Source organism: Streptomyces sp. NRRL S-337 (assembly GCF_000720175.1).
GTDB lineage: Bacteria > Actinomycetota > Actinomycetes > Streptomycetales > Streptomycetaceae > Streptomyces > Streptomyces siderophoricus.
This window is the reverse complement of sequence record NZ_JOIX01000008.1, coordinates 57,672-113,214: the sequence shown is the minus strand read 5'-3', so window position 1 is coordinate 113,214 and position 55,543 is coordinate 57,672. Positions and strand designations below refer to the sequence as shown.

The 55,543-nt window shown below is 72.5% G+C and carries 52 protein-coding genes, 1 pseudogene and 1 riboswitch (2 of these 54 only partly in view); of the genes and pseudogenes, 28 read left to right on the top strand and 25 right to left on the bottom strand.

What is annotated here, in order from left to right:
- The 5 genes from IG62_RS0109190 to gcvT form a co-directional block, all read right to left on the bottom strand.
- A protein-coding gene (locus IG62_RS0109190; protein WP_030799635.1) for an L-serine ammonia-lyase crosses the window boundary here: on the bottom strand, window positions 1-279 show its beginning. 1,107 nt of this gene lie to the left of the window's left edge; the window shows 279 of its 1,386 coding nt (coding positions 1-279); it begins with the start codon at window positions 277-279; the stop codon falls past the left edge of the window.
- Between the two features lie 106 nt (window positions 280-385).
- Window positions 386-2,068 carry an APC family permease gene (locus IG62_RS0109185; protein ID WP_030799634.1) on the bottom strand — a complete coding sequence of 561 codons (1,683 nt, stop codon included), beginning with the start codon at window positions 2,066-2,068 and terminating at the stop codon, window positions 386-388.
- A gap of 256 nt (window positions 2,069-2,324) precedes the next feature.
- Window positions 2,325-3,587: a serine hydroxymethyltransferase gene (glyA, locus tag IG62_RS0109180; protein WP_030799632.1), complete on the bottom strand. Its 1,263-nt coding sequence runs from the start codon at window positions 3,585-3,587 to the stop codon at window positions 2,325-2,327.
- Window positions 3,588-3,643: 56 nt separating this feature from the next.
- Entirely contained in the window at window positions 3,644-4,021 is a 378-nt protein-coding gene (gene gcvH, locus IG62_RS0109175) for a glycine cleavage system protein GcvH (protein WP_030799630.1), read from the bottom strand.
- A gap of 130 nt (window positions 4,022-4,151) precedes the next feature.
- On the bottom strand, window positions 4,152-5,279 hold the full coding sequence (gcvT, locus tag IG62_RS0109170) for a glycine cleavage system aminomethyltransferase GcvT (RefSeq protein ID WP_030799628.1): 1,128 nt from the start codon (window positions 5,277-5,279) through the stop codon (window positions 4,152-4,154).
- Between the two features lie 150 nt (window positions 5,280-5,429).
- Window positions 5,430-5,525: riboswitch (glycine riboswitch) on the bottom strand.
- Window positions 5,526-5,748: 223 nt separating this feature from the next.
- On the opposite strand from gcvT, the gene IG62_RS0109165 reads away from it, so the two are divergent.
- From IG62_RS0109165 to IG62_RS0109125, 9 genes are all read left to right on the top strand, one after another.
- Window positions 5,749-6,489 (top strand): AAA family ATPase, encoded by a 741-nt coding sequence (locus IG62_RS0109165; protein ID WP_078871897.1) that lies wholly within the window; start codon window positions 5,749-5,751, stop codon window positions 6,487-6,489.
- Between the two features lie 133 nt (window positions 6,490-6,622).
- Window positions 6,623-7,426, top strand: coding sequence for an enhanced serine sensitivity protein SseB (locus IG62_RS0109160; protein WP_030799622.1), 804 nt, complete (start codon window positions 6,623-6,625; stop codon window positions 7,424-7,426).
- A gap of 120 nt (window positions 7,427-7,546) precedes the next feature.
- Window positions 7,547-8,344 (top strand): enhanced serine sensitivity protein SseB C-terminal domain-containing protein, encoded by a 798-nt coding sequence (locus IG62_RS0109155; protein WP_030799620.1) that lies wholly within the window; start codon window positions 7,547-7,549, stop codon window positions 8,342-8,344.
- A 406-nt stretch (window positions 8,345-8,750) separates the two neighbouring features.
- Window positions 8,751-9,749, top strand: a complete 999-nt coding sequence (locus IG62_RS0109150; protein WP_030799618.1) for an ABC transporter permease — start codon at window positions 8,751-8,753, stop codon at window positions 9,747-9,749.
- Window positions 9,750-9,863: 114 nt separating this feature from the next.
- Entirely contained in the window at window positions 9,864-11,618 is a 1,755-nt protein-coding gene (locus IG62_RS0109145; protein ID WP_030799616.1) for an ABC transporter substrate-binding protein, read from the top strand.
- Window positions 11,619-11,696: 78 nt separating this feature from the next.
- On the top strand, window positions 11,697-12,707 hold the full coding sequence (locus IG62_RS0109140; RefSeq protein WP_030799615.1) for an ABC transporter permease: 1,011 nt from the start codon (window positions 11,697-11,699) through the stop codon (window positions 12,705-12,707).
- Window positions 12,704-13,843: an ABC transporter ATP-binding protein gene (locus IG62_RS0109135; RefSeq protein WP_030799613.1), complete on the top strand. Its 1,140-nt coding sequence runs from the start codon at window positions 12,704-12,706 to the stop codon at window positions 13,841-13,843. The genes IG62_RS0109140 and IG62_RS0109135 overlap by 4 nt, the downstream gene beginning before the upstream one ends.
- A gap of 29 nt (window positions 13,844-13,872) precedes the next feature.
- On the top strand, window positions 13,873-14,958 hold the full coding sequence (locus tag IG62_RS0109130) for an ABC transporter ATP-binding protein (RefSeq protein ID WP_051797801.1): 1,086 nt from the start codon (window positions 13,873-13,875) through the stop codon (window positions 14,956-14,958).
- Between the two features lie 110 nt (window positions 14,959-15,068).
- Entirely contained in the window at window positions 15,069-16,478 is a 1,410-nt protein-coding gene (locus tag IG62_RS0109125) for a M1 family metallopeptidase (RefSeq protein WP_030799609.1), read from the top strand.
- A gap of 16 nt (window positions 16,479-16,494) precedes the next feature.
- Here IG62_RS0109125 and IG62_RS0109120 read toward each other — a convergent pair whose 3' ends face one another.
- The gene (locus IG62_RS0109120; protein ID WP_030799607.1) at window positions 16,495-17,133 is read right to left on the bottom strand and encodes a trimeric intracellular cation channel family protein; all 639 of its coding nucleotides are present in this window, start codon (window positions 17,131-17,133) and stop codon (window positions 16,495-16,497) included.
- A gap of 94 nt (window positions 17,134-17,227) precedes the next feature.
- Here IG62_RS0109120 and IG62_RS0109115 point away from each other — a divergent pair, with 94 nt between their 5' ends.
- The 5 genes from IG62_RS0109115 to IG62_RS48405 all read left to right on the top strand — a co-directional run bounded on the left by IG62_RS0109115 (window position 17,228) and on the right by IG62_RS48405 (window position 26,130).
- Entirely contained in the window at window positions 17,228-18,076 is an 849-nt protein-coding gene (locus IG62_RS0109115; protein WP_030799604.1) for a thioesterase family protein, read from the top strand.
- A gap of 147 nt (window positions 18,077-18,223) precedes the next feature.
- The gene (locus tag IG62_RS41540) at window positions 18,224-18,727 is read left to right on the top strand and encodes a CU044_2847 family protein (RefSeq protein WP_030799601.1); all 504 of its coding nucleotides are present in this window, start codon (window positions 18,224-18,226) and stop codon (window positions 18,725-18,727) included.
- The gene (locus tag IG62_RS49485; protein WP_030799599.1) at window positions 18,724-20,901 is read left to right on the top strand and encodes a trypsin-like peptidase domain-containing protein; all 2,178 of its coding nucleotides are present in this window, start codon (window positions 18,724-18,726) and stop codon (window positions 20,899-20,901) included. The genes IG62_RS41540 and IG62_RS49485 overlap by 4 nt, the downstream gene beginning before the upstream one ends.
- An 85-nt stretch (window positions 20,902-20,986) precedes the next feature.
- Window positions 20,987-22,000 carry an AAA family ATPase gene (locus IG62_RS0109100; RefSeq protein WP_030799597.1) on the top strand — a complete coding sequence of 338 codons (1,014 nt, stop codon included), beginning with the start codon at window positions 20,987-20,989 and terminating at the stop codon, window positions 21,998-22,000.
- Entirely contained in the window at window positions 21,997-26,130 is a 4,134-nt protein-coding gene (locus IG62_RS48405) for an SAV_2336 N-terminal domain-related protein (protein WP_030799596.1), read from the top strand. Before IG62_RS0109100 ends, IG62_RS48405 begins: the two co-directional genes overlap by 4 nt.
- Here IG62_RS48405 and IG62_RS0109090 read toward each other — a convergent pair.
- Window positions 26,066-26,944 carry an alpha/beta fold hydrolase gene (locus tag IG62_RS0109090; protein WP_037838022.1) on the bottom strand — a complete coding sequence of 293 codons (879 nt, stop codon included), beginning with the start codon at window positions 26,942-26,944 and terminating at the stop codon, window positions 26,066-26,068. The genes IG62_RS48405 and IG62_RS0109090 overlap by 65 nt on opposite strands.
- A 118-nt stretch (window positions 26,945-27,062) precedes the next feature.
- Between IG62_RS0109090 and IG62_RS0109085 the strand changes: the two genes are divergently transcribed.
- Window positions 27,063-28,232, top strand: a complete 1,170-nt coding sequence (locus IG62_RS0109085) for a cysteine desulfurase family protein (protein ID WP_030799591.1) — start codon at window positions 27,063-27,065, stop codon at window positions 28,230-28,232.
- Here the strand turns inward: IG62_RS0109085 and IG62_RS0109080 are convergent.
- Window positions 28,229-28,999: an N-acetylmuramoyl-L-alanine amidase gene (locus IG62_RS0109080; RefSeq protein WP_107052928.1), complete on the bottom strand. Its 771-nt coding sequence runs from the start codon at window positions 28,997-28,999 to the stop codon at window positions 28,229-28,231. The genes IG62_RS0109085 and IG62_RS0109080 overlap by 4 nt on opposite strands.
- A 54-nt stretch (window positions 29,000-29,053) precedes the next feature.
- Here IG62_RS0109080 and mnmA point away from each other — a divergent pair, with 54 nt between their 5' ends.
- Window positions 29,054-30,199 carry a tRNA 2-thiouridine(34) synthase MnmA gene (gene mnmA / locus IG62_RS0109075; RefSeq protein ID WP_030799587.1) on the top strand — a complete coding sequence of 382 codons (1,146 nt, stop codon included), beginning with the start codon at window positions 29,054-29,056 and terminating at the stop codon, window positions 30,197-30,199.
- Here mnmA and IG62_RS43135 read toward each other — a convergent pair.
- The 4 genes from IG62_RS43135 to IG62_RS0109055 form a co-directional block, all read right to left on the bottom strand.
- Entirely contained in the window at window positions 30,193-30,753 is a 561-nt protein-coding gene (locus tag IG62_RS43135; RefSeq protein WP_158795009.1) for a Uma2 family endonuclease, read from the bottom strand. The two genes, mnmA and IG62_RS43135, sit on opposite strands and share 7 nt — an antisense overlap.
- Before the next feature lie 464 nt (window positions 30,754-31,217).
- Window positions 31,218-32,036, bottom strand: a complete 819-nt coding sequence (locus IG62_RS46160; RefSeq protein ID WP_030799582.1) for a GntR family transcriptional regulator — start codon at window positions 32,034-32,036, stop codon at window positions 31,218-31,220.
- A gap of 274 nt (window positions 32,037-32,310) precedes the next feature.
- The gene (locus IG62_RS0109060) at window positions 32,311-32,565 is read right to left on the bottom strand and encodes a DUF397 domain-containing protein (protein WP_030799579.1); all 255 of its coding nucleotides are present in this window, start codon (window positions 32,563-32,565) and stop codon (window positions 32,311-32,313) included.
- Window positions 32,562-33,383, bottom strand: a complete 822-nt coding sequence (locus IG62_RS0109055) for a helix-turn-helix domain-containing protein (RefSeq protein ID WP_030799577.1) — start codon at window positions 33,381-33,383, stop codon at window positions 32,562-32,564. Before IG62_RS0109055 ends, IG62_RS0109060 begins: the two co-directional genes overlap by 4 nt.
- Before the next feature lie 156 nt (window positions 33,384-33,539).
- Here IG62_RS0109055 and IG62_RS0109050 point away from each other — a divergent pair, with 156 nt between their 5' ends.
- On the top strand, window positions 33,540-33,788 hold the full coding sequence (locus tag IG62_RS0109050) for a hypothetical protein (RefSeq protein ID WP_324604613.1): 249 nt from the start codon (window positions 33,540-33,542) through the stop codon (window positions 33,786-33,788).
- Window positions 33,789-33,819: 31 nt separating this feature from the next.
- Here IG62_RS0109050 and IG62_RS0109045 read toward each other — a convergent pair whose 3' ends face one another.
- Complete coding sequence (locus IG62_RS0109045) at window positions 33,820-34,662, bottom strand: alpha/beta fold hydrolase (protein ID WP_030799573.1); 843 nt, start codon at window positions 34,660-34,662, stop codon at window positions 33,820-33,822.
- Window positions 34,663-34,720: 58 nt separating this feature from the next.
- On the opposite strand from IG62_RS0109045, the gene IG62_RS0109040 reads away from it, so the two are divergent.
- From IG62_RS0109040 to IG62_RS0109030, 3 genes are all read left to right on the top strand, one after another.
- Window positions 34,721-35,212, top strand: coding sequence for a MarR family winged helix-turn-helix transcriptional regulator (locus tag IG62_RS0109040; RefSeq protein WP_420711054.1), 492 nt, complete (start codon window positions 34,721-34,723; stop codon window positions 35,210-35,212).
- A gap of 274 nt (window positions 35,213-35,486) precedes the next feature.
- Complete coding sequence (locus IG62_RS0109035; RefSeq protein ID WP_030799568.1) at window positions 35,487-36,209, top strand: VC0807 family protein; 723 nt, start codon at window positions 35,487-35,489, stop codon at window positions 36,207-36,209.
- 192 nt (window positions 36,210-36,401) lie between these two features.
- Window positions 36,402-37,619, top strand: a complete 1,218-nt coding sequence (locus tag IG62_RS0109030) for a transposase (RefSeq protein ID WP_051797784.1) — start codon at window positions 36,402-36,404, stop codon at window positions 37,617-37,619.
- Window positions 37,620-37,645: 26 nt separating this feature from the next.
- Here IG62_RS0109030 and IG62_RS0109025 read toward each other — a convergent pair whose 3' ends face one another.
- Complete coding sequence (locus IG62_RS0109025) at window positions 37,646-39,607, bottom strand: helix-turn-helix domain-containing protein (protein WP_051797782.1); 1,962 nt, start codon at window positions 39,605-39,607, stop codon at window positions 37,646-37,648.
- A 282-nt stretch (window positions 39,608-39,889) separates the two neighbouring features.
- On the opposite strand from IG62_RS0109025, the gene IG62_RS0109020 reads away from it, so the two are divergent.
- On the top strand, window positions 39,890-40,600 hold the full coding sequence (locus IG62_RS0109020; RefSeq protein WP_030799562.1) for a 50S ribosomal protein L11 methyltransferase: 711 nt from the start codon (window positions 39,890-39,892) through the stop codon (window positions 40,598-40,600).
- Window positions 40,600-42,684 carry an aminodeoxychorismate synthase component I gene (gene pabB / locus IG62_RS0109015; protein WP_030799559.1) on the top strand — a complete coding sequence of 695 codons (2,085 nt, stop codon included), beginning with the start codon at window positions 40,600-40,602 and terminating at the stop codon, window positions 42,682-42,684. Before IG62_RS0109020 ends, pabB begins: the two co-directional genes overlap by 1 nt.
- Before the next feature lie 12 nt (window positions 42,685-42,696).
- On the opposite strand, the gene IG62_RS0109010 is transcribed toward pabB, so the two are convergent.
- The 6 genes and pseudogenes from IG62_RS0109010 to IG62_RS0108985 form a co-directional block, all read right to left on the bottom strand.
- Window positions 42,697-43,812, bottom strand: a complete 1,116-nt coding sequence (locus IG62_RS0109010) for a transaldolase family protein (RefSeq protein ID WP_030799556.1) — start codon at window positions 43,810-43,812, stop codon at window positions 42,697-42,699.
- 262 nt (window positions 43,813-44,074) lie between these two features.
- Window positions 44,075-45,316 (bottom strand): MFS transporter, encoded by a 1,242-nt coding sequence (locus IG62_RS0109005; RefSeq protein ID WP_051797779.1) that lies wholly within the window; start codon window positions 45,314-45,316, stop codon window positions 44,075-44,077.
- Window positions 45,316-45,540 (bottom strand): annotated as a pseudogene (locus IG62_RS48400) (helix-turn-helix domain-containing protein); the annotation flags it as partial. The pseudogene IG62_RS48400 and the gene IG62_RS0109005, both read right to left, overlap by 1 nt.
- A gap of 237 nt (window positions 45,541-45,777) precedes the next feature.
- Window positions 45,778-46,746: an amidohydrolase family protein gene (locus tag IG62_RS0108995; protein ID WP_030799548.1), complete on the bottom strand. Its 969-nt coding sequence runs from the start codon at window positions 46,744-46,746 to the stop codon at window positions 45,778-45,780.
- Window positions 46,747-46,804: 58 nt separating this feature from the next.
- Complete coding sequence (locus tag IG62_RS0108990) at window positions 46,805-47,293, bottom strand: cupin domain-containing protein (protein ID WP_030799545.1); 489 nt, start codon at window positions 47,291-47,293, stop codon at window positions 46,805-46,807.
- Between the two features lie 47 nt (window positions 47,294-47,340).
- Window positions 47,341-48,099 (bottom strand): SDR family NAD(P)-dependent oxidoreductase, encoded by a 759-nt coding sequence (locus IG62_RS0108985; RefSeq protein ID WP_030799543.1) that lies wholly within the window; start codon window positions 48,097-48,099, stop codon window positions 47,341-47,343.
- A gap of 255 nt (window positions 48,100-48,354) precedes the next feature.
- Between IG62_RS0108985 and IG62_RS0108980 the strand changes: the two genes are divergently transcribed.
- A complete protein-coding gene (locus IG62_RS0108980) occupies window positions 48,355-49,812 on the top strand; it encodes an MFS transporter (RefSeq protein ID WP_051797776.1) in 1,458 nt (485 codons plus the stop codon).
- A gap of 97 nt (window positions 49,813-49,909) precedes the next feature.
- Here the strand turns inward: IG62_RS0108980 and IG62_RS0108975 are convergent, their stop codons facing one another.
- On the bottom strand, window positions 49,910-50,389 hold the full coding sequence (locus IG62_RS0108975; RefSeq protein WP_030799539.1) for a MarR family winged helix-turn-helix transcriptional regulator: 480 nt from the start codon (window positions 50,387-50,389) through the stop codon (window positions 49,910-49,912).
- 102 nt (window positions 50,390-50,491) lie between these two features.
- Between IG62_RS0108975 and IG62_RS0108970 the strand changes: the two genes are divergently transcribed.
- Together IG62_RS0108970 and IG62_RS41530 are read left to right on the top strand one after the other, a co-directional pair.
- Window positions 50,492-51,373, top strand: a complete 882-nt coding sequence (locus IG62_RS0108970) for an NmrA/HSCARG family protein (RefSeq protein WP_030799537.1) — start codon at window positions 50,492-50,494, stop codon at window positions 51,371-51,373.
- A gap of 43 nt (window positions 51,374-51,416) precedes the next feature.
- Window positions 51,417-51,845 carry a MarR family winged helix-turn-helix transcriptional regulator gene (locus IG62_RS41530; protein WP_037838020.1) on the top strand — a complete coding sequence of 143 codons (429 nt, stop codon included), beginning with the start codon at window positions 51,417-51,419 and terminating at the stop codon, window positions 51,843-51,845.
- Between the two features lie 72 nt (window positions 51,846-51,917).
- On the opposite strand, the gene IG62_RS0108960 is transcribed toward IG62_RS41530, so the two are convergent.
- The 3 genes from IG62_RS0108960 to IG62_RS0108950 form a co-directional block, all read right to left on the bottom strand.
- Window positions 51,918-53,111, bottom strand: coding sequence for a methyltransferase domain-containing protein (locus tag IG62_RS0108960; RefSeq protein ID WP_030799533.1), 1,194 nt, complete (start codon window positions 53,109-53,111; stop codon window positions 51,918-51,920).
- Window positions 53,108-53,236, bottom strand: a complete 129-nt coding sequence (locus IG62_RS49480; RefSeq protein ID WP_267887862.1) for a hypothetical protein — start codon at window positions 53,234-53,236, stop codon at window positions 53,108-53,110. Before IG62_RS49480 ends, IG62_RS0108960 begins: the two co-directional genes overlap by 4 nt.
- Before the next feature lie 175 nt (window positions 53,237-53,411).
- Window positions 53,412-53,609 carry a hypothetical protein gene (locus IG62_RS0108950; protein ID WP_030799531.1) on the bottom strand — a complete coding sequence of 66 codons (198 nt, stop codon included), beginning with the start codon at window positions 53,607-53,609 and terminating at the stop codon, window positions 53,412-53,414.
- A 174-nt stretch (window positions 53,610-53,783) separates the two neighbouring features.
- On the opposite strand from IG62_RS0108950, the gene IG62_RS0108945 reads away from it, so the two are divergent.
- From IG62_RS0108945 to IG62_RS0108935, 3 genes are read left to right on the top strand one after another with little or no spacing between them, the layout of a single operon-like run.
- Window positions 53,784-54,596 (top strand): helix-turn-helix domain-containing protein, encoded by an 813-nt coding sequence (locus IG62_RS0108945; RefSeq protein ID WP_030799529.1) that lies wholly within the window; start codon window positions 53,784-53,786, stop codon window positions 54,594-54,596.
- Window positions 54,593-54,793: a DUF397 domain-containing protein gene (locus IG62_RS0108940; protein WP_030799527.1), complete on the top strand. Its 201-nt coding sequence runs from the start codon at window positions 54,593-54,595 to the stop codon at window positions 54,791-54,793. The genes IG62_RS0108945 and IG62_RS0108940 overlap by 4 nt, the downstream gene beginning before the upstream one ends.
- A complete protein-coding gene (locus IG62_RS0108935) occupies window positions 54,790-55,275 on the top strand; it encodes a hypothetical protein (protein WP_030799524.1) in 486 nt (161 codons plus the stop codon). The genes IG62_RS0108940 and IG62_RS0108935 overlap by 4 nt, the downstream gene beginning before the upstream one ends.
- 67 nt (window positions 55,276-55,342) lie before the next feature.
- Here the strand turns inward: IG62_RS0108935 and IG62_RS0108930 are convergent, their stop codons facing one another.
- A protein-coding gene (locus IG62_RS0108930) for an MFS transporter (RefSeq protein WP_051797774.1) crosses the window boundary here: on the bottom strand, window positions 55,343-55,543 show its end. The gene runs 999 nt beyond the window's last position; only the last 201 of its 1,200 coding nucleotides appear in the window; its start codon lies off the right edge, out of view — the gene reads right to left on this strand; its stop codon occupies window positions 55,343-55,345.

The following is a 55,543-nucleotide window of genomic DNA, read 5'->3' as shown; positions in this document are numbered from 1 at the left end:
CTCCTTGATCGCCGCGACCCGGTCGTCGGCGGTTTCGACGTCGACGGTGCGGGGGGAGTCGCCCTCCAGGCCGAGCAGGACGGCCTTGGGGGTGCCGTGGCCGTGGCCGGTGGCGCCCAGCGAGCCGAAGAGTTCGGCGTGGATGCGGGCCGTCCGGGCGAGCAGACCGTCCTTCTTGAGCCGGCCGGCGAACATCCGGGCGGCGCGCATCGGGCCGACGGTGTGGGAGCTGGAGGGACCTATGCCGATGGAGAAAAGGTCGAAGACGGAGATGGCCACGGGGGCGGACTCCCTTGTCTGCTCGTGGTGGACGGTGGAGCTATCGGACGAAGAGGTACGTTTCTGCGCCGGATGTCGAGCGTAACGCGGACCCGGCGCGGTGCCGTCAGACGGAAACCGTCGGGCGGCCGTCGGCGGGTGTAACGGGAGGTGTCGGGGTCACCGCGGGTGTCGGGCCGGCCACCGCGGCGGCCGGCGGGCCGGTCGGACCGGTCGCCCGGGCCCGGACGCCGGCCCGTACGGCCCAGAAGTAGAAGGCCGGCGCGGAGAGCGCGACCAGGGCGATGTCCAGGCCGCCGGGGATGACGCCGTGCCCGCCGAAGTCCGGGCTGCCCAGTGCGGACAGCGCGGCCAGCCAGAGCAGGAAGGCGATCATCCACCAGGCCGGGGCGAACTGCCGCCGCAGCCGGGCCGCGCCGAGGGACCCGGCCTTGTGGCGCAGCACCAGCACCGCGATCGGCACGGACACCAGCGTCAGCGCGGTCACCTTGCCGGTGTCCGGCCACTTCGACCAGTACAGGGCGCAGGCCGCGAAGGCGAAGGTGACCGGGCAGAGGACGCCGGCGGCCGGCAGCCGGAACGGACGGGGCAGCTCCGGCGCGGTCCGCCGCAGCACCCCCACCGCGATCGGGCCGATCAGGTACGAGATGACCATGGCCGCCGAGACCACCCCGGCCAGCGCCTGCCAGCTGCGCCCGACGGTCAGCAGCAACAGGACGGAGAAGCCGAGGTTGAGCCACATCGCCGGGCGGGCGGTGCCGTACCGCGGGTGCACGGCCGCCAGCTTCCGCGGGAAGAAGCCGGTCTCCGCCAGGTTGGTGACCATGTACGCGGCCGAGGCCACGTTGGCGATGTTGGAGCCGGCCGGCGAGATGAACGCGCCGAACTGCAGCATCGTGACCACCCAGTGCAGCATCAGCAGCTTGGCGAGGTCGGCGAACGGCGAGCCCAGGTTCACCCCCTGCCAGCCGCCGGCCCGGGCCAGCTGCTCGGGCGGCACCGCCCCCAGGTACGCGGTCTGCAGCGCCAGGTAGATCACCAGGCCCAGGGCGAGCGCACCGACCAGGGCGACCGGGATGGCCCGGCCCGGGTTCCGGGCGGCGCCGCCGAGGTTGACCACGGCCTGGAACCCGTTGAAGGCGAAGACCACACCGCAGGTGGTGACGGCGGTGAGCACGGCCGACCAGCCGTACGGGGCGAAGCCGCCCTGCGCGGTGAAGTTCGAGGTGTGGAAGCCGGAGGCGGCCAGCGCCGCCACGGCGAGCACCGGGATGGCGAACTTCACCACGGTGAGCACGGTGTTGGCGCGGGCCAGCAACTGCACCGACCAGTAGCAGGTCAGCCAGAGCGCGACGGTCAGGGCCAGCGCCACGGCCATGCCGGACGCCGAGAGCTGGTGGCCGGCCGGTTCGACCAGCCCCTTCGCCCAGCCGAAGCCCCAGGACGTCATGTACTGGGTGGCGGCGATCGATTCGATCGGGATGAGCGAGGCGGTCGCGATCCACACCGCCCAGCCGGTGAGGAAGCCGAGCACCGGTCCGTGCGAGAGGTGGCCGTAGCGGGCCATTCCGCCGGGGATCGGGTAAGCCGCGCCGACCTCTGCGTAGGACATCGCGATCATGCCGATGAAGACGGCACCGATCACCCAGGCGACCAGCGCCGCGGGGCCCGCCACCTGCGCGGCGGCGCCGGCGCCGAAGAGCCAACCGGAGCCGAAGATCGAGCCGATGCCGATCATGATGAGGGCGAAGAGGCTGAGGCCCTTCCGGTCGCCCGCGCTCATGTCCATGGGGTGGTGTCGTCCGTCCTGCTGTCGAAATTCCCCCTCGCCGTTGAAGGGCCGCTGCGTATGCCGCTGACACCTTATTTCGCGCGAATCACCGTGAATCACCGGTTCCGCCGTGAGGGCGCGCGACATCGACGAAGGGGGAGGGGAATCCGGGCATGCGGACCACGAGCCCGGGACCAACGGCCCCGGGCTCACGGCCCGTTGAGCCCGCGTCCGCCGAGGGCCGGCGGACCGGAGGATCACCGCATGAGACGCGTCACAGCGACGGGTACAGCGGGTACTTCTCCGCGAGCGCGGTGACCCGGGCCTTGAGGGCCTCGGCGTCGTAGTCGGGCTTGAGGGCCTCGGCGATGATGTCGGCGACCTCGCGGAAGTCGTCGGCCGTGAAACCGCGGGTGGCCAGGGCCGGGGTGCCGATCCGCAGACCCGAGGTCACCATCGGGGGCCGGGGGTCGTTGGGGATGGCGTTGCGGTTGACGGTGATGCCGACCTCGTGGAGGCGGTCCTCGGCCTGCTGGCCGTCGAGCTGGCTGTTGCGCAGGTCGACCAGGACGAGGTGGACGTCGGTGCCGCCGGACAGGACCGAAACGCCGTGCTCGGTGACGTCGTCCTGGACCAGGCGCTCGGCGAGGATCTTGGCGCCTTCCAGGGTCCGCTGCTGGCGCTCCTTGAACTCGTCGGACGCGGCGACCTTGAAGGAGACCGCCTTGGCCGCGATGACGTGTTCCAGGGGGCCACCCTGCTGGCCGGGGAAGACCGCGGAGTTGATCTTCTTGGAGATCTCCGGGGTGGCGGAGAGGATGACGCCGCCGCGGGGGCCGCCGAGGGTCTTGTGGGTGGTGGTGGTCACCACGTGGGCGTGCGGCACCGGGGAGGGGTGCAGGCCCGCCGCCACGAGGCCCGCGAAGTGCGCCATGTCGACCATGAGGTAGGCGTCGACGGCGTCGGCGATGCGGCGGAAGGCGGCGAAGTCGAGCTGGCGGGGGTAGGCCGACCAGCCGGCGACGATCAGCTTGGGGCGGTGCTCCTTGGCCAGGCGCTCGACCTCGTCCATGTCGACCAGGTTGGTCTTCTCGTCGACGTGGTAGGGGACGACGTTGTAGAGCTTGCCGCTGAAGTTGATCTTCATGCCGTGGGTCAGGTGCCCGCCGTGGGCGAGGTTGAGACCCAGGATGGTGTCGCCCGGCTTGAGGAGGGCGAACATGGCGGCGGCGTTGGCCTGGGCGCCGGAGTGGGGCTGGACGTTGGCGTAAGGGGCGCCGAAGAGGGCCTTGATGCGGTCGATGGCGATCTGCTCGACGACATCGACGTGCTCACAGCCGCCGTAGTAGCGGCGGCCGGGGTAACCCTCGGCGTACTTGTTGGTGAGGACGGAGCCCTGGGCCTCCATGACGGCGACGGGGGCGAAGTTCTCCGACGCGATCATTTCGAGGGTGGACTGCTGGCGGTGCAGCTCGGCGTCGACGGCCGCGGCGACGTCGGGGTCGAGCTCGTGCAGGGAGCTGTTCAGAAGCGACATGGGTCTTTCCTGGAGGGGTCAGAGGGCGCAGAGCACTTCCATACGGGCGGGATGGCTCAACCGGTGATGAACGCGGCGTACTCGTCGGCCGAGAGCAGCTCGGCGGGCTCGTCGCTGATCTTCACCTTGAACAGCCAACCGCCCTCGAACGGGGCGGAGTTCACCAGCGAGGGGTCGCTGACGACGTCCTCGTTGATCTCCACGATCTCGCCGTGCACGGGCGCGTAGAGATCGCTGACCGACTTCGTCGACTCCAGCTCACCGCAGCTCTCGCCCGCCGTGACCGTGGAGCCGACCTCAGGGAGCTGCACGTAGACGACGTCGCCGAGGGCGTTCGCCGCGTGCTCCGTGATGCCGACCGTCGAGACGCCTTCCTCGGCGGCCGACAGCCACTCGTGCTCCTTGCTGTAGCGCAGCTGCTGGGGGTTGCTCATGGCTCGATTCTCCTGTACGCGAGGGTGTGATCGTGAATGGGGGCACCTGGCCGGACGAAGTCCGGGGGGAACGTCTTGCACAGTGAGACGCGCGGTGGCGCGCCGCCGCCCGGTCCGCCGGGGCGAACCGTTACTTCTGCCGCTTGTAGAAGGGCAGTGCGATGACCTCGTACGGCTCATGGCTTCCACGGATGTCCACGTGGACACCCTCGGTGCCCGGTGTGGCGTATGCCGCGTCGACGTACGCGATGGCGATCGGCTTGCCGAGCGTGGGGGAGGGGGCGCCCGAGGTGACCTCGCCGATGACCGTGCCGTCGGCGGAGACGACCGGGTAGCCCGCGCGCGGGACCCGGCGGCCCTGGGCGATCAGGCCGACCAGCTTGCGCGGCGGGGCGGCCTCGGCGCGTTCGGCGGCCACCTCCAGCGCGGCGCGGCCGACGAAGTCGCCGTTGTTGGCCGTCTTCTCGAACTTCACGACCCGGCCCAGGCCCGCGTCGAACGGGGTGGTGGCGGTGGTGAGCTCGTGCCCGTACAGCGGCATGCCCGCCTCCAGGCGCAGGGTGTCCCGGCAGGACAGCCCGCACGGCACCAGGCCCACGTCCTTGCCGGCCTCGGTCAGCGCCTCCCAGAGGGCGACCGCGTCGGCCGGCCGGACGAACAGCTCGAAGCCGTCCTCGCCGGTGTAGCCGGTACGGGCGATCAGCGCCTCGACGCCGGCGACCGTGCCGGGCAGGCCGGCGTAGTACTTCAGCCCGTCCAGATCGGCGTCCGTCAGCTTCTTGAGGATGCCGGGGGACTCCGGGCCCTGCACCGCGAGCAGCGCGTAGGCGTCCCGGTCGTCGCGCACCTCGGCGTCGAAGCCGCTGCCCCGGGCGGTCAGCGCGTCCAGCACGACCTGGGCGTTGGAGGCGTTGGCGACGACCATGTACTCCTGGTCGGCCAGCCGGTAGACGATCAGGTCGTCCAGGATGCCGCCCTCGGCGTTGCAGATCATGGTGTACCGGGCGCGGCCGGTCTTCACCCCGCCGATGTTCCCGACCAGGGCGAAGTCGAGGAGGTCGGCGGCCTGCGGGCCGGTGACGGTGATCTCGCCCATGTGGGAGAGGTCGAAGAGGCCGGCGCGGGTGCGGACCGCGACGTGCTCGTCGCGCTCGCTGCCGTAGCGCAGTGGCATGTCCCAGCCGGCGAAGTCGGTCATGGTCGCGCCGAGTGCCCGATGCGTGGCATCGAGCGCCGTGCGGCGGGGGGCATCAGTCATGGTTCTGGGCTCCCAGGCAGGGGTGACAAGACGTTCTCCCCATCTGTCATCGGAACCTGAGAGGTTCACCGGGAGCCCGCGAACGGGCCCGGTTTGCACCTTGGGTGGAGCCGCCCCGTGGGCCGGGCCGGACTCGCTTTTCAGATCTGCCTCGCCCGCGCGGTATAGGGGCCTGAGAGATTCAAGGGAGGACTTGCTCCTTCGGCGCCCCGCCGTGGCGGCCGGGGACTCTCCCGCGCGGATTCAAGCGGCCGGTATGGAGTTGGCGGTGCACGGGTGAACCGAGATGTGCACGTGGCGCGCACATCATTGCACGGGATCGCCGAATACAGGAGGGCCGGTCGGCGCACCGTCCCCGACGTGGGCGGATCGGACAATCACCTTGATGGTCATTACCTTTTCTTGACACTCTGCGGGTAGGGAACCGGCCTCGGGCCGGACCGTAACCCGGACGGGGAGGGTGATCACGATGCACAGGGACGCGGCACTCGCGGCCACATCGGGGGCCGGACCCGAAGAGCCGGTGACGGTCCGCGCCGCCGAGCCGGTGACGGTCCGCGCCGCCGCACCCCGGGCCCGGCGCCCGGCCCGCCCGGTCGTCCGGCCGGGGCGCGGGGCGCGGGTGGTGGACCTGCGCGGCGACGGCCGGGCCCGGGCCGCCGAGCTGCGGTTCCCGCCCGGTGACCTGGTGGTCGTCTCCGGCCTGCCCGGCAGCGGCAAGAGCACCCTGATGCACCGGGTCGTGCCACCGCTGGACGGCGGCGGGGCCGAGGTGCACCGGATCGACTCCCAGGACGTCCGCGAGCGCTTCGAACGCGGCAGACTGCGCCGGCTGCCCTACGGCCTGTACCGCCCACTGGTCCGCGCCGCGCACTATCTCGCGCTCGGCAGGGCACTGCGCTCCGGCCGCAGCGTGGTGGTGCACGACTGCGGGACGCTCGTGTGGGTGCGCCGCTGGATCGCCCGGGCGGCCGGCCGCGGCGGCCGCGGGCTGCATCTCGTCCTGCTCGACGTGACACCGGAGGTGGCCCGGGCCGGCCAGGAGGCGCGCGGCCGCGGGGTGTCGGGGTACGCCTTCGCCCGGCACCGCCGGGCGGTGTCCCACCTGGTCGGCGGCGCGGAGGCGGCCCGGCTGCCGCGGGGATTCGCCTCGGCCGTGCTGCTGGACCGCCGCGCGGCCAGCGCCCTGGAAACCCTCACCTTCCGCTGACCGGCGCCTGCTTTTGCCCGCGCGGCCGCTCGCAGCAGCGCGACCCGCCCGGCGGGCGCGGCCACCGCTTTCTCTCGTCTAGGGTCATGGGCCAGAAAGCGCGGAGTGCGGTGTGGAACACGGGTGGATGCAGATGAACTTTCCGGAGCAGGGGATACCGCAGCTGGCCTGGCCGGCGAACGAGCTCGAAGAGGTGCTGGCCGCCTCGGTCGGGCATCCCGGCGCCGGCGGCCGGATCGTCGAGGTCCTGGGCCGCAGCCGGGTGTGGGTGCCGCTGCCCAACGGCGGCGGTCCGCAGGGCGCGGGCCTGGGTACCGCCGGGCTGGACCTGCCCACCGTCGAGATCGGCGGGCTGGCCTACGTCCCGGTCTACAGCTCCGAGCAGGAGTTCCTGCGGGTCGTCGGCTCGCACATGTCCTTCACCGTCGCGCCGGCCCGGGAGTTCGCCCGCGGGCTGCCGCCGAAGATCGGGATCGTGGTGAACCCGGACGGGACGGTCGGCGTCCCGGTACCGCCGCCCGCGGTGGCCGAATTGTGCCGCTCGGGACGTCAGGAACCGGACACCGGCGGGCTGCCGGGCGGCGGCCGGGTGCGGCTCTTCGAACCGGACTGGCAGGACGAGCCGGTGGACTTCCTGGCCGCCGCCGGACTGGAGTTCTCCGGCGTCGGAATTGTCCTGACTGCCCGGCGTGTCCTGGCCAGTGTCGAAGGCGACACGCCCGCACTGTTCGTCGGTGTCCAGGTCGCCACGGTCCCCGAGGCGCTGCACGACGGATCCGCCCGCGACGCGGTGCTCGCGGGCCTGGGGCGTGCCCTGGGTGCGGTGCCGGTGCCCTGGCCCGTACAGCTCGTCATGCTCGACCTCGCCCAGGGCGACCCGGTCGCCGACTGGATGCTGGAGCGGGTACGGCCCTTCTACTCGCGCGAGCACTCCTAGGGTTCGCCGTTGTTGCGGACGCCGCGGCCTTCCGGCCCTGGACCATCGGCAAGCCCTAAGCTGGTTGGATGACGCGCGGGCGCACCCACACGTGCCCTGCCGAGAGAGGGGACGGACCACGTGAGTGCGGGTGCGCATCAGGGGCCGGCGGCGGCCGGACAGCTGGAGCAGCTGCTGCAGCAGGTCTCGCCCGGCCGTTACGACGCCTACGAAGCCCTGCTGCACGCACTCGCCGCGGGCCAGGTCTGGATGCTGCTCTGGCACGGCCGGGCCGGTTCGCCCGACGCGCAGTACGGGAACATGGAGGTCGACGGCCTCGGTTACGCGCCCTGCGTGACCTCCGCGCCCGAACTCGCCGCCTCCGGCTGGAACCGCGACCACGAGGTCGTCAGCGGCCTGGAGATCGCCGCCGCGCTCTTTCCCGACCGCTGGGGACTGTGGCTGAATCCGCACGCTCCCGGCGGCGGAGTCGGCATTCCCTGGCTGGACCTGCGCCGGATCGCCGGCGGGCTCGACCGGCTGCCCGCCGGCCCGCTGCGGATCTCCGACCCGGTCATCGACATCCCGCAGTTCTACGCGCTGCTGGCGCAGAACGCCCACCGCACGCCCGCCGTACGGTCGTTGCGCCGCGCCTGGGTGCAGCCCGCGCTCGGCGCCCCGTATCTGGCGATCGGTCTGGATCTGTACGACACCGGCCCGCAGGCGGTGGATTCGGCCCGGTTGATGATCCAGCAGTCGATCGGTGCCGTTCCGGACGGATTGCCGGTCTCCACGGTCGCGATGAACGACGAGTACGACCCGGTCGCCATGTGGATGCGGGCCGCCGCGCGGCCGTTCTTCGACCGTGACGGCTACACCCAGCAGCCGGCCCGGCCGCCGGCGCCCTCGTACGGCTACGGCTACCCGCGGCCTTACTGACAGCCGGTCTCCCCTGTCGGAGCGTGTCGCTCCGACAGGGGTTTTGCGCTGAATTCGCCCCGTACGCCCCGCGGTTGAGGTGCTCTCCCGCGGCTCTCGGCTCCGCTCAGCCCGAACTTGTGTCCGTATAACGGAAAGCCGTGGAGCACATCACAGTTGCGCATCCTTTCCCCGTCAGGGCTGGTGACTGATCGCGAAGGGGATGAAGACTCCGGAACCAACAAGGGCCTCGGTCCTATGTGCGAGCGACATTCCGGTCGGCGTCGTGTGAACCGCTTCCTTCCGCAAGGTGAACTCCCGCGAAGGTGGCCGGACTTGCTCCGAAGTGCACCAATTGACGTGAACCAGGCCGCTACCGCGGCGGGCAGGGGCCGGCCACCGTCGGCCGAGAGGGGTCAAAGGCACCGTGACCGCACCGATCGAGACCACCGGGGCGGCTGCCGAGGCGCAGCCGGAAGCGGTGCTGGAGGGCGTGGCGAGCAAGCGCATCGAAGGGCGCTCGCTCGGCCAGATCGCATGGCTGCGCTTCCGGCGGGACAAGGTCGCGGTGGCCGGTGCCATCGTTGTCATCCTGCTGATCGCCGTCGCGGCGTTCTCCCGCCCGCTGCAGGCCCTGCTGGGGCTGGACCCCAACGCGCCCAACGAGTCGCTGATCGACCCCAACACCACGCTGCCCAAGGGGGACTTCGGCGGGATGAGCGGGGACCACCTGCTCGGCGTGGACCCGAAGTTCGGCCGTGATCTGCTCGCCCGGGTCCTGGAGGGCTCCTGGGTGTCGCTGATCGTGGCGTTCGGCGCCACGCTGCTGTCGGTCGCCATCGGCACCGTGCTCGGCGTGATCGCCGGTTTCTACCGCGGGCGGGTGGACGCCTTCATCAGCCGCATGATGGACGTCTTCCTGGCGTTCCCGCTGCTGCTGTTCGCCATCGCGATCTCCGCCTCGCTGCAGGGCGGCGCCTTCGGCCTGGAGGGCCTGCCGCTGCACATCTCGGTACTGATCTTCGTGATCGGCTTCTTCAACTGGCCGTACATGGGACGGATCGTGCGGGCGCAGACCCTGTCGCTGCGCGAGCGGGAATTCGTGGACGCCGCCCGGGGCATGGGCGCGCGCGGACCGTTCATCCTCTTCCGGGAGCTGCTGCCCAACCTGGTGGGCCCCATCATCGTCTACTCGACGCTGCTGATCCCCTCCAACATCCTCTTCGAGGCCGCGCTGAGCTTCCTGGGCGTCGGCATCCAGCCGCCCCAGGCCTCCTGGGGCGGCATGCTCAACCAGGCGGTCAAGTACTACGAGGTCGACCCCCAGTACATGATCGTCCCCGGCCTCGCGATCTTCGTCACCGTGCTCGCGTTCAACCTGCTCGGTGACGGTCTGCGGGACGCGCTGGACCCGCGCAGCCGCTGACGGCACCGCGGGCGTCCGCCCAGCCGCCACCGCGCTTTGTGTTGTGACGTTTCTCGACGAACGAAGACCGAACGAAGACCGTACGAAGACCGAACGAAGGGGACACCGACCACCATGCGAAGGTCAGTTCCGGTCGCGACCATAGCGGCCATCACCAGTGCGGGCCTTTTGCTGGCCGGCTGCAGCGGGGGCAAGGGCTCCTCGGAAGGCTCCGGCGAGGCCAACGCGGCCACCAAGGGCGTCGTCAACGCCTCGGACGCCAAGGGCGGCACCGTCACCTACGCCATGAGCGACGCCCCCGAGTCGTTCGACCCGGGCAACACCTACTACGCCTTCATCTACAACTTCAGCCGGCTCTACGCGCGCCCGCTCACCACCTTCAAGCCGGGCCCCGGCACCAAGGGCAACGAGCTGGTCCCGGACCTCGCCGAGTCCATGGGCAAGCCCAGCGACGGCGGCAAGACCTGGACGTACAAGCTCCGCAAGGGCGTCAAGTACGAGGACGGCTCCACCGTCACCTCGCAGGACGTCAAGTACGCCGTGGAGCGCTCCAACTTCGCGCGTGACGTGCTCTCGCTGGGCCCGAACTACTTCCAGCAGTTCCTCAAGGACAACGACGGCGGCGGCTACAAGGGTCCGTACAAGGACAAGAGCAAGGCCGGCCTGAAGTCCATCGAGACGCCCGACGACCAGACGATCGTCTTCCACCTCAAGAAGCCGTTCGCCGAGTTCGACTACCTGGTCAGCGCCCCGCAGACCGCGCCGGTCCCGCAGGCCAAGGACAAGGGCGCGGACTACACCAAGTCCGTGCTGTCCACCGGCTCGTACAAGTTCCAGAGCTACCAGGAGGGCAAGCAGCTCACCCTGGTCCGCAACCCGCAGTGGTCGGCGAAGACCGACCCGCTGCGCAAGCAGCTCCCGGACAAGATCGTGCTGAACCTGAAGGTCGCCCAGTCGACGATCGACAAGGACCTCCAGTCCGGCAACACCCTGGTCGACCTGGCCGGCCGCGGCGTCGACGGCCAGACGCAGGCCCAGCTCCTGACCAACGCCGACGAGAAGGCCAACACCGACAACGCGCTCGGCCAGCGCCTCGTCTACACGGCGATCAACACCAAGGTGAAGCCGTTCGACAACCTTGAGTGCCGCAAGGCGGTCGAGTACGCGATCGACAAGAAGGCCGTGCAGACCGCGCTCGGCGGCCCGATCCGCGGTGAGCTGGCCTCCACGGTCCTGCCGACCGACATCGCCGGCTACCAGAAGTACGACCTGTACCCGCAGAAGTACGACGGCGACAAGCTCGACCTGGCCGAGGCCAAGAAGCACTGGGACAAGTGCGGCGCCGGCAAGGCCACGACCACGATCCTGGCCCGCAACGACCGCCAGGACGAGGTCGACGCGGCCACCTCGGTCATCGAGTCACTCAAGAAGATCGGCGTCACCGCCAAGATCCAGTCGTACCCGACGAGCAAGTACTTCTCGGACTACGCCGGTGTGCCGGCGTTCAACAAGAAGAACAACGTCGGCCTGATCATGATGCAGTGGGGCTCCGACTTCCCCACCGGCTACGGCTACCTGCAGCAGATCCTGAACGGCAAGGCGATCAGCAAGTCCGGCAACACCAACCTGTCCGAGCTGGACGACCCGGAGATCAACAAGCTGCTCGAGACGGCCATCGCCAACACCGACAAGGCGGCCCGCGAGAAGGCGTACGCCGAGATCGACAAGAAGACGATGGAGCAGGCGGCGCTGGTCCCGCTCACCTACTTCAAGGTCCTGATGTACCGCTCGCCCAAGGCCACCAACCTGGTGTCCACCTCGGCCTTCAGCGGTCAGTACGACTACCTCAACATCGGCGTCAAGAAGTAGCAGCCCTGGAAGGCAGGTGAAGGCATTGGTGTCCGCGGGCCGGTCCCGGCCGGCCCGCGGCGCCGACGCCGCATCCCCGTGTTCTCGTACATCATCCGCAGGTTGATCAGCGCAGTGATCCTGCTGCTGATCGTCAGCGCGGTCACTTTTGGCATCTTCTTCCTGCTGCCGAAACTGGCCGGGCAGAGCACCGACCAGCTTGCCCAGCAGTACATCGGAAAGGCCCCCACGGCCGCGGACATCGCCGCGGTGAAGAAGAACCTCGGCCTGGACAAGCCCGTGTACGAGCAGTACTGGGACTTCCTCAAGGGCATCTTCGCCGGCGTCGACTACAAGTTCGGCCCGGAAGCGGCCAAGTGCCACGTGCCGTGCTTCGGCTACTCGTTCAAGACGCACATCGAGGTCTGGCCGGAGATCCAGTCCCGGCTCCCGGTGACACTCTCGCTCGCCGCCGGCGCGGCCGTGCTCTGGGTCGTCTCCGGCGTCGCCACCGGCGTGCTCTCCGCGCTGCGCCCCGGTTCGTTCTTCGACCGTGCGGCGATGGGCGTGGCGCTGGCCGGCGTCTCCCTCCCGATGTTCTTCACCGGCGCGCTGGCCCTGGCCCTGTTCACCTACCAGTGGCCGATCTTCGAACGCAGCGACTACGTGCCGCTGCTGGACAACCCGTTCCTGTGGGCCCGCACCCTGGTGCTGCCCTGGGTCACCCTGGCCTTCCTCTACTCCGCGCTCTACGCGCGGCTCACCCGGGCCGGCATGCTGGAGACGCTGGCCGAGGACTTCATCCGCACGGCCCGCGCCAAGGGCCTGCCGGAGCGCAAGGTGGTCGTCCGGCACGGTCTGCGCGCCGCGCTCACCCCGATCATCACCGTCTTCGGCATGGACCTCGGCCTGCTGCTCGGCGGTGCGCTCATCACCGAACAGGTCTTCTCGCTCAAGGGAGTCGGCGCCTTCGCCGTCGAGGCGATCAACGCCAACGACCTGCCGAACATCCTCGGCGTCACCCTGCTCGCCGCGTTCTTCATCGTCATATGCAACCTGGTGGTGGACGTTCTGTACGCCGCCGTCGACCCGCGGGTGAGGCTCTCGTGACCGACTCCTCCGAGGACAGGACCGCCGCTGAGGCGGCCACCACGAAAACGGCACCGCAGACGTCCGCGTTCCTCGACGTACGCGACCTGAAGGTGCACTTCCCCACCGACGACGGCGTGGTGAAGTCCGTCGACGGGCTGACGTTCAGCCTGGAGAAGGGCAAGACGCTCGGCATCGTCGGCGAGTCCGGCTCCGGCAAGTCGGTGACCTCGCTGGCCGTGATGGGCCTGCACCGCGCCTCGCGCCAGCAGCGCAACAAGGTCCGGATGTCCGGCGAGATCTGGCTGGACGGCAAGGAGCTGGTCTCCGCGGACCCGGACGAGGTGCGCCGGCTGCGTGGCCGCGAGATGGCCATGATCTTCCAGGATCCGCTGTCCGCGCTGCACCCGTTCTACTCCATCGGCAGCCAGATCGTGGAGGCCTACCGCGTCCACAACGACGTGGACAAGAAGACCGCGCGCAAGCGGGCGATCGAGATGCTCGACCGGGTCGGCATCCCGCAGCCGGACAAGCGGGTGGACGACCATCCGCACCAGTTCTCCGGCGGTATGCGCCAGCGCGCGATGATCGCGATGGCGCTGGTGAACAACCCCGAGCTGCTCATCGCGGACGAGCCGACCACCGCCCTGGACGTCACCGTCCAGGCGCAGATCCTGGACCTGATCCGTGATCTGCAGAAGGAGTTCGGCTCGGCGGTCATCATCATCACCCACGACCTGGGCGTGGTCGCCGAGCTCGCCGACGACCTGCTGGTGATGTACGGCGGGCGGTGCATCGAGCGCGGCCCGGCCGAGAAGGTCTTCTACGAGCCCCAGCACCCCTACACCTGGGGGCTGCTCGGCTCCATGCCGCGCATCGACCGGGAGCAGACCGAGCGGCTGATCCCGGTCAAGGGCTCCCCGCCCAGCCTGATCAACGTCCCGTCCGGCTGTGCCTTCAACCCCCGCTGCCCGTACGCGGACGTCCCGAAGGACAACCTCACCCGTACGGTCCGCCCCGAGCTGCGCGAGGCGGGCAGTGGGGGCACCCCCGCCAATGGGGGCGTAGCCGGTGGGGGAGGACACTTCTCCGCCTGCCACATGGCGCCGGAGGAGCGGAAGCGTATCTGGACCGAAGAGATTGCGCCGAAGCTGTGACCGAGACGACTGACGACGAGAACACCACGATCCCGCTCCAGAAGTCGGCGGAGGCGGCACCGGCCGGGTCCGGGGACGACGCCGAGCCGCTGCTGCGGGTGCGCGGGCTGGTGCGGCACTTCCCGATCACCAAGGGCCTGCTCAAGCGGCAGGTCGGCGCGGTGCAGGCGGTCGACGGCATCGACTTCGACGTACGGCCGGGGGAGACGCTCGGCGTCGTCGGCGAGTCCGGCTGCGGCAAGTCGACGATGGGCCGGCTGATCACCCGGCTCGACGAGCCGACCGGCGGTTCGATCGAGTTCCAGGGCACCGACATCACCCATCTGTCGACGGGCAGGCTGCGGCCGATGCGCCGCGACGTCCAGATGATCTTCCAGGACCCGTACGGTTCGCTGAACCCGCGGCACACCATCGGCGGCATCGTCTCCACCCCCTTCCGCCTCCAGGGCGTCGAGCCCGAGGGCGGGGTGAAGAAGGAGGTGCAGCGGCTGCTGGAGCTGGTGGGGCTGAGCCCGGAGCACTACAACCGCTATCCGCACGAGTTCTCCGGCGGGCAGCGGCAGCGCATCGGCATCGCCCGGGCGCTGGCGCTCAAGCCCAAGCTGGTGGTCGCCGACGAGCCGGTCTCCGCGCTGGACGTGTCCATCCAGGCGCAGGTCGTCAACCTGATGGACGACCTCCAGGAGGAGCTGGGCCTGACCTACGTCATCATCGCCCACGACCTCTCGGTCATCCGGCACGTCTCGGACCGGATCGCGGTGATGTACCTCGGCAAGATCGTGGAGCTGGCCGACCGTACCTCGCTCTACGAAACGCCGATGCACCCGTACACCAAGGCGCTGCTGTCCGCGGTGCCGGTGCCGGACCCCAAGCGGCGCACCCAGCGGGACCGGATCCTGCTCAAGGGCGACGTGCCCTCGCCGATCAACCCGCCCTCCGGCTGCCGGTTCCGGACCCGCTGCTGGAAGGCGACCGAGGTGTGCGCCACCACCGAGCCGCCGCTGGTCGCGCTGCGGACCGGGCACCAAGTGGCGTGTCACCACCCGGAGAACGCGGAGGATGCCGCGCCCGCGGCGGCCGGCGGGCCGGCCGGTAAGGCATCAAGTGATCAGTAACACCTGACGACTTGGCAAAGTCGCGGGTGGAACGCGGCGGGAGAGTGCAGAGTCAGCACGGTTGTTCGATCTTCGATCGGCCTTCATCCGTGTGTCCGAAGGGATGGCTCATGGCACTCTCCCGCTCCGCGCGCCGCACCTCCCGCTGGCTGGCCCTGGCCACCGCGGTGGCCTCGGCCGCCACCATCGCCGCCGCTCCCGCGGCGACCCCCGGCGCGCCCGGCGCCGGCGACCCGTACTTCCCCGAACTGGGCAACGGCGGCTTCGACGCCCTGCACTACGACCTCGGCGTCAGCTACCACCCCGACAGCGGCCGGCTCGACGGCCGCACCACGCTCACCGCCCGGGCCACCCAGAACCTCTCCGCCTTCGACCTCGACCTGCAGAAGCTGACCGTCGACTCGGTGCGGGTGAACGGCCGGCGGGCGCACTTCGCGAGATCCGGCGACGAGATAACCGTCCACCCGTCCTTCCCGCTGCGCCGCGGCGGGAAGTTCACCGTCACCGTCGCCTACCACGGCGTCCCCAAGCCGTTGAGCGGCCCGATCGTCTTCGGCTCGGACTACGGCTGGATGAAGACCAAGGACGGGGTGTTCGTCGCCTGCGAGCCGAACGCAGCCTCGACGTGGTTCCCCTCCAGCGACCACCCGGGCGACAAGGCGACGTACGACATCCGCATCGACGCCCCCAAGGGCCTGACCGGGGTCTCCAACGGCCGGCTGATCGCCTCCGGGGAGGCGCACGGCCGCTCGTACGCCCACTGGCGCGAGTCCCGCCCGATGGCGACCTACCTCGCCACCGCCACCATCGGGAAGTTCGACGTCCGCACCGGCACCACCCCCGGCGGCATCCCGGTCTACGTGGCCACCGACCCGACCCTGCCGACCGGCCAGGTGGACGTGTACGGCATCACCGCGGAGGCCACCGACTACTGGTCGAAGGTCTTCGGGAAGTACCCGTTCGAGGAGACCGGCGCGGTCGTCGACGACATGCCGCAGGCCGGGTTCTCGCTGGAGGTGCAGTCCAAGCCGGTCTACTCGGCGGTGCGCAGCGAGACCACGATCGTCCACGAACTGGCCCACCAGTGGTTCGGCGACTCGGTGTCGGTGCGGCAGTGGAAGGACATCTGGCTCAACGAGGGCTTCGCCAGCTACGCGCAGTGGCTGTGGAGCGAGCACCGCGGCACGGTCAGCGCGCACGACTCCTTCCGCAAGGCGTACGACGCGATCCCCGCGGACGACGGCTTCTGGAAGCAGAAGATCGCCGATCCGCAGCGCGACACGATGTTCTCCGCCGCGGTCTACCGGCGGGGTGCGATGACCCTCCAGGCGCTCCGCGAGCGCATCGGTGACACGGCGTTCTTCCAGCTGCTGCCGGCCTGGACCGCGGCCCACCGCTACGGCAACGCGGACACCGCCCAGTTCGTCGCGCTGGCGGAGAAGGTCTCCGGGCAGAAGCTGGGGGACTTCTTCAACACCTGGCTGTACACGGAGAGCAAGCCGGCGCTGTCCGTGAGGTAGCCGGCGGCCGGGCCGGTCAGTCGGCGTCCGGCCGGCTGCCCGGCCGGGGGCGGAGCTGCTGGGGGCGCGGCAGGTGCAGCCCCAGGTAGACCGCGCCCATCCGCAGGGCGAACACCACCCCCGCCGAGATCGCCGCGGCGGGGGTGGGCCGGGCGCCGAGGTGGTGCAGCAACAGGAGGCAGCCGGCACCGGCCAGTGCGGCGATGGCGTAGACGTCCTCGCGCAGCAGCAGCGGGGGGAACTCGCCGCACAGCACGTCCCGGATGACCTCGCCGGCGACGCCGGTGAGCACCGCCAGGATGATCACGGCGAGCGGGGTGGCGCCCGCCGCGATGGCGGCCCGGGCGCCGATCACGGTGACCACGGACAGTCCGACCGCGTCGACCACCAGCAGCGCTTTCCGGGGCAGTGACCAGAACCGCAGATAGACGATGGTGCCGACGCCCACGCAGATGATCACGGTGAGCAGCACCCAGTCGTGCGTCCAGTACAGCGGCCGCCGGTCGAGGATGAGGTCGCGCATCGTGCCGCCGGAGATGGACGCGGCGAAGGCGAGCACCAGGCCGCCGAAGGGGTCCATGTTGGCGCGGTAGGCGGCCAGCACCCCGCTCGCCGCGAAGGCCGCGACGCCGGCCAGGTAGAGGACGTGAAGCATGGCGTCATCATGGCAGGGCCGGAACGGCCCTCTCCGCTTGCATCCGGAAAAGCTGACCCTACCGGTCGGTAATTTATCCGTGTACCGTGCCGCCATGGCTCTGGTCACCTCAGGCAACAGTGAGTTCGACCGCGACACCGCGGTCACCCGCCGCGCAACCGGCATCTACGAAGCCCAGCTCTCCGCGGGCTGGACGATCATCCAGGCGGTCAACGGCGGCTACCTCCTCGCCCTCATGGGCCGCGCCCTCGGCGACGCCCTGCCGCACCCCGACCCGCTGTCGGTCACCGCGCACTACCTCACCGCCTCCGTTCCCGGCCCGGCCATCATCCGCACCGACGTGGTGCGCACCGGCCGCACCATGTCGACCGGGACCGCGACCCTCGTCCAGTTCGAGGAGGACGGCACCGAGGTCGAGCGGCTGCGGGTGCTCGCCGCGTACGGCGACCTCGGCGCGCTGCCCGACGACGTCCGCACGACGGCCAAACCGCCCGCCATCCCGCCGTACGAGCACTGCCTGGGCACCGACAGCGCCCCCGGCGGGGCCCCGGCCATCCCCGGCAGCACCGCCATCGCCGAGCGGCTCGACCTCCGGCTGGACCCGGCGACCGCGGGCTGGGCGGTCGGCGCACCGTCCGGCCGGGGCGAGATGCGCGCCTGGTTCGGGCTCGCCGACGGCCGGGACCCCGACCCGCTGTCCCTCCTGCTGACCGTCGACGCGCTGCCGCCCACCGCCTTCGAGATGGGGCTGTCCGGCTGGGTCCCCACCGTCGAACTGACCGTCCACGTCCGGCACCGCCCGGCACCCGGGCCGCTGCGGGTCGCCATCACCACCCGCAATCTGGCCGGCGGGTTCCTTGAGGAGGACGCGGAAGTGTGGGACGCGGAGGACCGGCTGGTGGCGCAATCACGCCAACTGGCGCGGGCCCTCGGAGTGGACTGATCCGCCACGTCGGCGCGGCCGCGCCCACGAGCTACCGTGCGGCCCCCTCCGGAATGGACTTTCCGCAGGTGGCCACCGGTGCGAGAGGTCGGAGAGTGACGCAAAAGTGCGCGCGGGGGCGGTGCGGCTCATGTCAGACTGATCGCCATGGGGGACGTGCCGCTCACGATGGAGGACGGGACCGTCGTCTGGCTGCGCGCCCAGGCGCCGGCGGCCGCCGACGGCCCGCCGGGCGCGGTGTCCGGGCAAACCACCGCCGCTGACGGCGAGTTGGAGCTGCCCGACGCGTTCGGCTCCGCGCAGCCGGTCAGCGTCGACGGCCGGATGGGCCGGGCGCTGACCCGCGGCGGCGAGGTCCTGGAGGAGGCGCTGCGGCCGCTCGGCGGTGTGCTCGGCCAGATCCACCGCTCGATCTCGGCCGGCAGCCACCGCCCGGACGAGGTCACCGTGGAGTTCGGGGTGACCCTCGGCTCGGATCTGCACCTCGGGGTCTTCACCGGCAACGGCGAGGCCAGCTTCAAGGTCTCCGCCACCTGGAACCTCGCCGGGGACCGCAGCGCCCACCGCCACGGCGAGCGCCGCGGTGACGAGGGCGGCGGCGCGCCGGACGGCGCGGGGGCCCAGGGCACCCCGGGCGGTGCCGCGCCATGATCACCGGCGCAGGTCCGGACACCCCGCTCCAGCTGTCCTTCGCCTCCGTACGGGACGGCGAACGGGCCGTCGGCGCGGGCGTCCTGGTCGCCGAGCGGCTGATCCTGACCTGCGCCCACGTCGTCAACAGCGCCCTGGGCAGGGCGCGTTTCTCCCAGGACACCCCGGGCCCCGGCGAGACCCTCACGGTCCGGCTGCCCCATGTCGCGGCCGGGGTGGACCTGACCGCCCGGGTCGTCCGCGAGATGTGGACCCCGCCGCGCGCCACGGCAGCCGGACCCGGCCCGGCCGACCCCGGCCGGGTGCCCTACCACGGCGACCTCGCGGTCCTGGAGCTCACCGACGCCCCGCCCCCGGGCGCCGAGCCCGCACCGTTCCTCCAGCACAACTACGCCGGGGAAACCATCGCGTTATGGGCCAGCGGCAATCCGCTGCCCACCGTCCGGGCCGTGCCCCGGGTCTCGGCGCCGCCCTGGATCGCGCTGGACGTGCTCGGCGGCACTCAGGTCACCGAGGGCTTCAGCGGCGGCCCGCTGTGGGACCGCGAACGGCAGGCCGTGGTCGGCCTGGTCGTCGCCGTCCACCGCGCCCCCGAAGGCGCCGGGGACCGGCCCGCGACGATGTACGCCATCAGCGTGCCCGCCATCGAGGCCGAACTCCCCACCCTCCCGCCCTCCGCGGTGCCCACCGCCCGCCGCGGCGTCCAGCAGCTGCTCACCGCCCTGGAACGGGTCCTCAAGGGCCGCGAGGCGGTGCCGGACTGCGAGCGGCGGCTCGCCGCCCGGCTCGGCCGGGCCTCGGCGGGCCCGGCCGCCGATCTGGAGCGGCTGGTCGGCCTCGCGGTGAGCGTCCGCCGCGGCCTCCCCGAACTCCTCGACGTGGTCCGCGACCAGGAGCCCCTCGCGCCCCCGGACCCGTACGACCCGCATCACCGCCCCGGCCCCTACGGCGCCCGCGAGGACTGGGAGCGGCTGCGCCGCGCGGCCCGTACGGTCCGCCCCGGCGAATACCTGACCACCCGTCAGCGCCGCGACCTCGCCGGCCTGCTGGCACACTGCACCCGCACCGATCCCCGCACCCTGCTCGCCCGGGTGCTGCCGCACGCCCCCGAACTCCCCGCCGTCACCGGCCTCGCCGACGCCGTCGAAGCCCTGGAGGGATTCGGCTCCACCGCCGGCGCCCCGGTGCCCCCGCTGCTCCAGGGGGTGGTGCGGATCAGCGTCGAGGAGCGGGCGGCCGGCCCGTATCCGGCCGACGACCTGGATGCCTGGGTGGAGCGGGTGGCCGCCCGGTCCGGCGTCGACGAGGCGGCGATCAGCCAGTTCCGTGCCGATGTGACGGCCGCCGCGGCCCCCGCGCCGGTGGCCGCGCCCGGGCCGGCGGCCACCGCCGTCCGCGGGCCGGCCCTCGCCCCGCGCGTCCAGGTGGAGCTGCTGCCGGCCCCCACCGGCCGCCGCTTCACTTACCAGATCTGGACCTTCGCCGACGGCCGGCCGCACCGGCTCGCGCTGGTCCGGGACACCGAGGCGGGCAGCGAGCAGGTCGTCGACGACATCCGCCGGGTGCTGCGCACCGAGGTGCGGGAGGACCCGGAGACCGCCCTGGTGGAGTACTTCCTCCCGTGCGCCTGGCTGGGCCTCGACGTCGACGCCTGGGAATCACCGGACAGCGACGAGGACGGGCCGTTCGCCCCGGGCATCACCCGCCGCGTGGTGGTCCGCACCACCGAGCGCTCACGGGAGAGCTACGCCGGGTGGAAACAGCGCACCGCCGCCCTGCCGCACGCCAAGCGGCTGGTCCTCGACCACCGGCACACCGACCGCAAGGTCGCCCGCGCCCAGCTGGAGGTGCACCGCGACGCCGGCACGGTGATCGTCTGCTGCCCGCCGCACCACCACGGCACCCTGCTGCGCCAGTGCGTCCAGGCCGGTGTGCACACCGTCCTGTGGCACCGCGCCGACCACGGCGAGCACCTCGCCCAGGACCTGCTGGCCCTGGTGGACGGCGCGGACCACACCGAGGTCCCCGAGGTCGTCCGGCTCGAACGGGCCAAGGCGATGGCCGAACCCGAGAGCTCCACCCACCCCGGCCGCAAACTGTCCCTGCTCTACGACGCCCCGGACCACCGGCCCCCGCAACTCGCGCCCGATGCCTGGGTACTGACCCAGCCATGAGCCCCCCGGAACGACAGCCACACCCGTGTCCCACCGGCCGGGGGAGCCGGGGCGCGGACGCAGCAAGGAACGAGGAGAACGCGCGGTGACCGGACAGAGCACCACAGACGGGTACGACAACCCCGCGGACCGGCCGGAGGACTGGTGGGTCTTCCGCGGCCCCGCGGAGCTGCCCGCCCCACCGCCCTGGCGGCGCCTGACCGCCGCCCGCGGCACCGCACCCCGCGCGCCCTACCTCCTGGAGCGCAACGAGATCTCCGTCGTCAACGCCGCCCTGCACCTGCACCGCCCGCTGCTGGTCACCGGCCGCCCCGGCGCCGGCAAGAGCTCGCTGGCCCGCGCGGTCGCCGAGGAACTGGGCCTCGGTGAGGTGCTCCGCTGGTCGGTCAACAGCCGCTCCACGCTCCAGGACTCCCTCTACCGCTACGACGCGGTGGGCCGGCTCCGCGAGGCGTCGCTGCGCCGCGAACGCGAGGCGGCCCGCGGCTCCGCGCGCCGCCCCCGGGCCCGCCGCGCCACCGGCGCCGGCGACATCGGCCAGTACCTGCGCCTCGGTCCGCTGGGCAGCGCACTGGCCGCCGACCGCCCCCGTGTGCTGCTCGTCGACGAGCTCGACAAGGCCGACCTCGACCTGCCCAACGACCTGCTGGTGGTGCTGGAGGAGGGCGAGTTCGAGATCCCGGAGCTGGCCCGGCTGCCCGAGCACCAGCAGGAGGTGCAGGTCCGCCTGAGCGGAAGCCGGGAGCGGGTGACGGTCCGGCGCGGGGTGGTGCGCTGCGCCCACTTCCCGATCGTCATCATGACCAGCAACGGCGAACGGGACTTCCCGCCGGCCTTCATGCGCCGCTGCGTACGGCTCGACCTGCCCGAACCGACCGGCGACCGGCTGCGGAAGATCATCGAGCACAACCTGGGTGAGGAGGCGGTCGCCGCCGCCGAGGACCTCATCGAGGTCTTCCACCAGCGCGCGAAGACCCAGACCCTGGCCACCGACCAGCTGCTGGCCGCCGTCCACCTGCGGATCAGCGGCGCCGACCTCGGCAAGGAAGAGCTGCTCGCCGCCGTCCTGCACCGCCTCGACGAACCGCTGTCGCCATGATGGACCGACTGCGGCAGACGCTGGCGGCCGCCGGGTACGACCTCGCGGCCACCGAACTCCTCGACGTGCTGTGGCTGGCGCGGGCCATGGAGGGGGAGGGACGGAAGGAGCCGGCGACCGGGCCGCAGCGGGGCGAGCCGGGAGAGGCCGGGGAGTCCGAGGATCCCGGGGCGTCGGGGGCCGTTGACGAGGTGGCCGGTGCGGCCGGCCGGGGTGAGGGGGCCGACGAGGGCGCCGACGAGGCGGCCGGTGACGCCCGGACCGCGGCGGGCACCACCGCCCCGGAGCGGCCCGCCGAGCCCGCGGACGCGGACTGCCCGGCCGGGCACGCCGACCCGCTCGCCCCCTCCGATCCGCCCCGCCGCGCCCTCTACGCCATGGGCAGCCAGGGCGGCGGACCGGACGGCGGGCGGGCCCGCCCCGCGCGGGTGCCCGGCGGACGCGCGCTGCCCGACGCCCGCCAACTCGGCGGCGCGCTGCGCCCGTTGCGGCGGACCCATGACCACCCGCACCGTACGGTCCCCGACGTCGAGGCCACCGTCCGGCTCACCGCCGAGACCGGCTTCCTCGACGTCGTCTCCCGGCCCGACCGGGAACGGCACTGGTCGGCCGAGCTGTGGGTGGACACCTCCCCGGCCATGCAGGTGTGGGGCTCGCTCGCCGCCGAGCTGCGGACGCTGCTGGTCCGGAGCGGGGTCTTCCGTTCCGTTCGGGTCCGGGCGATCGACCCCCGCGGCCCCGGCGGCCCGCTGCACGGCCGACGGTCCGGGGGCGCGACGGTCACCTTCGTCCTCACCGACGGGACGGACCCGGGCTGGCGCGGACCGCAGGCCGTACGGTCCCTGACCGCGTGCGGGCGGGGCGGACCGGTGGCCGTGATCAACCCCCTCCCACGACGGCTCTGGCGCGGTACCGCCCTCGACGCCCGCCCCCAACTCCTCTCCGCTCCGGGTGAGTTCGATCCGCCCGGACGGCTGGTGGTGTGCGACCCGCTCAGCGGCGAGCGCGACCCGGAGGCGGCGGGGCTGTTCGCGCTGCCCGTGCTGCACCCCACCGCGTCCGCGCTGCAGCAGTGGGTGGGGCTGCTCACCCGCCCCGGAGTGCCGCACCTGATCGACACCGCCCTGCTGGCCGGTACGCCGCAGCCCGCCCCGCCGTCCCCGCCCCACGGCAGCGCCGAGGAACTGCTCAGCCACTTCCGGGGCGCGTTCTCCCCCGAGGCATACCGCCTCGCCGTCCGGCTCTCCGCGATCCGCCCGCTGACCACGCCGCTGATGCAGCTGGTGCGGGCGGCCACGATGCGCGACACCGGCCCCACCCATGTCGCGGAGATCCTGCTCGGCGGCCTGCTGCAGCGCACGGACCGAACCGCGGACGCTACCGCCGTCCGGACCCTGGACCGGGCCCTGGGCCCGCCCCCGTCCGGCGGGCCGCTCCAGCCGGTCTACGACTTCCGGCCGGGCGTCCGCGAGTTGCTGTTCAGCGGGCTCGGCACCGAACAGGCCGTGGAGGTCGTCGAGGCCGTCGGCCGTTCCCTGGAGCCGTACATGGGACGGCTGCCGGACTTCCCCGTCCTCATGGGCGACGACGAGGGCGAGCTGCGGCTGCACGCCTCGGCGCGGGCGTTCGCCGTCCTCGCGAGCCCGGTGCTGGAGCGGATGGGCGGCGCGGTGCCGGGACAGCGCACCGGCGGCGGCCCGGAGCCGCTGCGCGCGGTGCTGCCCCCGCGGCCCGCCACGCTGCGCTTCACGGTCCTCGGGCCGCTACGGGCCCGGCGCGGGCAGGCCCCCCTCGCGCTCGGCTCCCCCCAACAGCGCGCCCTGCTCGCCGCGCTGCTGCTCCGCCGGGGACGCCGGGCCACCGCGTCCGAACTCGTCGCCGGCCTCTGGGGGGACGAGCCCCCGCCCCGTGCCCGCGCCGCGCTGCGCACGTACGCCGCGCGGCTGCGCCGGGCGCTCGGCGAGGACGGGGAGCTCCTGGTCAGCGAGCGCGGCGGCTATGCGCTGCGCGGCGCGGACGGCAGCCCGCCCGCCCTCGACCTCGACGAGGCCGAGCAGCTGATCGCGCGTGCGCGCGCCACCCGGGAACCGGAGGAGGCCCGCCGACTGCGCGACGCCGCCCTGGAGTTGTGGCACGGCGAACCGCTCGCCGGGCTGCCCGGGCCGTACGCGGCGGCGCAGCGGGTCCGGCTCGCGCGGTGGTGGAGCGAGCTCCTCGCGGAGGCGAACCCCTGGCAGGCGCCCGCGGCCGGGCAGCTTCCAGGGGCGCCCTCGGGGACGCCGCCGGGCCGGTCCGGATTCCGGAAGCTCGACGACCGGCTCACCCGGGATGCGCGACGGGCCCTGCGGCTGCTGTCCGTACCGGAGGGCCCGGACCTCTCGGCCGGTGCCGCGGCGGCCCTGCTCGACGTACCGGCGGACCGCGGCCGGGCGCTGCTGGAAGAGCTGCGGACGGCCGGCGCGCTGACGGAAACGGCCCCCGGCCGCTACGGCCGCGCAGGTGAAGCGCTCCCGCCCGCCCGGGAGTTGCGGTCCGAGCTGCCCGAGGAGGAGCGTACGGGGGCGCTCTCCCGGCTGCTGACCTGGTACGTGGCCCTGGGGCGGCAGGTGCACACGCTCCGCTACCCCGGCGAGCGGCTGCCGCAGGACCTCGTCCGGGCCCCGGCGGCCGGTCTGCCGCCCCTTCAGGACGCCGCCCGGGCCCTGGCCGTGTGGACCGAGGAGACGCCGCCGGCGCTCGCGCTCGTCCGGCAGGCCGTGGCGGACGCCCCGAAGCTGGTCCGGCGCGCCGCCGATCTGCTGTTGCTCGCGCAGGTGACGGCGGACTGCGGGGCACACGCCGCCGCGTTCGAACCGGCCGCGGCCGCGGTGGCGGCCCGGGCGGCCATGGAGGGCGACGCCCGCGCCGAGGCCCGGGCCCGGGTCGCGCTCGCCGAGTGCAGGGCCGCCGTCGGACGGTTCGCCCGCGCCGAACGGGAGGCCCGTCAGGCCCTCCGCCTCGCCCGGACGGCGAACGACCCGCTCGCGCTCTTCCGCGCCCCGCTGGCGGCCGGAGTGATCGCCCTGCACCAACGGCGGCACGACGACGCCGAGCGGCACCTCACCGCGGCCTGGGAGCGCTGCCGGGGCCGGGACGACCGGCTGGGCGAGGCCGCCGTGCTCGGCGCGCTCGCCCGGGTCTGGGCGGCGACCGGCAGCAGCGACGCCGTCCTGTTCGCCGAGCGCGGGGTGGGCTTCCACCGCGCCTTCGGGGACGGTTCGCCGGGCCTCGCGCACGCCCGGTACGCCCTGGCCGAGGCGCTGTCGGCGGCCGGCCGGCACGCCGATGCGCTGCGCGAACTCTTCCAGGCGCTGCCGCTCTTCGAGGAGGACCGCCAGCGCCTGTGGGCGGGCCGCACCCGCAGCCGGATGGCCGCGGAGATGGTCGCGCTGATCCGGCCGGGCGAGGCGGTGTCCGCCGCCGAGGACGCCGCCGGACGGCTGCTGGTGCCGGGCGGTGAGCGCTGGCGGGCCGATGCGCTGACCGCACTGGGACAGGCCGAGACCGCGCTGGGCCGCAGGCAGAGCGCCCAGGGGCACTGGCGCGAAGCCCTCGCCGTCTACGAGGAGTTCGACGCGCCGGAGGCCACCGAGGTGCGCGCCCTGCTGCGGGAGAGGGTGGCCACAGCGGCGCGGCCGCGGACCGGCGGGGCGCGCCCCGCCGCCGTCTCGCGCACCGCGGACGCCGCGAGCACCGGCACGGCGCTGCGCGAGCTGACCGCGGCCGTCCGCACCCTCCGCGACCAGCTCCGGCTCCAGGACGCCGACGCCGGCCGGGCGGAGCCGGGCCACGGCGCCACGGCCGGTCCCTCCGGGAACCGCGGCCTCGAAGCACTGGAAGCACTGGAAGCAATCGAATCGATCGAAGCCGAACTCACCGGTCTCATCGCGGACTTCGAGCGGACGAGCCGGGTGCGGCGGGCCGAGCTCGGGCGGCTGCGGGCCGATCTGGAGTCGGCGATGTCCGCCGCGGCACCGGGGGAGCGGGGTGCCGGCGCGGCCGACGCGGCCAGCGCGGTCCGTGACCTCAGCCGCCGTCTCGCGCCGTGCCCGGACCGTCCGGACGCAGGAAGTCCGCCAGGGCCGCGGTGAGTTCCGCGGGCGCGTCCTCCTGGACGAGGTGGCCCGCGCCCTCGATGAGGTGCAGCCGGGCGCCGGGGATGCGGGCCGCCAGCTCGCGGCCCTTCCCGGCCGGGATCCAGGTGTCCTGTGCGCCCCAGCAGATCAGCGTCGGCAGGTCGATTTCGCCGTAACGGCCCTGGATCTCGTCGGTGAACCGCTGGTCGTTCTGCTGGATCTGCCGGTAGAACGCCGGTTGCCCCGTGTCCGTGCACCACGGCTCCACCAGCCGGTCGAGGACGTCCACAGGCAGGCCCGGTCGGCTCGCGGAGGAGACGTAGGCCCGCACCAGCGCCCGGTGCAGCTCGGGCGGCAGCTGTCCGAAGACTCCGGGGTGGGCGCCCAGCAGTCGGTAGGTGGGCGAGCCCCAGGGCGCCAGGGCCACGGGGTCGACCAGCGCCAGCCGCTCGTACCGCGCACCGTGCAGCAGATGGGCCCGCAGGGCGACACAGCCGCCGAAGTCATGGGCGACCACGGCCGGCCCGGGCGCCTCCCGGTCCAGCTCCCAGTGCGTCAGCAGCTCGCCGAACACCCGGGCCTGCGCGGCGAGCGAGACGTCCTGGCCGTCCCGCTGTGCGGAGGCGCCGTAGCCGGGCATGTCCCAGACGAACACCCGGTGGTGCGCGGCGAGCGCCCGCGCGATCCCCCGCCAGACGTAGGAGGAGAACGGCGTGCCGTGCAGCAGCACCACCGGCGGCGCGCCGGCCGACCGCTCCCCGAGGGCGGCCCATCGCACCTCGTCCCCCGACGCCGTGCGGAACGTACGGTCCAGCAGCCACTCTGTCATGACCGTAAGCGTATTTACTCCTTACGGGCCTGTCGAGGGCGCGTGCGAGCTCCGCGGGAGGGCATGCGCCCCCGCGCCGGGCGTGCGCCCCACGGGTGCCTCGTAGAATCGGGGCACCATGGTTTACCTCGACCACGCCGCCACCACCCCGATGCTCCCGGAGGCGGTGCAGGCGATGACCGCCCAGCTGACCGTCACGGGGAACGCGTCCTCGCTGCACGCCGACGGCCGGCGGGCCCGCCGCACCGTTGAGGAGGCGCGGGAATCCCTCGCCGCCTCCCTCGGCGCACGTCCGAGTGAGATCGTCTTCACGGCGGGCGGCACCGAGGCCGACAACCTCGCGGTCAAGGGCCTGTACTGGGCGCGCCGGGCGGCCGACCCGGCCCGCGACCGGGTGCTCGCCAGCCCGGTGGAGCACCACGCCGTCCTCGATGCCGTGGAATGGCTCGCCGAGCAGGAAGGCGCCCGCGTCGAGTGGCTGCCGGTCGACTCCTACGGCCGGGTGCACGCCGAGGCGCTGCGCGAGGCGATCGTCCGCAACCCCGCCGATGTCGCGCTGGCCACCGTCATGTGGGCCAACAACGAGATCGGCACCATCCAGCCGGTCCATGAACTCGCCGAGGTGGCAAGGGAGTTCGAGATCCCGCTGCACGCCGACGCGGTGCAGGCGGTGGGGCAGCTGGAGGTCGACTTCGCCGCCTCCGGGCTGGCCGCGATGACGGTCTCCGGGCACAAGATCGGCGGCCCGTACGGCATCGGCGCACTGCTGCTGGGCCGCGAGTACGCCCCGGTGCCGGTGCTGCACGGCGGCGGCCAGGAGCGGCACGTCCGCTCCGGCACCCTCGACACCCCCGCCATCGCGGCCTTCGCCGCGGCCGGCCGGCACGCCGTGGCGCACCGCGCGGACTTCGCCCGGGACATCGGCGCGCTGCGCGACGACCTGATCAAGGCGGTGCGGGCGGCCGCCCCGGACGCCGTCCTCGGCGGCGACCCGGACCCGGCCGGCCGGCTCCCGGCCAACGCGCACTTCTCCTTCCCCGGCTGCGAGGGCGACTCCCTGCTGCTCCTCCTGGACGCCCAGGGCATCGCCTGCTCCACCGGCTCCGCCTGCACCGCCGGCGTCGCCCAGCCCAGCCACGTCCTGCTGGCCACGGGCATGTCCACCGACCTGGCGCGCGGCACGCTGCGCTTCTCCCTCGGGCACACCTCCACCAGCGAGGACGTGACGGCGCTGGCCCAGGCCATCGGCCCGGTGGTCGAACGCGCCCGGAGCGCGGGCCTGAGCTAGGAGCGCTGCTTCTGGGCGGATCCCGGCCCGCGCCCGGCCGCCCGGACGAGGCGCAGATAGCGGTCCCAGTCCCAGTGCGGGCCGGGGTCGGTGTGGTCCGTCCCCGGCACCTGCACATGGCCCACGATGTGCTCCCGGTCGGCCGGGAAGCCGTAACGGCGGCAGATATCGGCGGTCAGCCGGGCCGAGGACGCGTACATGGCGTCGGTGAAGTCCTCCGGGCGGTCGACGAAGCCCTCGTGCTCGATGCCGATGCTCCGCTCGTTGAAGCCGCGGTTGCCGGCGTGGAACGCCACGTCCAGCTCCCGCACCATCTGGGCGATGTGCCCGTCCTTGCGGACGACGTAGTGGGCCGCCGCCTCGTGGTCGGCGTTCCGGAACACCCGCAGCGCGGTGGCGTAGCTGCCCTGGACGACATGGATGACCACCCGGTCGACGGGGTAGTCGGCGGGCCGGTCCGCCCGGCGGTAGTTCGCCCCGGACGCCGCCACCCACTGGGCGCCCCGGTGGTCGACCTCGCCGGCCCGCCGCGGCAGGTCGTTCCCCGGCAGCTGCCACCACCAGTGCCGCAGTTCGTCCCACCCGGTCGCCACCACGGCCCCGGCGGCCACCACCCCGCCGCCCGCCAGCCACAGCGCCCGTCGCCGGGAGATCCCCGCCGGGGCGCCCCGCCGCCCGCCCCGCGGGCCCGCCTGCCGCTCGTCCGGCCGTTCCCCGGCCCTGTCCCGCTGTTCGGCGGCCGGCTCCCCGACCCTGCTCTTCCCCATGCGCTGCTTAACGCTTTCCGCACTGTCGGCGGTTCCGTCTACCCTGGACTGGCTATGACTGATGACGCCCCCCGCCGCCTCCGCGTACTCGCCGCCATGTCCGGCGGTGTCGACTCCGCCGTCGCCGCCGCCCGCGCCGCCGAGGCCGGCCACGATGTGACCGGCGTGCATCTCGCCCTGTCCGAGAACCCGAAGTCCTTCCGCACCGGCGCCCGCGGGTGCTGCACGATCGAGGACTCCCACGACGCCCGCCGCGCCGCCGACGTCATCGGCATCCCCTTCTACGTCTGGGACCTCGCCGAGCGCTTCCGCGAGGACGTCGTCGACGACTTCATCGCGGAGTACGAGGCCGGACGGACCCCGAACCCCTGCCTGCGCTGCAACGAGAAGATCAAGTTCGCCGCGCTGCTGGACAAGGCGCTGGCCCTCGGCTTCGACGCGGTGTGCACCGGCCACTACGCCACGGTCGTACTGCGCGAGGACGGCACCCGCGAACTGCACCGCGCCTCCGACATGGCCAAGGACCAGTCCTACGTCCTCGGCGTCCTCGACGACCGCCAGCTGGCGCACGCCCTGTTCCCGCTCGGCGACACGAAGACGACCAAGGCGGAGATCCGCGAGGAGGCGGCCCGGCGCGGACTGTTCGTCGCCAAGAAGCCGGACAGCCACGACATCTGCTTCATCGCCGACGGCGACACCCAGGGCTTCCTCGCCAAGCGGCTCGGCACGGCCCCCGGCGACATCGTCGACGAGGCCGGCAACCGCCTCGGCAGCCACGAGGGCGCGTACGGCTTCACGATCGGCCAGCGCAAGGGCCTGCGGATCGGCCACCCGGCCCCGGACGGCAAGCCGCGCTACGTCCTCGACATCTCCCCGGTCGACAACACCGTCACGGTCGGCCCCGCCGAGTCCCTCGACGTCACCGGCCTCACCGCGATCCGCCCCCGCTGGTGCGGCCGCCCGCCGACGGCCGGCCCCGCCACGTACACCGCCCAGCTGCGCGCCCACGGCGGCGAGACCGAGGTCACCGCGGAGCTGGTCGACGGCACCGAGCTGCGGGTTTCGTTCGCGGAACCGGTACGGGGAGTGGCCCCCGGCCAGGCGATCGTGCTCTACGACGGCACCCGGGTGGTCGGCTCGGCCACGATCGCGACGACGGAGCGACGGGCGCGGGCGGGGGCGCAGGAGGCCGCTCAGTAGGTGTAGAGGGCCGTGGTGTCGAGGGCGAGATCAAACGGTTCGCCGATCGGCACGGGCTTGCCGAAGTCGGTCTCCAGCGACGCGCGGTAGTGCTCTCCCTCAGGCAGCGAGTAGAGCAGGCACTTGCCCTCTATGGGGTTCACGATGAGGTAGTACGGAATTCCCGCCTGGGCGTACTTCTTCACCTTCTTGTCGGTGTCGTTCTCGGGATGGGATTCCGAGACGACCTCGCCGACGAGGATGACTTCGTCGGCGGGGAACTGCTTGAGCCGTGTGCCGCGGTAGGACGCGTCCGCAACGGAGAGGTCGGGCCTGAGGAGTGTCTTGCCCAGCCAACCGTCATAGACGGTGTCGACCTCTGTCATGACGCACCACTGGGCGCTGAGCTGTGCTGCGATGGCGATCACCATCTGTCCATGTGCGCTGGTAACCACGGTGCTGAAGGAGACCTCTCCATCGATCATTTCGGCGTGGTAGTCCGGAAACGCCGCATCCAATTCCTCGAAGCGCCGCATCTCTTCGGTCTGCATTGGGCTCTCCATCTGCGCCGTCATGGTGTGCCCTCCCCTTGTGTCGTGGCTCGTGCCAGCGTAGCTCTGCGTGAGCATCCCCGCACACAGTCGGGTACGGCCGCGGTGGAGCGGCCTGTGCGGCCTGCTCCCAAGGGGCACTCGCCCTGCTCCTGGTCGTCGTACGACCGGGCACCAAATTCCAGGCCCTCGAACGGCGTCGACAGCAGGAATTCCGTGAACCCGTCAAACCCCAATGTGATCCATCGATGGATCATTTCGAGAAGGCCGTCGATGTCCGTCGCTGCCAGCTCGGCGTCGAAGTGGCGCCGCTGACGCTCTGGCAGCGCCTCACGGATGTCACGAATGGTGCGGAGAGGAGGCGGGTCCTCGTCGGTAGCAGGCGGGCGGGAATCGTCGTGAGGTGCACGCCTCATGGGCGCCTCCGGTCCTTTCAGCTACGGCCTTGGCCGCTGATGTGGGTGGGTGATGGTCGGTGTGTGGCCCGTTCAGGCGGCTCGTCTCCCCTCTGCCGGGGCCCGGCAGCCGCGGCAGCGCCCGGGCCGATCGGCGCGGAAGGCGCGGTCGCAGCCGTCGCAGTTCTGGAGGGGGATGACCGGTGACCGTGACCGGTCGGGCTGTGGGGGTGGGCCCGTACGGACCGGTGGCCGCAGGAAAGCGAGCCGGTGGGCGAGGAGGCGGGCCGGGCGGCGGTCGAACCGGGCCGGGAGGCCGTCGGTCAGGGCGGCGGTGATCTCCTGTGGGGGTACGCCGCGATCGAGCCAGTCCGTGACGGCCGGGGCGAGCGTCATGATCTCCCGCTCGGAGAGGAGGAGACGGCGGTCGCGGTGGGGGAGGCGAGTGAGGAGGTCGGTGGCCTCGGGGGCGGCTTCCGGCGTCAGCTGCGGGGGCTCGGCGGGCTCCGGTACGGGGTGCGGCCCGGCCTCCGTCTCGTGGTGGTTCGTCGGCTCCTCCGGCGCCGCGCCCGGCAGGTCGTAGACGAAGGTCCGGGTGATGATCCGCCCGCCCGCCCCGCGCTCGATACGGCGCTCCAGCCAGCCCTCGTCCTCCAGCTCGCGTAACGCCTCGGCGATGACCTTCTTGCCTTCGGCGAAGTGCGCACAGAGGGCGGCGATGGTGATGGGCGCGCCATCGGGGAGGGACAGGATGTACGCGGCGATGCCGACCGTGACCGCGCTACCGGCGCGCTGCGCCAGGCGGTTGGCGAGGATGGTGAAGTGGGACGTCTGGCGCGTACGGATATGGATGACGCCGCTGGAAGGGCATGAGGGCGCGGGCGAGGGCGCGTTAGACTGCGCTGAAGTCATCGGGAAGGTCCGTTCTTCCTTGTGATCAGGCCCTCGGATTGGGATTGCCGTCCCGCCGAGGGCCGTTCCATGTGCGGTTGTTGTGGTGGTCTGACTGCGGCGAGCGTAACCGCATTCCGGACGCTACTGGCACCCAAGTCACCCGATGGGGTGAGGAGTTGGGCGGCGAGGGCGCCGGTAGGTGGGTGGGGTTCTTTCCCCGGGTTCTTTGGTTGTCGGCCGGGTCACCGGCGGCCGGTGGGGCGGAACCTGGTGCCGCCCCACCGGTGTCCGCTCAGACGGCTTCCGGTGCGACCTGCGCGTACGCGAGGAAGGACGCCCAGGCGGCGGGGGTGACCGCTATGGACGGGAGCGAGACGTCCTTGGAGTCGCGGATGTGGATGGTGTCGGGGCCGGCGGCGACCTCTACGCAGGCTTCGTCCTCGTTGCCGCTGTAACTCGACTTCCGCCAGGCGACGGCGACTTCGATGCAGGCTTCGCCAGTGCCACCGCTGTAGCTGCTCTTGAACCACGCCAGTTCGGTGTTCATTCTCGTGCTTCTCCTGTCAGCAGACGCTGAATGAAGGCCCGCGACGCTTCGGCGTCGAGGGCCTGAGAACGGAGTGTGCCGTACACATGACTCATTACGCTGACATCGTCCGGCTCCGTAAGGAAGTAGCTGCCGCGATGCCCTTCGACGTAACCGATCGTGTGATGGTCCGGTGTTTCCAGCAGCGTCATCGGACCATCCATCCCTGCGTGGGTCTCCCGGGCGAGCGGCATGACCTGGAGTTGGAGGTTGTGCAGCTCGGACAGCTTGAGGAGGTTCCTCAACTCTCCTTCCCAAACGGCCGGTCCGCCGATCTTTCGCTGAAGCACCGGCTCCTTCAGGATGAACGTCATTCGGCAGGCTGGCCTACGTGTCAGCAGTGACTGCGTCGCCAGACGAGATTGGACAGACCGCTCGATCTCGTCGTCATCCATGCTGGGCCGCACACAACCGAACACCGCCCGCGCGTACTCCTCAGTCTGCAGCAGCCCGTGCAGGAAGTGCGTGGAGTACGAATGGAGCGCCAACGCCTCCGCCTGGAGGTTTACGTACTCCTCCGCCCACGCCGGATGGTGCTTCTCCGCGACATCGGGGATCAGTACGCGCAGCACGCCGTTCGCGCCGAGCGCCCCGTCCACCGCGTCGACGTAACCCGGCTTCGGTGGTCGCTCGCCGCGTTCGACCATCGCGATGAGGGATTCGGAGTACGGGATGAGGTCGGCCAGCTCACGGCGCGTCATCTCGCGTTGTTCACGCAGGAAGCGGGACTGCTTCCCGAAGATCCGGAGGGTGACGGGTGGTTCGTCGTTGTGGGGCATCGCACACCTCGCACAGTTGCAGCGTGGTGACGCACAGTCGCGCCGTTCCTGTGGCCAGGCTAGATGCGCGCGCAGATGCTTGTCCGCATGATGAACGAACCGCCAGGATCCGAACTTTCCGAACCTGTCGAGCCTGTCGAACCTGTCGCTCCGCAGATGATGAGGCTGCTGCCCTGGAGGACTCCGGACGACCGGCCCTGCTTCCTCCTCACCGACGAGGCGGGTGGGCCGGTGTCCGACCTCGCCGACAGCATCGAGGAGATGCAACTGGACATCGGCGAGGAACTGCTGCGCCATGCGCGGGCGATGCATGCCGATCCGAGGGTGCCGGACCGTGAGTTCCGCTACCTCTCGCGGCGGCTCGCCGAGGCGCTGGGCGATGCGCTGCGCGTCGCCCGTAACTGACCGCGGCGCTCTCCCGGGACCGCGCCGGACCTCATCGTGAAGGCGAACAGGCGTCCGGGGTCAGGGCCCGCAGGAACGGCAGCAGTTCGGCGGCGAATGCGTCCGGCCGTTCCATGGCGGGGAAGTGCCCGGCGTCCTCGATCGTCGTGCTGCGGCCGTCGGCCACGGTGCGGATGAGCCGTTCGGCCATGTCGAGGTGGTCGGGGGAGTCCAGGGCGCCGTTGACGGACAGGACGGGCACGGTGATCGAGGCCGCACGCGCCCAGGTGTCGGACACCGGCACCAGCCAGTCCTTCTCGTCGGCGGTGTGCTTGCCGATGGTGCGCCGGGCCATCTCCCGCAGCCGGGCGACGACCTCCGGGCGGACGTCGTCGAGCGTGCGGTGCGGGCCGGCCGCGAAGCGCAGGAAGGCGTCGATCCAGCCCTCGATGTCACCGGCGGCCAGCGCCGCGGCCTCCGCGGCCCGCACCTCCGCGACCCAGGGGTCGCGCCATTCCGGCTCGCTGGTGCCGGCGCCGCCGACCACCAGGGCGCGTACCAGCTCCGGGTGCTCAAGTGCGGTGTCCACCGCGGTACTTGCCCCCATCGAGACGCCGATGAGCACGGCCGGGCCGACGTCGAGGTGGCGCAGCAGTGCGGCCAGGTCGTCGGTGGGCCGGAACGGCCGGTCCGCGTTGGAGGAGTCGCCGTGTCCGCGGGCGTCGGGGGTGATGACCCGGTAGTGCGCGGCGAGCGCCGCCACCTGGTCGTCCCACATGCGGTGATCGAAGAAGCCGGCGTGCAGCAGGACCAGCGGGAGGCCGCGGCCGATGTCCCGGTAGGCGAGGTGGCCGCCCTCGTACGCGAAGGAGTGCATCTCTCGGATGTCCGTCATGACAACCAAGGTGTCATGACCTTTGGTTCATTGGCAACCAAGGTGTCATGCTGGTGCGGTGACCGACATCGATCAGCCCCGTACGTCCCATGAGTCGCTTGAGCCCGATGATCTGGCCGGCCGGCTCACCGAAGTGTTCGCGCTGGTGGGCCCGTTGTACCGGCGGGTGCAGCGCAAGGTGGAGCTGAACGCACCGATCGAGGGGCTCTCCGTCGGCGTGCGCGCGGTCCTGGACCTGCTCCGGGAGAACGGCCCGATGACCGTCCCGCAGATGGGCCGGGCGCAGGCGCTCAGCCGGCAGTTCGTACAGCGCATGGTCAACGACGCCGCGGCCGGGGAACTGGTCGAGAGCATCCCGAACCCCGCGCACCAGCGGTCCCCGCTGATCCGGCTGACCGAGGCCGGCCGGGCGGCCATCGCGGCCGTGACGGCCCGGGAGCGTGCGCTGCTGCGCCAGGTCGGCGGCGACCTGACCGATGCCGAGGTGACGGCGTGCCTGCGGGTGCTCCGGCGCATGCTGGACCTCTTCGACGACGTGGACGTCAACTGAGCTTGGTCCGGCGGGGGCGAGCCGTTCCCTGCTGAGCGGGTGGGCCTTCCCGGCACTGACAAATGTCACGGTGAAGGCGGGACAGACGGGGCTGTTGGCCGGCCTGGGCTCTGCGGGAAGCTGAGGGCGTTGCGGAGGACGGTGGCGCGCAGGTCGGCACCGGGGGACGCCGTCAGCTGGTCACCGTCTCAATTTGGGGGAGCAAGCAGTGAGTGCGAAGCAGTCCGTCGCCGAGGGCAAGCAGGGCAAGCCGGGGGAGCCGGGCAAGCGGGAGATGTCGGGGAAGGACGTGCTGCGGAGCATCGTTCCGCTGATCGTGGACGCGGGGATTCCGATCGGCTCGTACTACGTCCTCAAGGACGGCTTCGGGCTCAGCACGGTGGCGGCGCTGGGCTGGAGCAGTGTGGTGCCGGCGCTGCGGACCGTGTGGGACCTGGTCGCCAGCCGCCGGGTCAACGGTCTGGCACTGCTGATCCTCGTGGTGAACGTGGTCGGGCTGGCGATGACCGCGGTGGCCGGTGACGCACGGCTGATGATGGCCAAGGACAGCGCGGTGAGCAGCACCATCGGGATCGCGATCCTGCTCTCCGTGCGGTCGAAGCGGCCGCTGATGACGGCGGGCCTCAAGCCCTTTGTGACAAGGGGCAGCGCGGCCGGGGACGCCGCCTGGGACCGGCTGCAGGCCGAATCCGCGGCGTTCCGGCGGATCGAGCGGCGGTTCTCGGCGATCTGGGGGGCCGCGCTGCTGACCGAGTGTGTGCTCAAGGTGGTCGGCGCGTACACCCTGCCCGTGGACACCATGGTCTGGCTGGGGACGGTGATGACGGTCGTGGCCATCCTGGTGGCGATGGTCCTCGGCGGCGGCAGCTGCGCCGACCCGATGGAGAAGATGGTCGCGGCAGAGGCCGGGCGGATGGCCGGAGCGGACGGTGCCGTGGACGAGTCCGGGCCGGGCGGGGCCGCCGCGGCGGCGGAGCCGGTGGGGGCCGGAGGCTGAAGCTCCGGGCGGCGCGGGGGAAGGGTGGTGACCGGGTCACCACCCTTCTTCCGTGGGAAACGCGCTGGCCAGCGGCGTTGTCGGTGGTCCGGTAGGCACGCGGAGGGCGAAGGTGTGTGCCGGGCACACCTGGGCGTCAGGGGGAGCGGGACCGCAGGGTGGACTCCACGAACCGGATGAAGGGGGAGTCCGATGGGAGCCCTGTCCACCGTCCTTGAAGCACCCGGCGCCGACGTGGTCGACGCCCTGGCGTTCGGCCGCGGCCGGACCCGACGGGTGCGGTCCGCCTACCACACACCGCCCGAGCGGGCGTCGGACGCGCTGATCGACGAGCTGGGCGGGATGCTCTTCGCCTCGCTGACCCGGAGTGACCAGCGGCGCAAGGGTGAGCAGTACCTGCGCGGCCTGCTGTCCGCGGAGGGCCGCAAGTCGATCCGCAACATCGCCTCCTTCGTCGGCGGCCGCACCGCCGAACAGAGCCTGCACCATTTCATCAGCTCCTCCACCTGGCACTGGCGGCCGATGCGCGCGGCGCTGGCCCGCTACGTCGACCAGGCGCTGCGCCCGGAGGCCTGGGTGGTGCGGCCGATCGTCATCCCCAAGGCCGGACACCACTCCGTCGGCGTCGAGCGGCGCTACATCCCCTGGCTCGGCCAGGTCGTCAACGGCCAGCAGGCGCTGGGGGCGTGGGCCGCCACCGCGCACGCCGCCGTCCCGGTCGACTGGCAGCTGCTCGGGGCCGGTGACCCGGACGGCGGCGCGCCGGACGAGCGGCTCGCGGCGACCCCGGTGGGCTGCGCCGCGGCGACCGTCACCGGGATCGGCAGCGGCTGGGGCGTCACCGCCCGGCCGGTCGTCCTGGACCTCCCCGGTGCCGAACTCCCCGAGGCTGTCCAGCGGTTCGCGGAGACCGGGCTTCCGCTGGTGGCCGTCGCCTCCGGGACCGCCCGGGTCGTCCCGGCCGATCCGGCGCTGCCGGGCCTGGGTGGCCGGGAGTTCTCCGCCCAGCAGCTGCTGCACATGGTCCGTACCCTGCGCCGGCCGGTCGACTGGTACGACCCGCTGGCCGGATCCGTGCGCCGCACCCAGGTCGCCGGCGTCCGGGTGCACCTCGCCGGGGTGCCGCGGAGCCGGCCGTTCCTGCTGGCCGGTGAGTGGGACGCGGCACGCGGCGGGTCCGGCCACTACTGGCTGAGCGATCTGCGCGGTGCCACCCCCGGCCAGGTGCTGCGGCTGGGCAAACTGGCGCTGCGGGTGGACCGGGACGTCGTCGAAGTCTCCTCGCAGGTGGGCCTGATGGACTTCGAGGGCCGCTCCTACGAGGGCTGGCACCGGCACACCACACTCGCCTCGGCCGCACACGCGGTCCACATCCTCGGCGGCGCGGAGAGCGTGCAGCGGGCCGGGTGAGCGGCGCTCCGGTCCCCGGCCGGGGCTCAGGACAGCGGGCGGTGGGCCGGCGGTGGTGCTGTGGGGCCGGCGTCGTACGGGCGGAGTGCGCCGCGTACCCGCTGGAGGCGCAGGGCGAGCTGGATCTCCAGGGTCTGGGCGGGCTTCTGCCAGTCCGGGCCGAGGAGTTCGGTGATCCGCTCCAGCCGCCGGGAGACGGTGTTGGGGTGGACGTGCAGTGCCTCGGCCGCGTACGTCGGGCTGCCGCCGGCGTCGAAGTACGCCTCCAGGGTCGGCACGAGCTGGGTGAACCGCTGGGCGTCGTAGGCGAGCACCGGGCCGATGGCGTCCTCGATGAAGCCGGAGACGTCCCGGACGTCACCCAGCAGTACGCCCAGGAAGCCCAGGTCGCGGGCGGAGGCGGTGGTGCCGTGGCAGTCCAGCGCGGCCAGCGCGTCCAGGCAGCGCATCGCCTCCTGGAACGCCGGGCGCACCGGCTCCAGGCCGGTGAACGGGCCCGCCGCGCCGACCGTGACGGGGTGGTCGAGCAGTGGCGTGAGCGCGTCGGAGACCGCCTTGGCGGCGGCGCCCGCGTCCTCGCCGGGCAGCAGCAGCGAGATCACCCCGTCCCGGATGCTGCGCAGCCCGCCCATCCGGTAGGTGTACGACGAGGCCCAGATCAGGGCCCGGCCCTGGGCGCCGCCCTCGGGCCGGGCGACCACCACGACGTGCGGCCGGTCCAGGTCGATGGAGAGCCGGCGGGCCCGCTCCTGGAGCTGCTCGGTCTGCCCGTGCGGGACGGTGAGCAGATCGTCGAAGAAGGCGTCGCGGATCTGGCTCTCGGCGATGGTCGTGCTGCGCAGCATCAGTTGCATGACGGCGGCGGTGCGGGCGGTCTGCGCCAGCAGCCGCTGGTCGATCCCGTCGCTGCCGGACGGCCGGACCACGAGGGTGCCCAGGTCCTCGGCGCCGGCGGCGACCGGGGCGACCCAGGTGCCGTCCGGCAGGTGGGCCGGCCGGTGGCGGTGGTGCGCGTCGAGGGCGGCCCGGGCCAGCACCTCGGGCTCCGCGCCGGGCCGTTCGCCGGCCGGGGCGAGGGTGGCCCCGTCCGGTCCGACGACCAGCACCGCGGCCTCCAGCTCCTCGCCGGCCAGCTGGGCCAGCGCGTGCAGATCGCCGCCCTCCAGCAGCAGACCGGTCAGCCGGGCCTGCGCGTCCTGGCCGCGTAACGCCTCGGCCAGGCCGGACTTGGCCGCGGACACGGCGAGTTCGAGCTCGGCGATCTCGGCCTGGACGGTGTTCAGGGTGCGGGACTTCTCGATGGCCACCGCCGCCAGGTCGGCGAGCGAGGTCATCAGCGCGATCTCGTCCGGGGTGAAGTGCCGGACCTTGCGGTCGGCGCAGTACAGCACCCCGAGGAACGAGTCGGCGTGCCGCAGCGGGACCGCGAGGACCGCGCGCAGCCCCTCGGCGCGCACCACCCCGTCGATGACCTCGGAGTGTGCGATGCGCTCGTCGGAGAGGTAGTCCGGGGTCCAGAACGGGGCCGAGCCGCCCTGGACGTCCGAGGTCAGCCCGGAGGCGCCGGGCACCGGCATGCCCTCGGTCAGCGCGGTGGTCTGGCCGTCCGCGGTGTGCACGTAGAAGTCGCCGCCCGCGTCGCCGTTCTCTGCGGGGAAGCTGATGTAGGACATGTCCACGTGCAGCAGCAGCCGGGCCCGCCGGGTGATCACCTTCAGCAGGGCGTGGAGCGTGTACGGGAGGGTGAGGTCGCGGGCCGTCTCCACCAGGGCGTTGAGGCCGGCCTCACGCTGTTCGCGGTGCTGGAAGAGGGCCTGGACCCGTAACCCGAGATCGCGGGCGCGGGAGAGCCGGGCGAGGTGTTCGGGCGGGGCGCCGGCGGCCCGGGCGTCATGGACGAGGGCGTCGAAGGCGCTGGGCGGGGCTTCCTGCGCGAGCAGTTCGAGGACGGCGACCACATCGGCAGCCGTCTCAGGACGCGAAAACACAAACAACCCCCCGCATGGCGAATCCCCCTTCGCGCCTGGGTTGAACGTAGAGGGTGGGGCCGGGGCAGTCAACGTGGGACTGAGCCAATGGCTCGAAGGAAGACGTTTACCCAGCGGAGATGGAACAAATCCGTCCGGTCGAGGGTGTTCAGGACACCGGCCGGGGCCCCGGAGTGTGTTGCCTGGTGACCTTCTGGCCAAAGGTCTGCGTGGGACAGAGTGGGCACCCGGTGCGGCGAGAGAGCCGTACCGGCCACAATGTCAACGGCACGGGGGACCATGATGCGTGCAGCAATACAGGACTACACCCGCTCGCTCGAACGCAGTGAGCGTGCCCGCACCCGCGCGGACCGGCCAAACGTCTTCACCCTCCGCGGCCGCGAATGGGACCTCCTGGACGAGGTCTTCGCCCCGAACTACGCGCCCTCCAGCGGTGTTTCGCTGGAATTCCTCGGCTGCTTCGAGGAGGTGCAGCTGCCCCGCCGCGGCTCCCTGCTGGAAATCGGGTCGGGCACCGGCATCGTCGCGGTGATGGCGGCGCTGATGGGCTGCGACCGGGTGGTGGCCTCCGACATCAACCCGCAGGCCGTCCGCAACACCGCCCGCAACGCCCGCCGGCACGGCGTCGCCGACCGGCTGCGCGCCGTCTACAGCGACCTGTTCGCGGCCCTGCCCGCCCACGAGCGCTTCGACATGGTCTTCTGGCACTCCAACTACGTGCTCGCACCGGCCGATTACCGCTACCGCGCCGCCCAGGAATGCGCCTACGTCGACCCCGGCTACGAGGCCCACCGCCGGTACCTCGCCGAGGCGCCCCGCTGGACCACACCGGGCGGCAGCGCCTACCTCCACTTCAGCAGCCGCGGGGACCTGGACGTTCTCTATGGCCTGGCCGAGGAGACCGGCCGGAAACTGCTCACCCGGCGCCGGCGGGAGATCCAGGACGGCCCGGACACCGTCGAGCACCTGCTCCTCCAGGTGGTGGCCGCCTGATGCGCATCCTCCTGGTCGACAACTACGACTCCTTCACCTACAACCTCGTCCACCAGATAGCCGACGTCACCGGCGAGCAGCCGGTGGTGATCCGCAACGACGACCCGGACTGGCGGCCGGAGATGCTCGACGACTTCGACGCCGTCGTGCTCTCCCCGGGGCCCGGCACCCCGGAACGCGCCGCCGACTTCGGCATCTGCCGCGAGATCGTGCAGACCTGCGAACTGCCGCTGCTCGGCATCTGCCTGGGCCACCAGGGCCTGGCCCACTGGCACGGCGGCACCGTCCGCCGCGCCCCCGAACCCCGGCACGGCCGTACCTCCCCGGTACTCCACGACGGCACCGGACTGTTCGCCGGCATCCCCTCGCCCACCGAAGTGGTGCGTTACCACTCGCTGACCGTCACCGACCTGCCCGCCGAACTGGAGGCGACCGCCCGGACACCGGACGGGGTGCTGATGGCGCTGCGCCACCGCCACCGCCCCCTGTGGGGCGTCCAGTTCCACCCCGAGTCCATCTGCACCGCGGACGGCCACCGGCTGATCCGCAACTTCGTCGAGCTGGCCCGGGCCCACCGGCCGGCCCGGCCACGGCCGTCGCTCACCCCCGCGTCCCCGGCGGCCGCGGACGACGCCCGCCCGCCGCGCCGCCTGGAGGTACTGGTCGAGACCGTGCCCACCCGCGCGGCCGACGAGGTGGTCTTCGACGCGCTCTTCCGCGGTGGGCCGTACGCCTACTGGCTGGACGCCTCCCGGCAGGACGCCGACCGCGGACGGTTCTCCGTCATGGGGGACGCCGCCGGCCCGCTCGCCCGGATCGCACACGCCGACGTCACCGCCACCACGGTCACCGTCACCGGCGCGGGCACCACCACGGTCAGCCACCGGCCGTTCCTGGACTGGCTCGACCGCGACCTGCGCGGCCTGGACGTCCAACGCCCGGCTCTCCCCTGTGACTTCGCGCTCGGCTGGGTCGGCTATCTCGGCTACGAACTCAAGGCGCAGTGCGGCGGTGAGCGGGCCCACCGCTCGACCGAACCGGACGCCACCATGGTCTTCGCCGACCGCGCCGTCGTCCTCGACCATCTGCACGGCACCACCTACCTGCTCGCCCTCGCCGAGGACGGGCACACGGACGCCGCCCGCACCTGGCTCGCGGACACCGCCCGGCGGATCACCGCACTGGCCGGCCGCACCCCCGCCCCGCCGGCCGCCCCGCAGCCGCTGCGCGACCTGCGGCTACGGCACGACCGGGAGCGGTACCTCCGGCTCATCGAGGAGTGCCAGGAGGAGATCGCCGCCGGCGAGACCTACGAGGTGTGCCTGACCAACATGGCCGAGGCGGACGGCGACCTCGACGCCTGGGACGCCTACCGGACGCTGCGGCGGGTCAGCCCGGCGCCGTTCGGAGCGCTGCTCGCCTTCGGGGAGACGGCGGTCCTGAGCACCTCCCCGGAACGGTTCCTCCGCATCGGCGCGGACCGTATCGCCGAATCCCGGCCCATCAAGGGCACCCGGCCGCGCGGCGCCACCCCCGCCGAGGACGCGGCGCTCCGCGAGGAGCTGCGGGCCGACGAGAAGGACCGCTCGGAGAACCTGATGATCGTCGACCTGGTCCGCAACGACCTGGGCCGCTGCGCCGAGCCGGGCAGCGTACGGGCCGACGACCTCTTCCGCGTGGAGAGCTACGAGACCGTGCACCAGCTCGTCAGCACCGTCCGCGCCCGGCTCCGCCCGGAGTGCTCGGCGGTGGACTGCGTCCGGGCCGCCTTCCCCGGCGGCTCGATGACCGGTGCGCCCAAGATCCGCACGATGCGGATCATCGACCGCCTGGAGGGCGGACCGCGCGGCGTCTACTCCGGGGCGATCGGCTACTTCTCGCTCTCCGGCGCGGCGGACCTCAGCATCGTCATCCGCACCGTGGTGCTCACCCCGGGCCGGGTCCGCTACGGCACCGGCGGCGCGATCGTCGCGCTGTCCTGTCCCGAGGCGGAGTTCGAGGAGACCGCGGTCAAGTCGGCGCCCCTGCTGGCTCTGACCGACGTGGAATTCCCCGGCCGCCGGCCGGCCCGGCAGCCCGCCTGACCACACCACCGGTCAGCCGGCCGGGCCGCCCAGGAGCTTGCCGACGCGTTCCCGCAGCTCCTCCCAGGCGGCCCGGCGGTCGGCCAGCCAGGCCCGCTCCAACTCGCCCGCCAGCTGCCGCAGGCACACCCCGAACTCGGTGAGCACGGCGAGGTCGAGGCGGGCCGAGACGTGCCGGCCGGAGAGCGTGTCACCGCTCAGCAGCGCCCGCCGGGACACCGCCTCCAGCGTCCGGCGGGTCAGCGCGCTGGTCACGCCCCAGGCCACCAGCCCGTCCGCATAGCGGGTGTCGGGCCCGGCCGGCCCGTGCGCCTCGGTGGCGGTCCACACCAGCCGCGGCGGCCGGGCACCCGCCGCGGCCAGCGCACGCCAGCGGTCACCGGCCAGCCCGCGCTCGTACGCGTGGTAGACCAGCCGGGCGTGGGCGAGCGCGGTACGGCCCATGGGCGGGCGGCCGGGCGGCGCCCCGGCCGCGGTGAGCCGGGCATCGACCGCGGCGTCCAGCGGGGCGACCGGCAGCGAGACGGCCGTGTGGACGCCTTCGAGCCGCAGCCCGGCCCGGCGGGCCCGCTCCAGGCCGCCGAACAGCGCCTCCTGCACCTGTTCGTAGCGGTGCACGGAGAAGACTGGGGTGACGTCCACGCCGATGCCCTCGCCGACCAGCTCACCGATCGCGTCCAGCGACTCGTCGGTGGCCGGCAGCTTCAGCAGCAGATTGGGCCGGTCCACCGCCCACCACGCGGCCCGGGCCTCGGCGGCCAGGGCGCGCCCCGCGACCGGCACCGGGTCGGCGGACACCAGACCGGACCGGCCGCCGCTCGCCCGGTAGCGGCGCAGGAAGACGTCACAGCCCCAGCGGGCGTCGACGGCCAGCAGCCGGCGGACCGCCTCCTCGGGGCGGCTACCGCGTTCGGTGAAGTCGTCGAGCTGGGCCCGGTAAGCCGGCCCGGCCACCGCGTCGAGGAGGTCGTGACCCGAGGTGGTCAGCCCGGAGAGCGGCCGTTTCGACGCCATCCTGGCCAGTTCGCCCGACGCCAGCAGGTCCCGTTCCAGGCCGTCGAGCCAGAGCGAAACGCCCTCACCGCACAGGCGCTGGAGACCGTCACGGGTGTGCTGTCGCATCGTCATGGGGCTCGGCTCTCCCTTCACGGCAACGCACGAGGGCAAGCGGCCGGGCGTTCCGGGGGATCGGGGACGGGGGACGGACGGAAGTGCGGCGGGGGAGTCGGGGGAGAGGCGGGAGCGGGAGGAGCGGGAGGAGCCGGGCAGGGGTGGGGCAGGGCGGAACGGCGTGCGCGAAAGGGGACCGGGGGGAGGACGGGAACGGGTACCGTCACCGGTCTGCTTCGACGATAGGGCGCAGGTGAGCAGCCCGGCAGCGGACGAACGGCTACTTCGTCAGGTGCCGTGCGGCGCCGGCGAGGAGCGCCGTCAGGACCGTGGCGAACCCGCCGAGCGCGCCGAACAGCACGGTCAGCGCGCCCCGTTCGACCAGCGGGGCGGCCAGTGCCACGCCCGCGGCGCAGGCCAGCACGCCGGACATGGCGAGCACCGAGGCGGCGGTACCGCGGGCGCCGGGCGCCAGCAGCCGGGGCGCCCAGGTCTGCAGGGTGGTGTGCAGCGGGCCCCAGGCCAGGCCCAGCAGGACGGCCGCGGCGAACACCACCGGCACGGCCGGGCGCACCGCCAGCAGCACCGTCGCCAGCAGCCCCGCCGCGCCGCCCGCCGCCAGAAGTACCCACGGCCGGCCGGGCCCGGGCAGCCGCCGCACCGCGACCGAACCGGCACAGACGCTCGCGCCGTACACCACCGTGACCAGCAGCCCGGCCCGGTCGCCGGCGCCGACCGCGGTCAGCGTCGGCGCCAGCAGCGCGGGCACCCCGAGCAGCACCAGCCCCTCGGCCACGCCGAGCCCGGCCAGCACCCACAGCCCGCGGCTCCGTAAGAGACGCAGCGACCGCAGCCGCGGGCCGCGGGTCCGTACGGGAGAAGGGGCGGCCGTCGGCGGCAGCGCGCGGGTGTGCCGGGCCAGCACCGCGGCGAGCAGGGCGACCACCGCGAACACCGCCCGCCAGCTGGTGAACCGGGCCGCGAGACCGGCCAGCAGCGGGGCGCCGACGGCGACCGCGGAGGTCAGGGTCATCATCCGGGCATAGGCGCGCCGGCGGTCGGCGAAGGCGCCCAGGGCGTCGTGGTAGAGCCCGGCGCAGGGCGCGACCGCGGCGAAGCCGGCGCCGCAGGCGGCCCGGGCGGCGACCCACAGCCGCGGATCGCCGGCCACCGCGGCCACCGCGGCGGACAGCGCGGCCACCGCCAGCCCCCAGCGCAGCGCCCGGCGCGGCCCGAACCGGTCGGACAGCCGGCCCCACAGCGGCAGCGCCAGGCCCTGGCCGAGGGAGTAGACGCCGATCGCGGCCGTGACGGTGGCCAGGTCCGTGTGCAGCGAGGTGGCGAGCACCCCGAGCAGGGGCGCGGTGAGGTGCCAGTCGGCGTTGCCGACGGCGGCCGCGAGATGGAGGGACGGCAGCCCGGCGGCGGTACGGCGCGCGGGCGCGGCCCCGGACGCGGTACCGGGTGCGGACCGCGCGGCGGCGGGCGCGGCCGGCGGGGAGAGCTGGGTGCTGGTGGACACTACGCGGCCTCACGGCGCTCGCCGGCGCCGGGGACGTCATGGAGCAGCACGTACCGGGTCAGCTCGACCCGGGAGCCGATGTCCAACTTGGTGAAGGAGTGCCGTAAGTGGGTGTCGACGGTGTGCGGCGAGATGCCCAGCCGCCGGGCGACCGCGCGGTTGGTGAGCCCCTCCGCGACCAGCCGGGCGACCCGCAGTTCGGCCCGGGTGAGGCTGTCCCACCCGAAAGCGCGGGTGCCCGTGCGCCAGGTGCTGGAAAACGACTGAGTGGACATCGAAAAGTCCCGTCCGTGAATTCGGCGGCCCGGCGAATTCAGAAAGGCGCACCGCTGCATCTGCAGGGGCATTCACCGGGCCCGCGAGAACGACTGATCCACCGCCGAGTCTCGGCGCGGACGGGAAGGCGCGACAACGCGGGCGCGCCCACTCCGTCAAGTGGGCGCGACTAGGTCAACTCCGCATCAATGACGGGCCAGTCGGGGGAAGAGGGCCAGGGCGTTGGTCCGTCCGACGGCCGCCCGTTCCTCCTCGCCCCAGCCGTCGTATTCCGCGAAGCCGGCGGTGTTCTCCGCGGTGTGCGCGGCCGGCATGAACGGGAAATCGCTGCCGTAGAGGATCCGCGCCGGATCGGCCAGCTTCTGCAGTGCCGGCAGGGCGAATTCATTGGCGGACATCGCGATGTCGTAATAGAGCCGGCGCAGGGTGCCGATGACGTCCGCGGGGGCCCGCTCGGTGAGGTACCGGCCGATGGTCGGCCCGTACGTCAGCCGCCGGGCGAGGAACGGCAGGGCGCCGCCCGCGTGCGACACGATCATCTTGAGCTCCGGCAGCCGGTCCAGCACCCCGTTGAAGAGCAGGCTGGCCACCGTGCGCGTGGTTTCGAAGGTGAACTCGTAGAGCGACGGCGGCAGATCGAAGGTCGCCAGGTCCCGGGTGGGCGGGGTCCCGGGGTGCACATGCACCGGCACCCCGCGCCCGGCCAGCTCGGCCAGCACCGGCTCGAACGCCGGGTCGCCCAGGTAGCGCCCCTGGTAGCTGGTCAGCACCCCGACCCCGTCCAGCTTCAACTGGTCCATCGCATAGGCGAGTTCGTCCTTGGCGGCGGCCGGGTCGGACAGCGGCAGCACGGCGAACGCCGCGAACCGGTCCGGGTGCGCCTCGACCAGCCCGGCGAAGTACTCGTTCACCGTACGGGCCATGCGGCGGGCCGCGGCGGGGTCCTCGTCCCCGTCGAGGAAGGTCACACCCGGTGCGGTGATCGACAGCACCGCGGTGGCTATGCCGTTGCGGTCCATCACCGCGAGGCTTTCCTCCGGCGTCCAGGTCGGATAGTCGACCCCCGGGATCGCCACCCGGCTTCCCAGCGCTTTCGCATAGGCCGGCGGAATCGCGTGGTGGTGGACGTCGATCAGCGGCGGCAGGCGGTTCATCTGCGGTTCCTCTCGCTTACGGTGTGCGGGCCATGGCGTCGGACCTACGCCGCGCCGTTCAGACGTACGTCGCGCCGTACTTCTCGACGATCCGCATCGCGTTCGCCACGTCGTTCTCGTACTGCTCCGGCGGGGGCGGCGGGGTGTCCTCGTCCGCCGGCGTCCCGACCTCGGCGAAGAACTGCTCGACACCGCCGGGGAGGAACATGATCAGCATCTTGCAGGGCTGGTCGGAGACGTTCTTGAAGCCGTGCACGGTGCCGTGCGGCACGAAGACGAACGACCCCGCCTCGGCGGTCAGTTTCCGGTCGCCGTTGAGCAGCTCCAGCTCCCCTTCGAGGAGGTAGAACGCCTCGTCCTCCTTGTGGTGGATGTGCGGCGGCGGCCCGCCACCGGGCGGCACGATGCCCTCCATCAGGCCCAGCGCCCCGTTGGTGGAGTGCACATCGGCCTTGATGGTGTAGCGGTCGCCGAAGACCCAGCGGCTCAGACCCGCGCCCGGCGGTACGTAGATGGCCCGCGGCGCCCGCGGATGCGAAAAGCTCATGGTGACCCCTCCCGGTCCAGTGGTCCGTCGTCCGTCCCGTGGCGCGCTTACGCGCTGACGCCGCCATCGAGGACCAGGTCGTGGCCGACCGCGAACCCGGACTCCGCCGCGGCCAGCCACAGCACCGCCGAGCTGCACTCGTCCAGCGTCCCGGCGCGGCCCAGCGGCAGCCCGTTCGCCATCCGATCGGCCCGCTGCGCCTCGGTCTCGCCGGGCAGCAGCGGCCACAGCGGGGTGTCGATCGGGCCGGGGCTGACCGCGTTGATCCGGATGCCGTCGGCGATGTACTCCTTCGCCGCGGTACGGGTCAGCTGGGAGACCGCGGCCTTGGTCGCGGAGTAGACGCCGAGCCCCGGCAGCGTGATGTGCCCCAGGTTGGAGGCGTTGTTGACGATGACCCCGCCGCCGTGTTCCTTCATGAAGCCGATTTCGTGCTTCATCGACAGGAAGACACTGGTGAGGTTGGTCGCCAGGATCCGCGCGAACTCCTCGTCCGGGACGTCCGCGAGCGGGCCCGCCGTGAAGGTGCCGGCGTTGTTGAAGGCGATGTCCAGCGCACCGTGCCGGTCCGCCGTGGTCGCCACGGCCCGCGCCACATCGGCCGGCACGGAAACGTCCGCCACCACCGCCGAGGCGGTACCGCCCTCGCTCTCGATCAGCTTCACGGTCTGCTCGATCGTCGCGGCCGTCCGCCCGGTGACCACCACCGTGGCCCCCTCGCGGGCGAAGGCCAGCGCCGTGTTGCGGCCGATGCCCGAACCGCCACCGGTGACCAGGGCGACCTTCCCGGCGAAACGCGCTGCCATGGGGAACTCCTCACGTCGTCATGCGGGTCGGGTGGCCCCTCAGAGGCACAACTGAGGCGCTTCCGACCCGACTTGGATGGTCCGGTCCGGCCACGGGGCCGGACCGGCACCCCCGACAGTGGCTCGTTCTCGCCCGCCGGACATCCCCGGAACACGTGATGCGGCCCGCCCCCGTACGGCGGGACGCTGGTCGGCAGTCCACCCCTCGCGCACGAGCGGGTTCCGCAACGTCCCCTGCCTGACCGGGAGTTCCGCATGACCGACATCGCCGACACCCACCTCCGGGCACGTCCCGGGGCCGGTGGCCGGGAAGGACCCGCCGCCCGGCCCCCCTGGGCGGTCTTCTTCCTGCTCGCCGTCATCCAGTTCATGGTCATCCTGGACGGCAGCATGGTCGTCTCGGCCATCCCGTCCATCCAGCGCGACCTGGACTTCTCGCCGTCCTCCATCGCCTGGGTGCTGGACGCCTACATGCTGGCGTACGGCGGGTTCCTGCTGGTCGGCGGCAAGGCCGCGGACACCTTCGGACGCCGCCGGCTGTTCAGTGCCGGCCTGGTGCTCTTCACCGTCGCCTCGCTCGCCTGCGCGCTGTCCGCCGACTCCTGGCAGCTGATCGCCGCCCGGGTCGCCCAGGGCCTGGGCGCCGCGCTGGTCTCGCCGGCCGCGTTCGCGCTGGTCACCGACCTCTTCGAGGAGGGCCCGGTACGCAACCGGGCCATGGTGCTGTGGGGCGGTATGAACGGCGTCGGCGGCGCGGCCGGTGTGCTGCTCGGCGGCCTCTTCTCCGCCGTCGCCTGGCAGCTCGCCTTCCTGATCAACATCCCGGTCGGCGCGCTCGTCCTCCTGCTGGCGCTGCGGCGGCTCCCCAAGGGCCGCCCCACCGCCACCGGCGGCATCGACCTGACCGGCGCCCTGGCCTGCACCGGCGGCCTGACCCTGGTCATCTACGCGGCGGTCCGCGGCGGCGCCCAGGGCTGGCTGGCCCCCGCCACCCTCCTCGAACTGGCCGGTGCGGCGGCGCTGTTCGCGGCCTTCGCCCTCCGCCAGCGCACCGCCCGCACCCCGCTCGTCCCCCGCGTGCTGTTCCGGATGCCGAACGTCGTCCTGGGCAACGCCGCCAACCTCCTCGCCGGCGCGATCCTGCTCGGCGGCTTCACCGTCGCCAGCCTCTACCTCCAGCAGGCGCGCGGCCTCGGCCCCGTACCGGCCGCGGCCCTGCTCGTCCCGCCGAACGTCGCCGCCCTGGTCGCCTCCCAGCTGTCCGGCCGGCTGATCACCCGGATCGGCGCGGTGGGCACGCTACTGGCCACCCTGCTGGTCCAAGCTGCCGCGGCCGCCTGGTGGGCACTGGCCCTGGACGCCCACGCCCCGCTCCTGACCGCCTTCGTCCTGCCCTCCATGGTGTGGTGCGCGGCGCTCGGCGCGGCCCTGCCGTCCCTGTACGTGGTGTGCACCGGCGGCCTCACCGAGGACGTCGCGGGCAGCGCGTCCGGCTGGGTGCAGACGACGATGGCGGCCGGCAACGCGATCGGCGCCGCGGTGCTCACCGCGGTCGCCGCCGAACACACCACGTCCCTGGCGTCCCCCACCGGCGCCGACGCCCTCACCGCCGGCTACGCCACCGCCCTCTGGGTGGCCGCCGGTCTCGCCGTGGCGGGCACGCTGTTGACGGTCCGTCTGCGTCTGCGGCGCGAGGTGCCGGCGACGGCCTGACGGGACGGACGCATCCCCGTCCGGGGGCGGAGGGAAGGCAACGACCTTTCCCCGTCCCCGCCGTGTTGCCGGCCGGGGCGCGGCGCGCCTCCGGAACTCAGTCCGGCTTCGGCCGGGACCGCAGGCGTCCCATCTGTGCGTGGCTGAGCTCGTGGGCCCGCCGCATGTGCCGGATGAGCACCTCCAGCTCGTCCTCGGTGTGCTCGTCGAGGAGTGTCTGCCAGCTCCGGCCGAGGTCGTCCCACACCGCGGCGACGCGGGCGATGCGCTCCGGCACCGGGGTGACCAGAACGCGGCGGCGGTCCTGCCGGTCGGGTGTGCGGGCAACGTAGCCGCCACGTTCGAGCCGGTCGACCAGGCGGGTGGCCGAGCCGGTGGTCAGGCCGGTCATCTCGGCGATCTGCTTCACGGTGAGCGGTCCGGGCTCCGCCGTCAGCAGGCTCAGGCACTGCACGTCGGTCGGGTGCAGTCCGAGGTGGTCGGCGAGGGCTTGGTTGAACAGCACGTAGGACGCCAGGTAGCGGCGGGACTCGCTCGACAACTCCTCGTACAACCGGGCCCGATGCGGGTCTGTCATCTGGATCACACTCCAAATCGCTGCGCGGCGCAGCAATTTCTCGTATTCTTCTGCGCGGCGCAGTTAATGCGCCACGCAGCAATACTACCTGTTGGAGGATCCATGCTGACCGTCGCCGTCACCGGAGCCACCGGAGCCCAGGGCGGGGCCACCGCCCGCGCCCTGCTGGCAGCCGGCCACCGGGTGCGCGCGCTCACCCGCCGCCCCGACTCACCCGCCGCCGACGCCCTGCGCCACCTCGGCGCCGACGTACGCCACGCCGACTTCGACGACCGCCCCTCGCTCCGGGCCGCCTGCGCCGGAGCGGACTCCCTCTTCGCGGTCACCACCCCGTTCGGCACCGACACCGCCACCGAAGTCCGGCACGGCAAGGCCCTCGTCGACACCGCGGCCGAGGCCCGTCTCGGGCACGTCGTGTTCACCTCCGCCGCCCACGCCGACCGGGGCACCGGCATTCCGCACTACGAGAGCAAGCACGTGATCGAGCAGCACCTGCGTGCCGCCGGAGTGCCCTGGACGGTGATCGCCCCGGCGGCGTTCATGGACAACTACGCCAGCGGCTGGACCCTCGACGGACTGCGTCAAGGCACCTTCGGCTGGCCGATGCCTGCCGACCGGCCGCTCACGCTCATTCCGGCCACGGACATCGGCGCCTTCGCCGCGCTGACCCTCCAGCGTCGTGACGAGTTCGCCGGCCACCGCATCGACATTGCCTCCGACGAGCGCACACCCGGCGGGATGGCGGAGATCCTCGCGGCCGCCATGGGGCGCCCGGTCGCCCACCAGGAGGTACCTCTGGCCTACGTCCGGACCCGATCGACGGACCTGGCGGCCATGTTCGAGTACTTCACCACCGCGGGCCTCGACGTCGATGTCGCCGGGTTGCGCCGCGACTACCCCGAGGTCGGCTGGCACAGCTTCACCGACTGGGCCGCCGCCCAGGACTGGCCCGCGCTGCTGTCCACCGCGCCTGCGCATCAGTGACACCTACCTCACCCCCCATGTGGTCCACCGGAGGAACGCACCCATGAAGCCCATGAAGCCGATCGGTTACTGGCTCAACCGCACCGACAAGGCCCTCACCCGCTACATGAACGACATGCTGGGCGGGTTCGGCCTCACCCGGATCGCCTGGCAGGTCCTCAACGTCATCCAGGACACCCCCGGCGTCCACGACGCCGAGGTCCGGTCCGTCCTCGCCGCCAACGCCGACCTCGCCACGCTGACCGAGGCCGTCGACGCCGTCCTCGCCGACGGCTGGGCGACCCGCCCCGCGCCGGACCGGCTCACCCTGACCCCCGACGGCCGCCGGCGCCTGAACGAGGTGGCGGTGCGCGTCGACGCCTTCCGTGAACTGTCCATGACCGGCATCCCGTTGGACGAGTACCACACGGCCGTCCACGTCCTGGAACGCATGTGCGGCAACCTCGAAGGGTCGACGGACGGCGGCAGTTGACCACGACGCCGGAGGAGGGCGGGTGCGCCGGCTTCCGTCGTCGCCTCCCCCGGGGTCCTGCCCACCGCGGGCTCACACCGCCCAGGAGTCCACCGGCCCGGCCTCCGGATCGTCCAGCCACACCCGCTGCCCCTCGACGGCCACGGTCAGCCCGAACCGGGCGTGGTCCGGCCTCCCCTGGGCGACCCACCACTCATGGGCCGCCGCCACCTCGTCCCACAGCCGCCGGGGCCCGGCTTGCCACACGCGGGCCGCCTCCCCCTCCCGGAACCACACACAGGCCCACGAACGGTCGCCGCCCAACCCGTAGAACCACACCGGCCGGCCCCCGTCGCGCTTCTCGGTCACGACGTGACAGCACTCCCGCACCCGCAGCCCCAGCACGAACCGCTGCGGCCCGAACTGCCCGCCCAGGACGTCCTCTTCCTGCAGGTCGGTGGAGGACTCATCACCCTCGTCCACCCTCCCCGTCACGTACGCGGAGTGGACCACGGCCGGCCGCCGCTGGGCCCGCAGCTTCATGAACTCCACCGGCCCGGCGAACCGCCCCGCCGCGCTCTTCCCGTCCGGCGCCACGACCAGCCGGGCCACCGCGTCCCCGTTCCCGAAGTGCGTCCCCCACGGCACGACGATGACGCCGCCCGGTCGCGACTGCGCCACCCAGGAGTACGGAACGGCCCGCACCCCACAGGTCGCGATCACCCGGTCGTACGGCGCACCCTCGGGATACCCGCCGGCCCCGTCCCCGTGCACCACGCGCACCCCGAGCCCGTACCGCTCCGCCGCGCTACGGGCCGCGGCGGCCACGGCCTCGTCCACCTCCACCGTGACGACGTTCCCGGGGCCGGCGCGGTGCGCCATGAGGGCCGCGTTCCAGCAGGTGGCGGTGCCGATCTCCAACACCTTGTGCCCGGGCCGGAGATCCAGTTCGCGCAGCATCCGGAAGACCACGGACGGCATCGAGGCCGAGCTGGTGGGCGTGGCCCCCGGTTCGGTCCCGGAGTGCTCCCCGTCGTCCCACTGCGTCACGATGGGGACGTCGGTGTCGTCCGCGTAGCCCCGCCACGCAGCCGGGTCGTCCCTCCTGCGCACGGCCACACTCCGCCCGGCCGCCATGTCGAACGGCCAGATCAGCTCCGGGAGGAACGCGGAACGGGGTACGGCGGCGAACGCGGGCGCCCACTCAGGGGTCAGCACACCGGCCGCCATGAGGACACGCCCCAGCTCGGCGTGGCCGGGGCGCTCGTCGGGCCGGTCGGTGCTCAACGGTCACCGGCCTTGGGCGGGTTGGGCACACCGGGACCGCCGTCGGGGGTGGGCGGTTCGTGGGGGCCGGGGTAGGGCTTCCCCGGCAGCTTGTCGCCACCGTTGTGCACGGTCATCTCCGTCATGGTGTCCCTCCTGAGGTGCTGGTTGTCGGTCGGTTGTGGTGGTGATGCGGATGACGCCGGAGCAGTACGCGGCAGTCCACGGCCTTGGAGAAGTCGCCCGCCCGTTCCGCCGCTGCGGCTGCCCGGAGTAACTCGGTGCAGGTGGCACAGCCGGCCGGTCCGGTCTCTGCCGCGGTCACGTCCGGCGCGTCTTTCCGTGCGGGTGCCCCGCGATCACCGCGTTGCAGCTCCGGACAGCCAGGCGACGGCCCTGGGTACGGGCCTGCTCGCGCTCCTCTGCCAGCGTCTGGCAGACGTCGCAGGCCGAGACGGGTACGGGTTCCAACTCCGGGACGGCCGGGGCAATGGGCCCGACGTCGGTGTGCTCCACCATCCGAATCCTCACTCTGTGTTGCCGTTCGGTCACCAGAATGGGGTGAAGGTCGGTACCGTGGAAGGGATTTCGACGCCCAACCTGGGTGTTGGTCAGGGAGGGGTATGTACGTGTTACTGACCTGTGCGGAGGCCGGTGAGTCGGTTACGACCAGGACCCTGGTCAGGGGGAGTCATGGATGACGAGCAGGACCCCCGGCAGCGCTTCGCGGAGGAGTGTCGCAGCGCCCGTGAGCTGTTCCCGGAACGGCGGTTGAATCAGACACAGTTGGCCCGCATGGTCCGGGTGTCCAAGTCCACGATCAGCCGGGTGGAGATCTGCGAGGGACCGATCCCGCCGGACCTGCCGCCGCTGCTGGACCAGGTCTTCTCGACGGACGGGCTGTTCAAGCGGCTTTACGAGCAGATCGCCGCGGGGACCTATGCGGAGCACTCGCGACGGCGGATCATTCTGGAGCCGCGGGCGAGAGCCATCGCTGAGTGGTCCCCGACGCTGGTCCCCGGGCTGCTTCAGACGGCCGCCTATGCGCGAGCACAGTTCAGAGCTGCTGACCCGAGGGCCACCGAGCGGGAGCTGGTGCACAAGGTGGGCTCCCGACTTGCGCGACAAGACATCCTGCGCGGCAGTTCCCCGCCGGACCTTTCCGTCGTTGTCTGCGAGTCGGTGCTCCGGCGCAACGTCGGCGGGCCAAAGGTCAGGCGAGACCAGCTCGCGGCTCTGCTGTGGTACGGCAGCCAGCCCACCACGGTCCTGCAAGTGCTCCCATTCAGTGCAAATGCGCCGGAGCTGTTGGACGGTTCGCTGTCGATACTGACGATGCCCGGCGGCGGAAACGTCCTCTTTACGGAAGGCCTGCGCTCCGGAACCGTGATCGAAGATCCCGCCACCGTAAGGCACTTGTCACGGTCCTACGATGCCCTCAGGGCGTCAGCGCTCTCCCGCGAAGCGTCCACCGACCTGATTCGCGAGCTAATGGAGGCATCATGATCCCGATCTGGGTCAAGTCCAGCTACAGCACCTCAGACAACGGCAACTGCCTGGAGTGGCCGCCGGCCTACGCCCGTGCCCATGGTGAGGTGCCGGTCCGGGACAGCAAGGACCCGGACGGACCGTCGCTGACGTTCGGCCCGGCCGCCTGGTCCGCGTTCGTATCCCACGTGCGGGACGGCGAGTTCAGCGTATGACCACCATCGCCGTCACCGGGCACACGAACCTCAGTGACGGCACCGTTCCGCTGGTGCGGGAAGCCATTCGGGGCCTGCTGCGTGAGCACGACCCCGGCGAGCTCGTCGGGGTCTCCTGCCTCGCTCGTGGTGCCGACACGTTGTTCGCGGAGGCGGTCGTCGAGGCCGGAGGGCGGCTGGTGGTTGTGGTGCCGTCGCGGGACTACCGGGAGGCGAAGGTGAAGCCTGACCACGCGCCCGTCTTCGATCGGCTGGTGGCGGTTGCCGAGGTCGTGAGCATGCCGTACGACGTGGCCGGCTGGCAGGCGTACGAGGCGGCCAACGGGGAGCTGCTGAAGCGGGCCGAGCGGCTGGTGGCGGTGTGGGACGGGTCGCCTCCGAGCGGTAAGGGGGGCGGTACCGCGGACACCGTGGGACAGGCGCGGGCGCTGGGGATGCCCGTCGATGTCGTCTGGCCGGCAGGTGCCGTGCGCGGCGGGTAGACGGAATGGACGATGCAGGCCCCGCGGAGGACATTCCGCGGGGCCTGCGTCGTATCGGTGGTGAGGGCTATGCCGCGCCCGCCTCGACCGGCTCCGTGGCAGGGGGAGCCGGGGCCTCCACCGCGTTCGGTGTGCGGGACCGGAGCCAGCTGCGGGTGCCCAGGATCGTGGCCAGGAGGACCAGGAAGGCGCAGGCGAGGGTGACCGCGCGGACGTCGAAGGTGTCGATGACCCGCCCGCCGTACCAGGAGCCCAGTGTGGCGCCGAC

What these genes read in the sequence shown, in the direction of transcription:
- IG62_RS0108940 (WP_030799527.1), top strand. Translation starts at nt 54,593, where the DNA reads ATGATCCCGATCTGGGTCAAGTCCAGCTACAGCACCTCAGACAACGGC.
- IG62_RS0109090 (WP_037838022.1), bottom strand. Translation starts at nt 26,944, where the DNA reads ATGACAGAGTGGCTGCTGGACCGTACGTTCCGCACGGCGTCGGGGGAC.
- IG62_RS0109120 (WP_030799607.1), bottom strand. Translation starts at nt 17,133, where the DNA reads ATGCTTCACGTCCTCTACCTGGCCGGCGTCGCGGCCTTCGCGGCGAGC.
- gcvT (WP_030799628.1), bottom strand. Translation starts at nt 5,279, where the DNA reads ATGACTGATGCCCCCCGCCGCACGGCGCTCGATGCCACGCATCGGGCA.
- pabB (WP_030799559.1), top strand. Translation starts at nt 40,600, where the DNA reads ATGCGCATCCTCCTGGTCGACAACTACGACTCCTTCACCTACAACCTC.
- IG62_RS0109145 (WP_030799616.1), top strand. Translation starts at nt 9,864, where the DNA reads ATGCGAAGGTCAGTTCCGGTCGCGACCATAGCGGCCATCACCAGTGCG.
- mnmA (WP_030799587.1), top strand. Translation starts at nt 29,054, where the DNA reads ATGACTGATGACGCCCCCCGCCGCCTCCGCGTACTCGCCGCCATGTCC.
- IG62_RS0109060 (WP_030799579.1), bottom strand. Translation starts at nt 32,565, where the DNA reads ATGAACACCGAACTGGCGTGGTTCAAGAGCAGCTACAGCGGTGGCACT.
- gcvH (WP_030799630.1), bottom strand. Translation starts at nt 4,021, where the DNA reads ATGAGCAACCCCCAGCAGCTGCGCTACAGCAAGGAGCACGAGTGGCTG.
- IG62_RS0109045 (WP_030799573.1), bottom strand. Translation starts at nt 34,662, where the DNA reads ATGACGGACATCCGAGAGATGCACTCCTTCGCGTACGAGGGCGGCCAC.
- IG62_RS0109115 (WP_030799604.1), top strand. Translation starts at nt 17,228, where the DNA reads ATGGCTCTGGTCACCTCAGGCAACAGTGAGTTCGACCGCGACACCGCG.
- IG62_RS0109085 (WP_030799591.1), top strand. Translation starts at nt 27,063, where the DNA reads ATGGTTTACCTCGACCACGCCGCCACCACCCCGATGCTCCCGGAGGCG.
- IG62_RS0108995 (WP_030799548.1), bottom strand. Translation starts at nt 46,746, where the DNA reads ATGAACCGCCTGCCGCCGCTGATCGACGTCCACCACCACGCGATTCCG.
- IG62_RS0109010 (WP_030799556.1), bottom strand. Translation starts at nt 43,812, where the DNA reads ATGACGATGCGACAGCACACCCGTGACGGTCTCCAGCGCCTGTGCGGT.
- IG62_RS0109125 (WP_030799609.1), top strand. Translation starts at nt 15,069, where the DNA reads ATGGCACTCTCCCGCTCCGCGCGCCGCACCTCCCGCTGGCTGGCCCTG.
- IG62_RS46160 (WP_030799582.1), bottom strand. Translation starts at nt 32,036, where the DNA reads ATGACTTCAGCGCAGTCTAACGCGCCCTCGCCCGCGCCCTCATGCCCT.
- IG62_RS0108975 (WP_030799539.1), bottom strand. Translation starts at nt 50,389, where the DNA reads ATGACAGACCCGCATCGGGCCCGGTTGTACGAGGAGTTGTCGAGCGAG.
- IG62_RS0109165 (WP_078871897.1), top strand. Translation starts at nt 5,749, where the DNA reads ATGCACAGGGACGCGGCACTCGCGGCCACATCGGGGGCCGGACCCGAA.
- IG62_RS49480 (WP_267887862.1), bottom strand. Translation starts at nt 53,236, where the DNA reads ATGACGGAGATGACCGTGCACAACGGTGGCGACAAGCTGCCGGGGAAG.
- IG62_RS49485 (WP_030799599.1), top strand. Translation starts at nt 18,724, where the DNA reads ATGATCACCGGCGCAGGTCCGGACACCCCGCTCCAGCTGTCCTTCGCC.
- IG62_RS41530 (WP_037838020.1), top strand. Translation starts at nt 51,417, where the DNA reads ATGAAGCCCATGAAGCCGATCGGTTACTGGCTCAACCGCACCGACAAG.
- IG62_RS0108985 (WP_030799543.1), bottom strand. Translation starts at nt 48,099, where the DNA reads ATGGCAGCGCGTTTCGCCGGGAAGGTCGCCCTGGTCACCGGTGGCGGT.
- IG62_RS0108950 (WP_030799531.1), bottom strand. Translation starts at nt 53,609, where the DNA reads ATGGTGGAGCACACCGACGTCGGGCCCATTGCCCCGGCCGTCCCGGAG.
- IG62_RS0109055 (WP_030799577.1), bottom strand. Translation starts at nt 33,383, where the DNA reads ATGCCCCACAACGACGAACCACCCGTCACCCTCCGGATCTTCGGGAAG.
- IG62_RS0108945 (WP_030799529.1), top strand. Translation starts at nt 53,784, where the DNA reads ATGGATGACGAGCAGGACCCCCGGCAGCGCTTCGCGGAGGAGTGTCGC.
- IG62_RS0108935 (WP_030799524.1), top strand. Translation starts at nt 54,790, where the DNA reads ATGACCACCATCGCCGTCACCGGGCACACGAACCTCAGTGACGGCACC.
- IG62_RS0109080 (WP_107052928.1), bottom strand. Translation starts at nt 28,999, where the DNA reads ATGGGGAAGAGCAGGGTCGGGGAGCCGGCCGCCGAACAGCGGGACAGG.
- IG62_RS41540 (WP_030799601.1), top strand. Translation starts at nt 18,224, where the DNA reads ATGGGGGACGTGCCGCTCACGATGGAGGACGGGACCGTCGTCTGGCTG.
- IG62_RS0108970 (WP_030799537.1), top strand. Translation starts at nt 50,492, where the DNA reads ATGCTGACCGTCGCCGTCACCGGAGCCACCGGAGCCCAGGGCGGGGCC.
- IG62_RS0108980 (WP_051797776.1), top strand. Translation starts at nt 48,355, where the DNA reads ATGACCGACATCGCCGACACCCACCTCCGGGCACGTCCCGGGGCCGGT.
- IG62_RS43135 (WP_158795009.1), bottom strand. Translation starts at nt 30,753, where the DNA reads ATGACGGCGCAGATGGAGAGCCCAATGCAGACCGAAGAGATGCGGCGC.
- glyA (WP_030799632.1), bottom strand. Translation starts at nt 3,587, where the DNA reads ATGTCGCTTCTGAACAGCTCCCTGCACGAGCTCGACCCCGACGTCGCC.
- IG62_RS0109185 (WP_030799634.1), bottom strand. Translation starts at nt 2,068, where the DNA reads ATGGACATGAGCGCGGGCGACCGGAAGGGCCTCAGCCTCTTCGCCCTC.
- IG62_RS0109030 (WP_051797784.1), top strand. Translation starts at nt 36,402, where the DNA reads ATGGGAGCCCTGTCCACCGTCCTTGAAGCACCCGGCGCCGACGTGGTC.
- IG62_RS0109035 (WP_030799568.1), top strand. Translation starts at nt 35,487, where the DNA reads ATGTCGGGGAAGGACGTGCTGCGGAGCATCGTTCCGCTGATCGTGGAC.
- IG62_RS0109160 (WP_030799622.1), top strand. Translation starts at nt 6,623, where the DNA reads ATGAACTTTCCGGAGCAGGGGATACCGCAGCTGGCCTGGCCGGCGAAC.
- IG62_RS0109020 (WP_030799562.1), top strand. Translation starts at nt 39,890, where the DNA reads ATGCGTGCAGCAATACAGGACTACACCCGCTCGCTCGAACGCAGTGAG.
- IG62_RS0108990 (WP_030799545.1), bottom strand. Translation starts at nt 47,293, where the DNA reads ATGAGCTTTTCGCATCCGCGGGCGCCGCGGGCCATCTACGTACCGCCG.
- IG62_RS0109050 (WP_324604613.1), top strand. Translation starts at nt 33,540, where the DNA reads ATGATGAGGCTGCTGCCCTGGAGGACTCCGGACGACCGGCCCTGCTTC.
- IG62_RS48405 (WP_030799596.1), top strand. Translation starts at nt 21,997, where the DNA reads ATGATGGACCGACTGCGGCAGACGCTGGCGGCCGCCGGGTACGACCTC.